Annotated in this window: 52 protein-coding genes (2 of these 52 only partly in view); 20 read left to right on the forward strand and 32 right to left on the reverse strand. The window is 73.9% G+C overall.

Features of this window, described 5'->3' with window-relative positions:
• Positions 1–291, reverse strand: partial view of a S1 family peptidase gene (locus CP977_RS09035; protein ID WP_109185721.1) — the 5' end (the start) only. It extends 495 nt beyond the left edge of the window; only the first 291 of its 786 coding nucleotides appear in the window; it begins with the start codon at positions 289–291; the stop codon falls past the left edge of the window.
• A gap of 163 nt (positions 292–454) precedes the next feature.
• Here CP977_RS09035 and CP977_RS09040 point away from each other — a divergent pair, with 163 nt between their 5' ends.
• Together CP977_RS09040 and CP977_RS09045 are read left to right on the forward strand one after the other, a co-directional pair.
• Complete coding sequence (locus CP977_RS09040; RefSeq protein WP_109185722.1) at positions 455–1,339, forward strand: hypothetical protein; 885 nt, start codon at positions 455–457, stop codon at positions 1,337–1,339.
• Positions 1,340–1,413: 74 nt separating this feature from the next.
• Positions 1,414–2,892, forward strand: a complete 1,479-nt coding sequence (locus tag CP977_RS09045) for an ankyrin repeat domain-containing protein (RefSeq protein ID WP_062756564.1) — start codon at positions 1,414–1,416, stop codon at positions 2,890–2,892.
• A gap of 116 nt (positions 2,893–3,008) precedes the next feature.
• Here the strand turns inward: CP977_RS09045 and CP977_RS09050 are convergent, their stop codons facing one another.
• The 5 genes from CP977_RS09050 to CP977_RS09070 all read right to left on the reverse strand — a co-directional run bounded on the left by CP977_RS09050 (position 3,009) and on the right by CP977_RS09070 (position 12,835).
• Positions 3,009–4,685 (reverse strand): DEAD/DEAH box helicase, encoded by a 1,677-nt coding sequence (locus CP977_RS09050; protein ID WP_062756563.1) that lies wholly within the window; start codon positions 4,683–4,685, stop codon positions 3,009–3,011.
• Positions 4,686–5,082: 397 nt separating this feature from the next.
• Positions 5,083–5,463: a VOC family protein gene (locus CP977_RS33995; RefSeq protein WP_167309041.1), complete on the reverse strand. Its 381-nt coding sequence runs from the start codon at positions 5,461–5,463 to the stop codon at positions 5,083–5,085.
• Positions 5,464–5,650: 187 nt separating this feature from the next.
• Positions 5,651–7,111, reverse strand: a complete 1,461-nt coding sequence (locus CP977_RS09060) for a glutamate synthase subunit beta (protein WP_062756561.1) — start codon at positions 7,109–7,111, stop codon at positions 5,651–5,653.
• Positions 7,104–11,666, reverse strand: coding sequence for a glutamate synthase large subunit (gene gltB, locus CP977_RS09065; protein WP_152369886.1), 4,563 nt, complete (start codon positions 11,664–11,666; stop codon positions 7,104–7,106). Before gltB ends, CP977_RS09060 begins: the two co-directional genes overlap by 8 nt.
• 440 nt (positions 11,667–12,106) lie before the next feature.
• Positions 12,107–12,835 (reverse strand): VIT1/CCC1 transporter family protein, encoded by a 729-nt coding sequence (locus tag CP977_RS09070; protein WP_030205386.1) that lies wholly within the window; start codon positions 12,833–12,835, stop codon positions 12,107–12,109.
• 257 nt (positions 12,836–13,092) lie between these two features.
• Between CP977_RS09070 and CP977_RS09075 the strand changes: the two genes are divergently transcribed.
• From CP977_RS09075 to CP977_RS09105, 7 genes are all read left to right on the forward strand, one after another.
• Positions 13,093–14,088 (forward strand): ADP-ribosylglycohydrolase family protein, encoded by a 996-nt coding sequence (locus CP977_RS09075; protein ID WP_062756559.1) that lies wholly within the window; start codon positions 13,093–13,095, stop codon positions 14,086–14,088.
• Positions 14,089–14,450: 362 nt separating this feature from the next.
• Positions 14,451–15,821: an ADP-ribosylglycohydrolase family protein gene (locus CP977_RS09080; RefSeq protein WP_152369887.1), complete on the forward strand. Its 1,371-nt coding sequence runs from the start codon at positions 14,451–14,453 to the stop codon at positions 15,819–15,821.
• On the forward strand, positions 15,709–16,953 hold the full coding sequence (locus CP977_RS09085) for an ADP-ribosylglycohydrolase family protein (protein ID WP_062756558.1): 1,245 nt from the start codon (positions 15,709–15,711) through the stop codon (positions 16,951–16,953). The genes CP977_RS09080 and CP977_RS09085 overlap by 113 nt, the downstream gene beginning before the upstream one ends.
• Positions 16,950–18,539, forward strand: a complete 1,590-nt coding sequence (locus CP977_RS09090; protein ID WP_152369888.1) for an ADP-ribosylglycohydrolase family protein — start codon at positions 16,950–16,952, stop codon at positions 18,537–18,539. The genes CP977_RS09085 and CP977_RS09090 overlap by 4 nt, the downstream gene beginning before the upstream one ends.
• Complete coding sequence (gene rbsK / locus CP977_RS09095) at positions 18,536–19,456, forward strand: ribokinase (RefSeq protein ID WP_152369889.1); 921 nt, start codon at positions 18,536–18,538, stop codon at positions 19,454–19,456. The genes CP977_RS09090 and rbsK overlap by 4 nt, the downstream gene beginning before the upstream one ends.
• The gene (locus CP977_RS09100) at positions 19,453–20,700 is read left to right on the forward strand and encodes a CaiB/BaiF CoA transferase family protein (RefSeq protein ID WP_152369890.1); all 1,248 of its coding nucleotides are present in this window, start codon (positions 19,453–19,455) and stop codon (positions 20,698–20,700) included. The genes rbsK and CP977_RS09100 overlap by 4 nt, the downstream gene beginning before the upstream one ends.
• Complete coding sequence (locus CP977_RS09105) at positions 20,697–21,584, forward strand: HpcH/HpaI aldolase/citrate lyase family protein (protein WP_152369891.1); 888 nt, start codon at positions 20,697–20,699, stop codon at positions 21,582–21,584. Before CP977_RS09100 ends, CP977_RS09105 begins: the two co-directional genes overlap by 4 nt.
• A gap of 78 nt (positions 21,585–21,662) precedes the next feature.
• On the opposite strand, the gene lgt is transcribed toward CP977_RS09105, so the two are convergent.
• The 11 genes from lgt to hisI form a co-directional block, all read right to left on the reverse strand.
• Positions 21,663–22,634 (reverse strand): prolipoprotein diacylglyceryl transferase, encoded by a 972-nt coding sequence (lgt, locus tag CP977_RS09110; protein WP_152369892.1) that lies wholly within the window; start codon positions 22,632–22,634, stop codon positions 21,663–21,665.
• Positions 22,635–22,733: 99 nt separating this feature from the next.
• On the reverse strand, positions 22,734–23,555 hold the full coding sequence (locus CP977_RS09115; protein ID WP_062756553.1) for a DsbA family protein: 822 nt from the start codon (positions 23,553–23,555) through the stop codon (positions 22,734–22,736).
• Between the two features lie 64 nt (positions 23,556–23,619).
• Entirely contained in the window at positions 23,620–24,450 is an 831-nt protein-coding gene (gene trpA, locus CP977_RS09120) for a tryptophan synthase subunit alpha (protein WP_062756552.1), read from the reverse strand.
• The gene (gene trpB / locus CP977_RS09125; RefSeq protein ID WP_062756551.1) at positions 24,447–25,736 is read right to left on the reverse strand and encodes a tryptophan synthase subunit beta; all 1,290 of its coding nucleotides are present in this window, start codon (positions 25,734–25,736) and stop codon (positions 24,447–24,449) included. The genes trpA and trpB overlap by 4 nt, the downstream gene beginning before the upstream one ends.
• 489 nt (positions 25,737–26,225) lie before the next feature.
• On the reverse strand, positions 26,226–26,441 hold the full coding sequence (gene trpM, locus CP977_RS09130) for a tryptophan biosynthesis modulator TrpM (RefSeq protein WP_062756550.1): 216 nt from the start codon (positions 26,439–26,441) through the stop codon (positions 26,226–26,228).
• Between the two features lie 67 nt (positions 26,442–26,508).
• Positions 26,509–27,318, reverse strand: a complete 810-nt coding sequence (gene trpC / locus CP977_RS09135; protein ID WP_062756549.1) for an indole-3-glycerol phosphate synthase TrpC — start codon at positions 27,316–27,318, stop codon at positions 26,509–26,511.
• A gap of 139 nt (positions 27,319–27,457) precedes the next feature.
• The gene (locus CP977_RS35490) at positions 27,458–27,826 is read right to left on the reverse strand and encodes a DUF2752 domain-containing protein (RefSeq protein ID WP_372460682.1); all 369 of its coding nucleotides are present in this window, start codon (positions 27,824–27,826) and stop codon (positions 27,458–27,460) included.
• Positions 27,827–28,239: 413 nt separating this feature from the next.
• Positions 28,240–28,494: an HGxxPAAW family protein gene (locus CP977_RS09145; RefSeq protein WP_062756547.1), complete on the reverse strand. Its 255-nt coding sequence runs from the start codon at positions 28,492–28,494 to the stop codon at positions 28,240–28,242.
• Between the two features lie 136 nt (positions 28,495–28,630).
• A complete protein-coding gene (locus CP977_RS09150; protein WP_079131244.1) occupies positions 28,631–29,287 on the reverse strand; it encodes a TIGR02234 family membrane protein in 657 nt (218 codons plus the stop codon).
• A 14-nt stretch (positions 29,288–29,301) separates the two neighbouring features.
• Positions 29,302–30,792, reverse strand: coding sequence for an anthranilate synthase component I (locus CP977_RS09155; RefSeq protein ID WP_062756545.1), 1,491 nt, complete (start codon positions 30,790–30,792; stop codon positions 29,302–29,304).
• A gap of 11 nt (positions 30,793–30,803) precedes the next feature.
• Positions 30,804–31,154 (reverse strand): phosphoribosyl-AMP cyclohydrolase, encoded by a 351-nt coding sequence (gene hisI, locus CP977_RS09160; protein ID WP_062756544.1) that lies wholly within the window; start codon positions 31,152–31,154, stop codon positions 30,804–30,806.
• An 84-nt stretch (positions 31,155–31,238) separates the two neighbouring features.
• Here hisI and CP977_RS09165 point away from each other — a divergent pair, with 84 nt between their 5' ends.
• Positions 31,239–31,874 (forward strand): TIGR03085 family metal-binding protein, encoded by a 636-nt coding sequence (locus tag CP977_RS09165; protein ID WP_062756543.1) that lies wholly within the window; start codon positions 31,239–31,241, stop codon positions 31,872–31,874.
• Between the two features lie 48 nt (positions 31,875–31,922).
• Here CP977_RS09165 and CP977_RS09170 read toward each other — a convergent pair whose 3' ends face one another.
• The 10 genes from CP977_RS09170 to hisD all read right to left on the reverse strand — a co-directional run bounded on the left by CP977_RS09170 (position 31,923) and on the right by hisD (position 39,661).
• Entirely contained in the window at positions 31,923–33,185 is a 1,263-nt protein-coding gene (locus CP977_RS09170) for an MFS transporter (RefSeq protein ID WP_152369893.1), read from the reverse strand.
• On the reverse strand, positions 33,182–33,769 hold the full coding sequence (locus tag CP977_RS09175; protein ID WP_152369894.1) for an ArsR/SmtB family transcription factor: 588 nt from the start codon (positions 33,767–33,769) through the stop codon (positions 33,182–33,184). The genes CP977_RS09170 and CP977_RS09175 overlap by 4 nt, the downstream gene beginning before the upstream one ends.
• 118 nt (positions 33,770–33,887) lie before the next feature.
• A complete protein-coding gene (gene hisF / locus CP977_RS09180; RefSeq protein WP_062756540.1) occupies positions 33,888–34,643 on the reverse strand; it encodes an imidazole glycerol phosphate synthase subunit HisF in 756 nt (251 codons plus the stop codon).
• On the reverse strand, positions 34,640–35,068 hold the full coding sequence (locus tag CP977_RS09185) for a RidA family protein (protein ID WP_062756539.1): 429 nt from the start codon (positions 35,066–35,068) through the stop codon (positions 34,640–34,642). The genes hisF and CP977_RS09185 overlap by 4 nt, the downstream gene beginning before the upstream one ends.
• Positions 35,065–35,796 (reverse strand): bifunctional 1-(5-phosphoribosyl)-5-((5-phosphoribosylamino)methylideneamino)imidazole-4-carboxamide isomerase/phosphoribosylanthranilate isomerase PriA, encoded by a 732-nt coding sequence (gene priA, locus CP977_RS09190; protein ID WP_062756538.1) that lies wholly within the window; start codon positions 35,794–35,796, stop codon positions 35,065–35,067. Before priA ends, CP977_RS09185 begins: the two co-directional genes overlap by 4 nt.
• Positions 35,793–36,464 (reverse strand): imidazole glycerol phosphate synthase subunit HisH, encoded by a 672-nt coding sequence (gene hisH / locus CP977_RS09195; protein WP_062756537.1) that lies wholly within the window; start codon positions 36,462–36,464, stop codon positions 35,793–35,795. Before hisH ends, priA begins: the two co-directional genes overlap by 4 nt.
• Positions 36,461–36,625, reverse strand: a complete 165-nt coding sequence (locus tag CP977_RS34000; RefSeq protein ID WP_163013881.1) for a hypothetical protein — start codon at positions 36,623–36,625, stop codon at positions 36,461–36,463. Before CP977_RS34000 ends, hisH begins: the two co-directional genes overlap by 4 nt.
• Before the next feature lie 2 nt (positions 36,626–36,627).
• On the reverse strand, positions 36,628–37,221 hold the full coding sequence (gene hisB / locus CP977_RS09200; RefSeq protein WP_030205445.1) for an imidazoleglycerol-phosphate dehydratase HisB: 594 nt from the start codon (positions 37,219–37,221) through the stop codon (positions 36,628–36,630).
• The gene (locus CP977_RS09205) at positions 37,218–38,324 is read right to left on the reverse strand and encodes a histidinol-phosphate transaminase (RefSeq protein WP_062756536.1); all 1,107 of its coding nucleotides are present in this window, start codon (positions 38,322–38,324) and stop codon (positions 37,218–37,220) included. The genes hisB and CP977_RS09205 overlap by 4 nt, the downstream gene beginning before the upstream one ends.
• Complete coding sequence (hisD, locus tag CP977_RS09210; protein ID WP_152369895.1) at positions 38,321–39,661, reverse strand: histidinol dehydrogenase; 1,341 nt, start codon at positions 39,659–39,661, stop codon at positions 38,321–38,323. The genes CP977_RS09205 and hisD overlap by 4 nt, the downstream gene beginning before the upstream one ends.
• A 194-nt stretch (positions 39,662–39,855) precedes the next feature.
• On the opposite strand from hisD, the gene CP977_RS09215 reads away from it, so the two are divergent.
• The 4 genes from CP977_RS09215 to ybaK all read left to right on the forward strand — a co-directional run bounded on the left by CP977_RS09215 (position 39,856) and on the right by ybaK (position 44,046).
• A complete protein-coding gene (locus CP977_RS09215; protein ID WP_109186100.1) occupies positions 39,856–41,469 on the forward strand; it encodes an oxidoreductase in 1,614 nt (537 codons plus the stop codon).
• Positions 41,470–41,659: 190 nt separating this feature from the next.
• Positions 41,660–42,739, forward strand: coding sequence for a hypothetical protein (locus tag CP977_RS09220; protein ID WP_152369896.1), 1,080 nt, complete (start codon positions 41,660–41,662; stop codon positions 42,737–42,739).
• An 11-nt stretch (positions 42,740–42,750) separates the two neighbouring features.
• Positions 42,751–43,488, forward strand: a complete 738-nt coding sequence (locus CP977_RS09225; protein WP_062756533.1) for an LON peptidase substrate-binding domain-containing protein — start codon at positions 42,751–42,753, stop codon at positions 43,486–43,488.
• 54 nt (positions 43,489–43,542) lie between these two features.
• Positions 43,543–44,046 (forward strand): Cys-tRNA(Pro) deacylase, encoded by a 504-nt coding sequence (ybaK, locus tag CP977_RS09230; protein ID WP_109185740.1) that lies wholly within the window; start codon positions 43,543–43,545, stop codon positions 44,044–44,046.
• 19 nt (positions 44,047–44,065) lie between these two features.
• Here the strand turns inward: ybaK and CP977_RS09235 are convergent, their stop codons facing one another.
• From CP977_RS09235 to CP977_RS09250, 4 genes are all read right to left on the reverse strand, one after another.
• The gene (locus CP977_RS09235) at positions 44,066–44,677 is read right to left on the reverse strand and encodes a DUF2567 domain-containing protein (protein ID WP_152369897.1); all 612 of its coding nucleotides are present in this window, start codon (positions 44,675–44,677) and stop codon (positions 44,066–44,068) included.
• A gap of 34 nt (positions 44,678–44,711) precedes the next feature.
• Positions 44,712–45,539, reverse strand: coding sequence for an ABC transporter permease (locus CP977_RS09240; protein WP_062756530.1), 828 nt, complete (start codon positions 45,537–45,539; stop codon positions 44,712–44,714).
• A 112-nt stretch (positions 45,540–45,651) separates the two neighbouring features.
• Positions 45,652–46,632, reverse strand: a complete 981-nt coding sequence (locus tag CP977_RS09245; protein WP_079131243.1) for an ABC transporter ATP-binding protein — start codon at positions 46,630–46,632, stop codon at positions 45,652–45,654.
• A 20-nt stretch (positions 46,633–46,652) separates the two neighbouring features.
• On the reverse strand, positions 46,653–47,993 hold the full coding sequence (locus tag CP977_RS09250) for an NYN domain-containing protein (protein ID WP_152369898.1): 1,341 nt from the start codon (positions 47,991–47,993) through the stop codon (positions 46,653–46,655).
• A 224-nt stretch (positions 47,994–48,217) separates the two neighbouring features.
• Here CP977_RS09250 and CP977_RS34005 point away from each other — a divergent pair, with 224 nt between their 5' ends.
• Positions 48,218–48,391, forward strand: coding sequence for a hypothetical protein (locus tag CP977_RS34005; protein ID WP_167309042.1), 174 nt, complete (start codon positions 48,218–48,220; stop codon positions 48,389–48,391).
• 72 nt (positions 48,392–48,463) lie between these two features.
• Here the strand turns inward: CP977_RS34005 and dnaE are convergent, their stop codons facing one another.
• Positions 48,464–52,003 (reverse strand): DNA polymerase III subunit alpha, encoded by a 3,540-nt coding sequence (dnaE, locus tag CP977_RS09255; RefSeq protein ID WP_062756527.1) that lies wholly within the window; start codon positions 52,001–52,003, stop codon positions 48,464–48,466.
• 180 nt (positions 52,004–52,183) lie between these two features.
• Between dnaE and CP977_RS09260 the strand changes: the two genes are divergently transcribed.
• From CP977_RS09260 to CP977_RS09280, 5 genes are all read left to right on the forward strand, one after another.
• Positions 52,184–53,542, forward strand: a complete 1,359-nt coding sequence (locus tag CP977_RS09260; protein WP_109185743.1) for a DUF2252 domain-containing protein — start codon at positions 52,184–52,186, stop codon at positions 53,540–53,542.
• 37 nt (positions 53,543–53,579) lie between these two features.
• Positions 53,580–54,266 (forward strand): hypothetical protein, encoded by a 687-nt coding sequence (locus tag CP977_RS09265; RefSeq protein ID WP_062756525.1) that lies wholly within the window; start codon positions 53,580–53,582, stop codon positions 54,264–54,266.
• Positions 54,267–54,325: 59 nt separating this feature from the next.
• A complete protein-coding gene (locus CP977_RS09270; RefSeq protein WP_062756524.1) occupies positions 54,326–55,141 on the forward strand; it encodes a DsbA family protein in 816 nt (271 codons plus the stop codon).
• 204 nt (positions 55,142–55,345) lie between these two features.
• Positions 55,346–57,007 (forward strand): alkaline phosphatase D family protein, encoded by a 1,662-nt coding sequence (locus tag CP977_RS09275; RefSeq protein WP_183953171.1) that lies wholly within the window; start codon positions 55,346–55,348, stop codon positions 57,005–57,007.
• 326 nt (positions 57,008–57,333) lie between these two features.
• Positions 57,334–57,441, forward strand: the beginning of a protein-coding gene (locus CP977_RS09280; protein WP_229991573.1) for a zinc metalloprotease. It continues 906 nt past the right edge of the window; only the first 108 of its 1,014 coding nucleotides appear in the window; the start codon lies at positions 57,334–57,336; its stop codon lies off the right edge, out of view.

The following is a 57,441-nucleotide window of genomic DNA, read 5'->3' on the forward strand; positions in this document are numbered from 1 at the left end:
GCTCTGGAGGTCCACGACTCCGGCGGTGGCGGTGATGCTCGTGTTGTTGCCGGAGCCGTTCACGCAGTGGGCGGCGGTGAGGACGACCTGCGGGCTGATCAGCGAGCCGCCGCAGCCCATGGAGAGCCGGACCATCCAGGGGAACTCGCCCTGGGCGGCGCGGGTGCCGCCGACGACGGGCGCGGGGGCGGCGGAGGCGGTGGTGGTGGGCTGGAGGCTGACGGCCGCGAGGACGACGGCGCCGGCGGCGGCGAGCTTCTGGAGCGCGCGGACCACTCTGTTCTTCTTCACGTATCTGCCTTCTCTCGTGGGGGGTCGACCTCGACGACTTGTGACATGCGCTCGTCAAGGTGTGGTCCGCATTATGAACAGCGCTCAACCGCCGTCACAAGGAAGCCTTTTCGGCCAGATGCGATGTGAGGGACCGTACAGTGAACGGAAGGGGGGATCCGGCATGCCGCACCGTCACGAGGCCGACCGTGTCGTCCACGGCTTTCCGCACCGGGCCGTGGTCGAAGCCTCGCTCACCGCGCTCCACCGCCGCCTCTCCCCCGACGGCGTGCGCGCCTGGCCGACGAGCGTGACCGCCGACGACGTGGCCCTCGGCGACGGCGAGGACCTGCACCTGGGGACCCAGCGGGTGGCCCGCGCCCTCGTCCGGCACCTGCGGCTGCCCGAGGCCCGGATCGTGGTGACCTTCCGGCGGATGGAGCACGCCGGCACCGTCGAACTCGCGCCCGGCCCCGAGTACTTCGTGGAGGTGCACGAGCGCTTCCGGACCCGCCGCAGGGACGTGGGGGCGGTCCTCGCCCACGAGATCACCCACGTGCTGCTGCACCGCCTCGACCTGCGCTTCCCGCGCACCGCCGAGAACGAGATCCTCACCGACGTGGCCGCCGCCTACCTGGGCGCCGGCTGGCTGCTGCTCGACGCGTACCGCGAGGACGGCGTCGAGCACCAGAAGCTCGGCTACCTGACCCCGGAGGAGTTCGGCTACGTCCTCGCCAAGCGGGCCGAGGTCTTCGGCGAGGACCCCTCGCCGTGGTTCACCAGCCAGGTGGCGTACGACGCGTGGGTGCGGGGCCGGGCGGAGGCCGCCCGGGAGCGGACGGCGCCGCCGCTCGCCGGGGCGGGCCGGATCGAGCGCGGCCGGTACGTCTGGGAGCGGCGCCGGGGCCGGGCCGGCGAGGACGCCCCGTACGCCTTCGACGGCGGGGCCCCCGCCACCCGCGTCTCCTTCTCCTGCCCGGTCTGCCGTCAGCGGCTGCGGATCCCGGCCGGGCGGACGCTGCGGGTCCGGTGCGGGACGTGCGGCACGGTCCTGGAGTGCGCGTCCTGAGACCGCGTCCCCGGTCCCGGGCTCCTTCGGGAATCGATTTGCGCCATGTGCCGACGGCGGGTCAGGGTCGGGGCATGAGCACGTTGTTCGACGCGATCCTGCACGGCGACGAGGACGGGGCCGTACGGGCCCTGCGGGAAGGGGCCGACCCCGAGGGGCGGGAGGACGGCGAGACCGCCCTGTACCGGGCGGCCGTCGGCGGCGAGGCCGGAATCGTGCGGGTGCTGCTCGCCGCCGGGGCTGATCCGGGCCGGGGCAGCGGCGAGGAGGACGGCGACCTGCCGCTGTGCGGGGCGGCCTGCGTCGGGCACACCGAGACGGTACGGGCGCTGCTGGCGGCGGGCGCGGCGGCGGACCAGGAGGAGGGGTACGGCTTCACCGCCCTGACCTGGGCCCTGCGGCTCGGGTACGCCGACGTCGCGCGGCTCCTCCTGGAGCACGGCGCCGACCCCGACCGGCGCGGCCCCGACGGGCTCGCCCCGCTCCTCGCCGCCGCCCGGCGCGGCTCCACCGGCTGCGTGCGGGCGCTCCTGGACCACGGGGCGGGCGGCCGGGAGGCCGCGCTGCGGGAGGCGCGGCGGTGGATCGGCGCCGACATCGCGGCCGAGCTGCGGCGCGGGCTCGTCGCCGGGAACGAGGGCGGGCAGACGTACGAGGCGGTGGTCCGCCGGGTCCGGGAGGACGGCGGGATCACGGTCGTCGTGGAGCTGCTGCGGGAGGACGGCGCCCCCGGGCGCGGCAACGACCGGCAGACCGGGCACGCGGCGATCGCCACGCTCCTGGAGGCCTCGCTCGGCGTGCGCACCCCCGTGGAGGAACTGGCGGCGCGGGCGCTGCGCTGCGGCGACCCCGCGCTGGACGACTGGACGACGGCGGTGGCCGAACTGGCGGGCCGGGCCGACGAGGAGACCTTCGTGGCGGCGGCCGGCTGGTGCGCCTACCGCGATCCGCTGCGGCGGGCGCTCGGCGCGCGGGTCCTGGGTGCGCTGCCGGGGTTCGCGCAGAGCGCCGTGCCGGTCCTGCGGCGGCTCGCGGCGGAACCGGCGGGCGCCGCGGGGACCGCGCGGGAGCCGCTCCTGTCGGTGGTGACGGCGCTCGGGGAGTGCGGGGACCCGGCGGCCGTGCCCGAACTGCTCGCGGCCGCCGGGCATCCCGACGCGGTGGTGCGCGGGGCCGTCGCGGGCGCCCTGGCCGGGATCGTCCCGGCCGGGCACGTCGAGGCCCTGGGGGTGCTGCTCGCGCTGAGCCGGGACGGCGACGCCCGGGTGCGGGACTGGGCGACGCTCGCGCTCGCCGAACTGCCCGACGACACCCCGCTCGTACGGGAGGGACTTGCCGAACGGCTCGCCGACCCCGACCCGGAGACGGCGGCGGAGGCGGCGCGCGGGCTCGCGATCCGCCAGGACCCGCGCGCCGTCGACGCCCTCGCCTCGGTCCTCGGGGACGGCGAGGCGGACGGCGCGGCGCGCGAGACGGCGCTCGCCGCCCTCGAACACGTCCGGGACCCCCGGGTCAGGACCCGCCTGGAGTGGACGGCCCCGCGCCGGACCTGAGCACCGCCGGACGCTCAGCAGCCGTAGTCGATCAGGTCGAACGACTAGGGGCGTGCGGTGCCGGACGCGGGCGGCGCCGTGGTCACGACACCGCCCGCGTCCGGATCCGTACGGGATTACGTGTTGTCGGCCGGCCGCTGCCGGGGGGCGCGGGGGCGACCCGTGCCCGCCGTCCGGCGCCCGCCGCGACCGCCCCCGGCGGAGGCGGAAGCGGAGGTCGAGGCGGCGGCGCGACCGGTGCCCGCGCCCCGGCCCGTACCGGCAGCACGGCCGCCGCCCGTACCGGAACCGCGGCCCCCGCCCGTACCCGTACCGGAGGCGGAGCCGCGCGTCGAGCCGGTGGACGCGCCGACGGGGGCGGATCCGGCCGGACGGCGACGGCGGCGACCGCCGCCGTTCCCGGCACCGGCGCCGGACCCGGCCGGCTTGCGGGGCGGGGTGGGCTGCGGGGTCTCGATGACGACCGGGACGCCCGAGGGCTCCCGGGCGCCGGTGAGCTCGGCCAGCTCCTCGTCGCTGGACTTGATCTGCGCCGTGCGGGGGCTGATGCCCGCGTTCGACATCAGGCGGCCCATGTCGCGCTTCTGGTCGGGCAGGACCAGGGTGAAGACGCTGCCGGACTCGCCGGCGCGGGCGGTGCGGCCGCCGCGGTGGAGGTAGTCCTTGTGGTCCATCGGCGGATCGACGTTGACGACCATGTCGAGGTCGTCGACGTGGATGCCGCGGGCCGCCACGTTCGTCGCGACGAGCGTGGTGACCTGCCCGTTCTTGAACTGGTCCAGGGTCCGGTTGCGCTGCGGCTGCGAGCGCCCGCCGTGCAGGCCGGAGGCCCGTACGCCGTTGGCGAGGAGCCGCTTGACCAGGCGGTCCACGGACCGCTTGGTGTCGAGGAAGAGGATCGTGCGCCCGTCGCGGGCCGCGATCCGCAGCGTGACGGCCTTCTTGTCGGTCTCGTCGGCCACGTACAGGACGTGGTGCTCCATGGTGGTGACCGCGCCGGCCGACGGGTCCACGGAGTGCACGACCGGGTCGTCCAGGAACATCTTGACCAGACGGTCGATGTTCCGGTCGAGGGTGGCCGAGAACAGCAGGCGCTGGCCGCCCGGCTCGACCTGCTTCAGGAGCTTGGTGACCTGCGGCAGGAAGCCCATGTCGGCCATCTGGTCGGCCTCGTCCAGGACGGTGACGGCCACCTGGTCGAGCCGGCAGTCGCCGCGGTCGATGAGGTCGGCGAGGCGGCCGGGGGTGGCGATGAGCACCTCGGCGCCGCGCCGCAGCGAGGACGACTGCCGGGTGATCGACATGCCGCCGACGACGGTGGTGATCCGCAGCCGCAGGGCACCGGCGTACGGGGTGAGGGCGTCGGTGACCTGCTGGGCGAGCTCGCGCGTGGGCACCAGGACGAGGGCGAGGGGCGCGGTCGGCTCGGCGCGGCGGCCCGCGGTGCGGGCGAGCAGGGCGAGGCCGAAGGCGAGGGTCTTGCCGGAGCCGGTGCGGCCCCGGCCGAGCACGTCGCGGCCCGCGAGCGAGTTCGGCAGGGTCGCGGCCTGGATCGGGAACGGCTCCGTGACGCCCTGCTCGCCGAGGGTCCGCAGCAGGCCCTCGGGCATGTCGAGGTCGGCGAAGGAGGCCACCGGGGGCAGCGCGGGCGTCACCGACACCGGCGGGGTGAACTCGCTCGGCGGCGGGGGCGCGGCGGGACGGCGGCCGCCGCGGGAGGCCTTCGGCTGGGACGTGGACTTCGCCTGCGCGGTGCGGGGGCCGCGCTTGTGGGGGCGCTCGGAGCGGGTCATTCGTGCCTTTCTGGCCGGTGCGCCGCCGAGCCCTGCTGGCCGGGTGCGCGGCGCAGCGGGGGCCCGCACCTGCGCGATGCGGGCCCCGGCTGCTCTGTCCGGAGCGCGCGGTGCGGGCTCCGGTCTGTCTGCTGCTGCCGGGACACTCCGTGGGGGTCCCGGCCGTCTCCTGCTTCTGCCGCCGGAGGGCGTGTCACGGCCGACGCGTGCTGCGTCCGACCCGTACCACGGCTCCGGTCGTCTCTACCGGAACAATAGTGCGCCCCGGGACCTTCCCGCCCCGCCCGCCCGATGCCCGGACGGATCGGCCCAGCCCAGCCGCTCCCGACGTGGCCCACCTCACAGTTTCGGGGCGCGCCGTCGCCGCGCCGGGCCGTCCGGGCGGGGCGCTCCGGGGTCAGGCGGTGGCCTCGCGCTCCGCCCGGCTGCGCTCGACGCAGAACTCGTTGCCCTCGGGGTCCGCCAGGGTAGCCCAGCCGGTGCCGTCCGGGTTCCGCCGGTCGTCGAGGAGGGTCGCGCCGAGTCCGATCAGCCGCTCGACCTCCTCGTCGCGGGTGCGGTCCTGCGGCTGGAGGTCGAGGTGGACCCGGTTCTTCGCCGCCTTCGGCTCGGGCACCTGGATGAAGAGGAGGGAGGCCCCGGGCGACTCGACGAGCGCCTCCTCGTCCCCCGGCTCGTCTTCGTCGGAGACCTTGGAGCCGAGGACCTGCGCCCAGAAGGAGGCGAGGGAGTAGGCGTCGGCGCAGTCGATGGTGACGTGGCGTACGAGAGAGGTCATGGCGCCATGATCCCCGCCGGGCCGGGCGGGCGGCCACCGGTTTCCGGCCCGGTCCGCTTCCCCGCGCCCCCGCCGCCGAACGCGCCGCGGCGCCCTCCCAGTCGTCCGGTCGGGGACAGGTCGGGAGGGCGCCGCGCTCAGTTCCGTACGTCGTTGTACGGGACGTTCGGGGGGTGATCCGGTCGGGTCAGACCGTCAGGGCACGGTCCGTCGGGCGGATCGGGGCCGGCAGGGAGCTGGCGCCGGTCAGGTGGCGGTCCACGCCGCGGGCGGCGGAGCGGCCCTCGGCGATGGCCCAGACGATGAGCGACTGGCCGCGGCCGGCGTCGCCGGCGACGAAGACGCCGTCGACGTTGGTGGCGAAGTCCGCGTCGCGGGCGATGTTGCCGCGCTCGTCGAGCTCCAGGCCGAACTGGGAGACCAGGCCGTTCTGGACGTCCGTGCCGGTGAAGCCCATGGCGAGGGTGACCAGCTGGGCGGGGATCTTGCGCTCCGTGCCCGGCTTCTGGGTCAGCTTGCCGTCGACGAACTCGACCTCCACGAGGTGGAGGAACTGGACGTTGCCGTCCTCGTCGCCCTCGAAGTGGGTGGTGGAGACGGAGTAGACCCGCTCGCCGCCCTCCTCGTGCGCCGAGGTGACCTTGTACAGCATGGGGAAGGTCGGCCAGGGCTGGCCCGGGTTCCGCTCCTCGCCCGGGCGGGGCATGATCTCCAGCTGCGTGACGGAGGCCGCGCCCTGGCGGTGGGCGGTGCCGACGCAGTCGGCGCCGGTGTCGCCGCCGCCGATGACGACGACGTGCTTGCCCTCGGCGGTGATCGGCGGGGCCACGAAGTCGCCCTCGACCACCTTGTTGGCGAGCGGCAGGTACTCCATCGCCTGGTGGATGCCGTTCAGCTCGCGGCCGGGGACGGGCAGGTCGCGGGCGGTGGTGGCGCCGGCGGCGATGACGACCGCGTCGAACCGCTTGCGCAGGTCGGTGGCGGTGATGTCGCGGCCGACCTCGACGCCGGTGCGGAACTTGGTGCCCTCCGCGCGCATCTGCTCGATGCGGCGGTTGATGTGCCGCTTCTCCATCTTGAACTCGGGGATGCCGTAGCGCAGCAGGCCGCCGATGCGGTCGGCGCGCTCGTACACGACCACGGTGTGGCCGGCCCGGGTGAGCTGCTGGGCGGCGGCGAGGCCGGCCGGGCCGGAGCCGATGACGGCGGCGGTCTTGCCGGAGAGGCGCTCGGGCACCTGCGGCTTGACGTCGCCCCCGTCCCAGGCCTTGTCGATGATGGAGACTTCGACGTTCTTGATGGTGACGGCCGGCTGGTTGATGCCGAGCACGCACGCGGACTCGCAGGGCGCCGGGCAGAGGCGGCCGGTGAACTCCGGGAAGTTGTTGGTGGCGTGCAGGCGCTCCTGCGCCGCCGACCAGTCCTCGCGGTAGGCGTAGTCGTTCCACTCGGGGATCAGGTTCCCGAGGGGGCAGCCGTTGTGGCAGAACGGGATGCCGCAGTCCATGCAGCGGCCGGCCTGCTTGCTGATGATCGGCAGCAGGGAGCCGGGGACGTAGACCTCGTTCCAGTCGCGGACGCGCTCGGCGACGGGACGGGTCTCGGCGACCTCGCGGCCGGTGGTGAGGAAGCCCTTCGGATCAGCCATGGGTCGCCGCCTCCATCATCTTCTCGGTGGTCTCGGCCTCGGAGAGACCGGCGAGCTCAGCGGCGTCCTTGGCGGCGAGCACTGCCTTGTACGTGGTGGGGATGATCTTGCTGAACCGGGCCGCGGCGGCGTCCCAGTCGGCGAGGAGCTTCTCGGCGACGGTGGAGCCGGTCTCCTCGTGGTGGCGGCGCACGACGTCGTGCAGCCACGCGGCGTCGGTGTCCGACAGGGCCTCGATCGCCCCCAGGTTGCCGGAGTTGACGTTGTCCCGGTCGAGGTCGATCACGTAGGCGACGCCGCCCGACATGCCGGCCGCGAAGTTGCGTCCGGTCTCGCCGAGGACGACGGCCGTGCCGCCGGTCATGTACTCGCAGCCGTGGTCGCCCACGCCCTCGGAGACGACGAGGGCGCCGGAGTTGCGGACGCAGAAGCGCTCGCCGGTGCGGCCGCGGAGGAACAGCTCGCCGCCGGTCGCGCCGTACGCGATGGTGTTGCCCGCGATGGTGGAGTACTCGGCCAGGTGGTCGGCGCCCCGGTCGGGGCGGACGATCACGCGGCCGCCGGAGAGGCCCTTGCCGACGTAGTCGTTGGCGTCGCCCTCCAGGCGGAGGGTGACACCGCTCGGCAGGAAGGCCCCGAAGGACTGGCCGGCGGAGCCGGTGAAGGTGATGTCGATCGTGTCGGCCGGGAGGCCGGCGCCGCCGAACTTCTTCGTCACCTGGTGGCCGAGCATGGTGCCGACCGTGCGGTTGATGTTGCGGATCGCGACCTGGGCGCGGACCGGCTGGGCCTCCTCGGCGGAGGGGGCGTTCAGGGCCTCGGCGGCCAGCTCGATCAGCTGGTTGTCGAGGGCCTTCTCCAGGCCGTGGTCCTGCTCGACCAGGGCGTGGCGGACCGCGCCCTCCGGGAGGTCCGGCACGTGGAAGAGGGGCTCCAGGTCGAGGCCCTGGGCCTTCCAGTGGGTGACGGCGCGGCTGGTGTCGAGCAGCTCGGCGTGGCCGACGGCCTCTTCGAGGGTGCGGAAGCCCAGCTCGGCGAGGAGCTCGCGGACCTCCTCGGCGATGAACTCGAAGAAGTTGACGACGTACTCGGCCTTGCCGGAGAAGCGGTCGCGCAGGACCGGGTTCTGGGTGGCGATGCCGACCGGGCAGGTGTCGAGGTGGCAGACGCGCATCATGACGCAGCCGGAGACGACGAGCGGCGCGGTGGCGAAGCCGAACTCCTCGGCGCCGAGCAGCGCGGCGATGACGACGTCGCGGCCGGTCTTGAGCTGGCCGTCGGTCTGGACGACGATCCGGTCGCGCAGGCCGTTGAGCAGCAGGGTCTGCTGGGTCTCGGCGAGGCCGAGCTCCCAGGGGCCGCCCGCGTGCTTGAGGGAGGTCAGCGGGCTGGCGCCCGTGCCGCCGTCGTGGCCGGAGATGAGGACGACGTCCGCGTGGGCCTTGGAGACGCCCGCGGCGACCGTGCCGACGCCGACCTCGGAGACCAGCTTCACGTGGATGCGGGCGACCGGGTTGGCGTTCTTGAGGTCGTGGATCAGCTGCGCCAGGTCCTCGATGGAGTAGATGTCGTGGTGCGGCGGCGGGGAGATCAGGCCCACGCCGGGCGTCGAGTGACGCGTCTTGGCGACCCACGGGTAGACCTTGTGGCCGGGCAGCTGGCCGCCCTCGCCGGGCTTGGCGCCCTGGGCCATCTTGATCTGGATGTCGTCGGCGTTGACCAGGTACTCGCTGGTGACGCCGAAGCGGCCGGAGGCGACCTGCTTGATGGAGGAGCGGCGCGCCGGGTCGTACAGGCGCTCCGGGTCCTCGCCGCCCTCGCCGGTGTTGGACTTGCCACCGAGCTGGTTCATGGCGATGGCCAGGGTCTCGTGCGCCTCCTTGGAGATGGAGCCGTACGACATGGCACCGGTGGAGAAGCGCTTGACGATCTCGGAGGCGGGCTCGACCTCGTCGAGGGAGATCGGGGTGCGGCCCTCGGTGGCGAAGCCGAAGAGGCCGCGGAGGGTCATCAGCCGCTCGGACTGCTCGTTCACCCGGTCGGTGTACTTCTTGAAGATGTCGTACCGCTTGTTGCGCGTGGCGTGCTGGAGGCGGAAGACGGTCTCCGGGTCGAACAGGTGCGGCTCGCCCTCGCGGCGCCACTGGTACTCGCCGCCGATCTCCAGGGCGCGGTGCGCCGAGGGGACGCCGGAGGCGGGGTACGCCTTGGCGTGGCGGGCGGCGACCTCCTGGGCGACGACGTCGAGGCCGGCGCCGCCGATCTTGGTGGCGGTGCCGTTGAAGTACGTGGCGACGAACTCGTCGTCGAGGCCGACGGCCTCGAAGACCTGGGCGCCGCGGTAGGAGGCGACGGTGGAGATGCCCATCTTGGACATGACCTTGAGGACGCCCTTGCCGAGGGCGTGGATCAGGTTCCGGATGGCCTGCTCGGGCTCCAGGCCCTCGATGAAGGTGCCGGCGCGGACCAGGTCCTCGACGGACTCCATGGCGAGGTACGGGTTGACGGCGGCGGCGCCGTAGCCGATGAGCAGGGCGACGTGGTGGACCTCGCGGACGTCGCCGGCCTCGATGAGCAGGCCCACCTTGGTCCGCTGCTTGGTGCGGATGAGGTGGTGGTGGACGGCCGCGGTGAGCAGCAGCGAGGGGATCGGGGCGTGCTCGGCGTCGGAGTGCCGGTCGGAGAGCACGATGAGGCGGGCGCCGCCCTCGATGGCGGTGTCGGCCTCGGCGCAGATCTCCTCGATGCGGGCGGCGAGGGCGTCGCCGCCGCCGGAGACCCGGTAGAGGCCGGAGAGGGTCGCGGCCTTCATGCCGGGCATGTCGCCGTCGGCGTTGATGTGGACGAGCTTGGCCAGCTCGTCGTTGTCGATCACCGGGAAGGGCAGGGTGACGCTGCGACACGACACGGCGGTCGGTTCGAGCAGGTTGCCCTGGGGGCCGAGGGAGGAGCGCAGCGAGGTGACGAGCTCCTCGCGGATGGCGTCCAGCGGCGGGTTGGTGACCTGCGCGAAGAGCTGGGTGAAGTAGTCGAAGAGCAGGCGCGGGCGGGCGGACAGGGCCGCGATCGGGGAGTCCGTGCCCATGGAGCCGAGGGGCTCGCCGCCGGTGCGGGCCATCGGGGCGAGGATGACGCGCAGCTCTTCCTCGGTGTAGCCGAAGGTCTGCTGGCGGCGGGTGACCGAGGCGTGGGTGTGGACGACGTGCTCGCGCTCGGGGAGGTCGGAGAGCTCGATCTCGCCGGTCTCCAGCCACTCCGCGTAGGGGTGCTCGGCGGCGAGGGCGGCCTTGATCTCGTCGTCCTCGACGATGCGGTGCTCGGCGGTGTCGACGAGGAACATCCTGCCGGGCTGGAGGCGTCCCTTGCGGACGACCTTGGCGGGGTCGATGTCGAGGACGCCGACCTCGGAGGAGAGGACGACGAGGCCGTCGTCGGTGACCCAGTAGCGGCCGGGGCGCAGACCGTTGCGGTCGAGGACCGCGCCGACCTGGACGCCGTCGGTGAAGGTGACGCAGGCCGGGCCGTCCCAGGGCTCCATCATCGTGGAGTGGTACTGGTAGAAGGCGCGGCGGGCCGGGTCCATGCTCTCGTGGTTCTCCCACGCCTCCGGGACCATCATGAGGACCGCGTGGGGCAGGGAGCGGCCGCCGAGGTGGAGCAGCTCCAGGACCTCGTCGAAGGAGGCCGAGTCGGAGGCGTCCGGGGTGCAGATCGGGAAGATCCGGTCCAGGGAGCCGTCACCGAAGGTGTCGGAGGCGAGCTGGGCCTCGCGGGCCGTCATCCAGTTCCGGTTGCCCTTGACGGTGTTGATCTCACCGTTGTGGGCGACGAAGCGGTACGGGTGGGCCAGCGGCCAGCTCGGGAAGGTGTTGGTGGAGAACCGGGAGTGGACCAGGGCCACGGCGGTGGCGCAGCGGCGGTCCGACAGGTCCGGGAAGAAGGGCTCCAGCTGGCCGGTGGTCAGCATGCCCTTGTAGACGAGGGTGCGGGCGGAGAGCGACGGGAAGTAGGTCGCGGCCTCGCGCTCGGCGCGCTTGCGCAGGACGAAGGCCTTGCGGTCGAGCGCGATGCCGGTGTTCTGTCCGTCGGCGACGAAGAGCTGGCGGAAGACCGGCATGGTGGACCGGGCGGAGGCGCCGAGCAGCTCGGGGGCGACGGGGACCTCGCGCCAGCCGAGGACGTTCAGGCCCTCCTCGGCGGCGATGCCCTCGATCTTCGCGACGGTGGCGTCGATGCCGTCCTCGGGGAGGAAGGCGATGCCGACGGCGTACGCGCCGGCCTCGGGGAGCTCGAATCCGGCGACCTCGCGGAGGAAGGCGTCCGGGACCTGGAGCAGGATGCCCGCGCCGTCACCGGAGTCGGCCTCGGCGCCGGTGGCGCCGCGGTGCTCGAGATTGCGCAGTACGGTCAGCGCCTGCTCCACCAGCGCGTGGCTGGCTACACCGGTGAGGGTGGCCACGAACCCGACACCGCAGGCGTCGTGTTCGTTACGGGGGTCGTACATCCCCTGCGGAGCGGGGCGACCGTCCATGGGCGACCAGGCGTCGGAACGCATCGGCTCTCCCGTCGTCGTCGTGGCATATGCAGATGCCGAGGGACGACGTTGGCCCTCCGCGAAATTTCGTGCAGGTTACATGATGGCGGGCTTCTCGCGAAGCGGATAGCGCGTTCCAACATGCGGACACCGCCGACACGCAGCGGTGGTACTGGTTCACCTGTGGGGTGCGGCGACAGGCACTGTCCCGCGGGGACGGATCGAGGGGATCCGCACGATCTCCGGATCTCCGGCGAGCCGTCGCTGAGTGGGCTTCGTTGCCCACTGGCGCTCATGCCTCTTTCCCGTTGGTCACGGGTTCGAAACCGCCGGGTAACCGGCTAGGTATGTGGCGCTCCGCATAGTGTCTCATCGAGGCGGCGGATCGGGCCAGGGAGATACGTCACAGGCGATGTGCGGCTTGTGTCCGGAAAAGAGGGGGCGCCCCGGGGCCCCGGAGGCTACAGGGCGGCACCGAAGAGCATGCCGAGTCCGTACGTGACGGCCGCGGCGGCGCCACCGAGGGCGAGCTGGCGCAGGCCGCTGAAGAGCCAGCCGCGCGCGGTCACCCGGGCCACCAGGGCGCCGCAGGCGAAGAGCCCGAGGAGGGCGAGCAGCACGGCCGGCCAGAGGGCGGTCGCCCCGAGCAGGTACGGCAGGACGGGCAGCAGCGCGCCGAGCGCGAACGAGCCGAACGACGAGACGGCGGCGACCGCGGGCGACGGCAGGTCGTCGGGGTCGATGCCCAGCTCCTCGCGGGCGTGGATCTCCAGGGCCTGCTCGGGGTCCTTCGACAGCTGCATCGCGACCTCGCGGGCGAGCGCGGGCTCGACGCCCCGGGAGACGTAGAGCGCGGCGAGCTCCTCCATCTCGTCGACGGGGTGCTTGCGCAACTGGCTCCGTTCGACGTCCAGTTCGGCCTGGACGAGTTCGCGCTGCGAGGCCACGGAGGTGTACTCGCCGGCGGCCATGGAGAAGGCGCCGGCGGCGAGGCCCGCGAGGCCGGTGACGGCGACGGTGCCGGAGGAGACCGCGCCGCCGGCGACGCCGGTCATCAGGGCGAGGTTGGAGACGAGTCCGTCCATCGCGCCGAAGACCGCCGGACGGAGCCAACCGCCGTTCACGTCGCGGTGCGTGTGGTTGTCGCGGTGGGCCTCGTGCAGTGGCGCCTGGGCCTCGATGACGGACATGGTGCTCCCCTCTTTCGGGGCGGACCGGAACGGGCCCGCCTCCCCCTCGACTACCCTCGAAAATACGCTCGATGTAAGGGGCTCGCCAGCAAGGCAGGCCGTACTTACTGAGGCTCGCCTCACCGGCGGACCGGTTCCTGGCGGGGTGTCAGGCGGGTGACAGAGACGTTTCTTCGGCGAGTTCGCGGGCGGTGGTGGCACAGATCCAGGCGACGGGGCGCCGACCGTGCGCCTCCCCGAGGAAGGAGCCGCCGCACATGGTCACCACCACGGCATGCGACACGCGGGAACGGGCGAGGGGGGCGCTCCTCGGCCTCGCCGTCGGCGACGCGCTCGGCGCGCCCGCCGAGAACATGCGGCCCTCCGAGATCCGCCGCCGCTGGGGCCGGATCGAGGGCTTCGTGACGGAGAGCCCGGCGGGCACGGACGACACCGAGTACGCCGTCTTCTCGGGGCTGCTGCTCGCCCGGCACGGCTCGGCCCTCACCGTCCGCCACGTCGAGCGGGCCTGGCACCGCTGGATCGCCGACCTGGACGAGGGGCCCTTCCGGGGCGCGGGCTTCTCGGAGCGGGGCACCCTGGAGAACCTGCGGCGGGGGCTCGCGGCCCCCATCTCCGCGCAGCACCGGCACGCCTGGAGCGACGGCCTCGCGATGCGGGCGGCGCCGTTCGGGGTGTTCGCCGCCGGACGCCCGGCGGAGGCGGCCCGGCTCGTCGCGATCGACGGCAGCGTCAGCCACGAGGGCGAGGGCATCTACGGCGGCCAGGCGGTCGCGGCGGGGGTCGCGGCGGCGATGGCGGGAGCGAGCGTGACGTCGGTGATCGCGGCGGCGCTCTCCGTCGTCCCGATGGACTCGTGGACGGCCCGCTCGCTGCGCCGCGCGGTCGTGGCGGCCCAGCGGGTCCACCCGGACCCGCTCGTCCGTGAGCGCCGGGTCCGCTCGGCGGTCGTCATCGGCGGCTACCCGTGGACGGACCTGGCGCCGGAGGCGGTGGGCCTGGCGTTCGGCGCCTTCGCGGCGGCGCGGGGGGACTTCCGTACGGCCGTCCTGACCGCCGTCAACATGGGCCGCGACGCCGACACCACGGCGGCGGTCGCGGGCGCCCTGGCGGGCGCGGTGTCGGGCGTCCGGGCGGTCCCGGCGGAGTGGGCCACGGCCATCGCCCCGGTCACCGGCAGCTGCCTGCCCTCCATGCGCGGCTACCACGTCCTGGACGTCGCGGACCTGCTGACCCCGGAGGAGGCGGCGTGACCCCGGACACGACGAGCCCGCCGCCTCGGCCGGGAACGGGATCCACCGGGTCCGTCCCGGGTACGGGTACGTCTGCGACTGCGGGGCCGGGGACGCCTGCGGCCACGGGGACGGGGGTGCTTTCGGGCACCGGTACGGCCACGGGGGCGGCCCCGTTCACACCGACACTCGCCACGGGCACCGCGTCGGGGGCGGGCATCGCAGGCGCGCCTACGGGCAGCACCGCACAGGGGACGGGCATCGCCACCACCCCTACGGGCAGCACCGCACAGGGCACGGACACCACCGCCGCCACCCCTGTGGGCAGTCGTCCCGCTGGGCGTGGGGGTCCCCCCTCCGGGGGAGGGTGGGCACAGGCCCCGGTGCCGGGCACCGACCTGCTGGACGCGATCCACGAGGACCCGGCGGCACCCCCGGTACGGCACCCGCACGACCGGGCCTCGACGCCGACCGCCCAGGTCACGACGCCGACCGCCCAGGTCACCGCCCAGGTCACCGCAAGCCGCGACGCGATCGAAGGCCTCCTCCTCGGGATCGCCGCGGGCGACGCCGCCGGGTGGCCCGCCGCGCGGCACCGGGCCGCGCGGATGCCCGAGTGGACCCGCCGCCTCACCCGGGAGCTCGACACCTTCGCGGAGCAGAACGCGACGACCACCCTCCCCGTCCCCATCGCCCTCAACCAGCCCCCGGAACCGCTCCGGCTCGGCCCCTCCGACGACGCCGAGTGGGCGGTCTTCACCGCCGAGGCGATCCTCGCCTCCACCTCCCCCGCCCTCGCCGGGCTCCCCCCGGAGCGCCGGCTCCGCGCCGCCGTGGACCTCGCCTGGAACGTCCTCGCCGGGCAGGTCGCGGCCGCCGCGGACCGCGCCCCCGAGGTCGAGTCCGCCGTCCTGCCCCTCCGCGCCCGGATCTCCGTCCGCGCCGGCCTCGGCAACCTCGCCACCGGTCTGCGCCCGCCCGCGACCGGGCACGACAACCCGCACTACTTCGACGACGCCGCCTGCGTACGGGCCGCCGTCCTGGCCCTCGTCCACCCGGGCGACCCGCGCGCCGCCGCCGAACTCGCGGAGTTCGACGCCCGGTACACCCAGGACGGCGACGGCGTCCACGGCGCCCGCGCCACGGCGGCGGCGGTCGCCGCGGCCCTCGGCGGGGCGAGCGCCGAGGAGGCCGTCGGGGCGGCGCTCGCCGAACTCCCGCCCGCCACCGAGATCGGCCGCAACGCCCGGCACGCCGTGGAGCTCGCCCGGACCGCCGAATCGGCCTTCGCCCTGGTCCCGCTCCTGGAGCACCGGATCGTGGACCACGTCTACAGCTACGGCGTCGCCGCCGCCGAGACCGTCCCCGTCGCCCTGGCCCTCGCCCTGGCCGCCCGGGGCGGGATGACGGCCGCGGTACCGGCCGCCGCCTGCCTCTCCCGGGTCGCGGACTCGGCCCCGGCGCTCGCGGGCGCGCTCACCGGGGCGCTCGGCGGCGGCCGTTCGGTCCCGGCGAGCTGGCGCGAGGCCTGCCGGACCCTCGCGGGCTGCGCGCTGCCCCGGCTCGCGGGGACCGACCTGGTGGAACTCGCCGGGCTGCTCGGAGCCACGGAACCGGCCACCCCCGGTGGACAATTCCGACATGGAACCCACACTGGACGCGCCCAACCCGGCTGTACGCACACCGAGCACACCGAGCACGCCGAGCACACCCAGCACACCGACCGCACCGGGGGGCGTTCCCACCCTGGATGACCGGATCACCGGGAGCCTCCTCGGGGCCGCCGTCGGCGACGCGCTCGGCGGCCCCGTCGAGGGCTACACCCCCGAGCAGATCCTGGAGCGCCACGGCGGCCGCGTCACCGGGATCGTCGGCCCCTGGAACGGCGACGCCTGGCGCACCGCCCGCCCCATCGCCCCGTACCACAAGGGCGACGGGCACGTCACCGACGACACCTTGATGACCCACACCCTGATCCGGGTGTACGAGAAGGTCCGCGGCCACCTCGACGCGTACGCGGTCGCGGACCACCTCGTCCCCGAGCTCATGAACTCCCCCGTCTGGATCCCGGAGCTGGAGGCCGAGGCTCTGCCGCTCCAGCGGATCTTCCTCGCCGAGAAGTGGATCGTGACCCGGCTCCACTACGGGCACGTGGACCCGCGCGAGGCCGGCAGCGGCAACATCGTCAACTGCGGCGCCGCGATGTACATGGCGCCGGTCGGGCTCGTCAACGCCGCCGACCCGCGGGCCGCCTACGCCGAGGCCCTCGATCTGGCGGGCGCGCACCAGTCCTCGTACGGCCGGGAGGCGGCGGGCGTGTTCGCGGCGGCGGTGGCGGCGGCCTGCGTGCCGGGCGCGACACCGGCCTCGGTCGTGGACGCGGCCCTGTCCCTGGCGAAGGACGGCACGGAGGCGGCGATCGAGGCGGTGGCCGAAGCGGCCGTCGGCCACACGGACTTCGAGACCGCCCTCGTCCCCCTGCGCAGGGCGGTCGCCCCCTTCGACACGGTCGGTCCGGACTACCGCGCGCCGTCCCTCGGCGCCCGGCGGCCCTCCCGGCTCCACTCGATCGAGGAGCTGCCGATCGCCCTGGGGATGCTGCTCGTCGGCGGGGGCGACTTCCGGCGCACGGTCCTGGGCGCGGTCAACTACGGCCGGGACTGCGACTCGATCGCCACGATGGCGGGTGCGATCGTGGGCGCGCTGCACGGCGAGGCGGCCGTGCCCGCCGAGTGGGCGAAGCGGGTGGCGGAGGCCAGCCGCCTCGACCTGCACGCCCCGGCGCGGGCCCTGGCCGGGGTCGCCCGCGAGGTCTTCGCGCGGGACGCGGAGGCGCGCCGGGCCCACGAGTCGGCGTTCGCGGCGCTGACGAGCGCGGACCGGTGAACCTCCGTGTGACCTGGGTGCAGCCGGAGGACCTGGTGGGCCACGAGCTGCGGCAGGCGGCGGAGGACGGGCGCGACGCCCGCGGCCCGGCGGCCCGCTGGGCGGCGGCGGGCGGCCCGCCCGCCCCGGCCACGGCCGGCGCCTCCCCCGTCCCCCGCCCGGACCTCCGCCTCCTGGCGGAAGAACTCCTGGACACCCTGGCCGCCCTCCCGAGCCCCCTCGCGAAACACGAACCGACCGCCCTCCCGGACATCCTGGCCCTGACCGCCGTCCCCACGGGGCCTCCTCACGGCGAAGCCGGAACCGAGGACGACGGGCGGCCCCGGGTCCCACAGCCGGGCCCCCCGCACGGAGACCACGCGGCCCCGACCCCGGACCCGCACCCGCACCCGCACCCGCTGCCGGACGCCTCCCCGCGCCCGCGCGAAGCGCCGGGCACGGCCCCCGGGCACAGCAGGTCCCCCGGGTCCGGAGACGCCCCCGCCGCACCGGGCACGAGGAACACGGGGAGCCAGCCGACGCACGACCCCGCCCTCCTCCCCCGTCTGCACGCCGCCTGGCTCGGGCGGGCCGTCGGGTGTCTGCTCGGCAAGCCCGTCGAGAAGCTCCCCCTCCCCGCGATCCGCGCCCTCGCCCGCGCCGCCGGCAACTGGCCCCTCACCACCTGGTTCACCGCCCGGGGCGTGCCTCCCGAACTGCTCGCCGCGCACCCCTGGAACCGGCGCTCCGCCGCCACCTCCCTCGCCGAGAACATCGACGGCATGCCCGAGGACGACGACCTCAACTACCCCCTCCTGAACCTCCTCCTGCTCCAGCGGTACGGCCGCGGCTTCACCACCTCCGACGTCGCCCGCCTCTGGCTCGACGAGCTCCCCGCCGGCCGCACCTTCACGGCCGAGCGCGTCGCCTACCGCAACCTCCTCGACGGGGTCGAGCCCCCGCTGACCGCCGTCCGCCGCAACCCCTTCCGCGAGTGGATCGGCGCCCAGATCCGGGCCGACGTGCACGGCTGGACCCACCCGGGCGACCCGGTCGCCGCCGCCGCGCAGGCGCACCGGGACGCGGTGCTCACCCACACCGGCAACGGCGTGTACGGCGCCATGTTCGTCGCCGCCACCGTCGCCACGGCCGCGTCCGGCACCGCCGACGTGCACCGGGCGCTCGCCGCCGGGCTCGCCGTGGTCCCGCCGCGCTCGCGCCTCGCCGGGGCCGTCCGCCTCGGCGTCGAAACGGCCCGCGCCCACCGGGGCTTCGACGCCGTCGTGGACCGGCTGCACGCCGAACTCGGCGGGTACCACTGGGTGCATGCCGTCCCCAACGCCGCCCTGCTCGCCGCCGCCCTCACCCACGCCGACGGCGACTTCTCCCGCTCCGTCTGCGCGGCGGTCTCGGGCGGCTGGGACACCGACTCCAACGGCGCCACCGCCGGTTCGGTCGCCGGACTGCTCGCCGGACACCCCGACCGGCTGCCCGAGCGCTGGACCTCCCCCCTCAAGAACCGCCTCGCGACCTCGGTCCCGTCCTTCGACGGGATCGGTTTCGACACCCTGGCCGAACTGACACACCTGGAGGCAGTACGCCCATGACCAGCATCGTCGTGCTCGGCAGCACGAACATGGACCTCGTCGCCTACGTGCCCAGGGCCCCGGCCCTCGGCGAGACCGTCACCGGCCGCTCCTTCCGTACGATCCCCGGCGGCAAGGGCGCCAACCAGGCCGTCGCCGCCGCCCGCGCCGGCGCCGAGGTCGCCATGATCGGCGCGATCGGCACGGACGGCTTCGGGGCGCAGCTCCGGGCCACCCTGGAGCACTGCGCGGTGGACACCGACCTGCTGCGCACCGTCGAGGGCCCCTCGGGCACCGCCCACATCGTCGTGGACGACGAGGGCGGCAACGCGATCGTCGTCGTCCCCGGCGCCAACGGCACCGTCACCTCCCTCACCCACGGCGACGAGGCCCTCATCGGCACCGCCGACACCCTGCTCCTCCAGCTCGAACTCCCCCTCCCCGTCGTCGTCGAGGGCGCCGCCACCGCCCGCCGCCTCGGCGTCCGCACCGTCCTCACCCCCTCCCCCGCCCAGCCGCTCCCTCCCGAACTCCTGGCCGCCACGGACCTGTTGGTGCCGAACGAGCACGAGGCCGCCGCGCTCACCGGCCTCGCGGACCCGCGCGCCGCCGCCGAGGCCCTGCTGCGGGACGTCCCCGAGGTGGTGATCACCCTGGGCGCGGCCGGCAGCCTGTACGCGGCGCGCGGCGCCGAACCGGTCGCCGTCCCCGCCCCCCGGGTCAGGGCCGTGGACACCACCGGCGCCGGCGACACCTTCGTCGGCGCCCTCGCGGTCGCCCTCGGCGAGGGCCGCCCGGCCCCGGAGGCGCTCGCCTGGGCGCAGACCGCCGCCGCGCTCTCCGTCCGGCGCGAGGGCGCGTCGACCTCGATGCCGTACCGCGTCGACATCGAAGCGGCCTTCCGCTCCCCCGACTCCATGGAGGCCGATCCCGTATGACGACCCCCCCCACGCCGAAGGCCGCGCCGGAGAACGCGCCGGACACCGACGGCTCCGCCCTCCCTCCCCTCCACGGACTGTGCGTCCTGGACCTCGCGACCCTCTTCGCCGGACCGATCGCCGCCATGATGCTGGGCGACTTCGGCGCCGACGTCGTCAAGGTCGAGCACCCCCGCAGGCCCGACCCGTCCCGCGGCCACGGCCCCGCCAAGGACGGCGTCGGCCTGTGGTGGAAGGTCCTGGGCCGCAACAAGCGGACGATCACCCTCGACCTGTCCACGCCGGGCGGCCGGGACACCCTCCTCGCGCTCGCCGCCGACGCCGACGTGATCGTGGAGAACTTCCGCCCCGGCACCCTGGAGCGCTGGGGCCTGGGCTGGGAGGAGCTCTCCGCCGCCAACCCGCGTCTGGTCCTGGCCCGCGTCACCGGCTTCGGCCAGTTCGGCCCGTACTCCCACCGCCCCGGCTTCGGGACCCTCGCCGAGGCGATGAGCGGCTTCGCCGCCCTCACCGGCGAGCCCGACGGCCCGCCGACCCTGCCCCCCTTCGGCCTGGCCGACTCGATCGCCGCCCTGGCCACCGCGTACGCCGTGATGACCGCGCTCACCGCCAGGACGACGACCGGCCGCGGCCAGGTCGTCGACATGGCGATCATCGAACCGATGCTCTCCGTCATCGGACCCCACCCCCTCTGGTACGACCAGCTCGGATACGTCCAGCCCCGCACCGGCAACCGCTCCCGCAACAACGCCCCGCGCAACACCTACCGGACCGCCGACGGCTCCTGGGTCGCCGTCTCCACCTCCGCGCAGTCGATCGCGGAGCGGGTCCTGAACCTCGTCGGCCGCCCGGAGCTGATCGCCGAGCCGTGGTTCGCCGACGGCGCGGGCCGGGCCGCGCACGCGGACGTCCTGGACGAGGCGGTCGGCTCCTGGATCGCCCGCCACACCCGCGACGAGGCCATGGCGGCCTTCGAGAAGGCGGAGGCGGCCATCGCCCCCGTCTACGACGTCCGGGACGTCCTCGAAGACCCGCAGTACCAGGCGCTCGGCACCGTCACCGAGGTGGCGGACCCCGAGCTGGGGCCGATCAGGATGCAGAACGTCCTCTTCCGCCTCTCCGAGACCCCCGGCGCCATCCGCTGGGCCGGCCGCCCCCACGGCGCCGACACCGCCGCCGTCCTCTCCGAGCTGGGCCTCAGCCCCGCCGAGATCGGCGCCCTGCGCGAGCAGGGGGCGGTATGAGCGGCACCCACGCCCACGGCGTCCGGAACCTGGGCAGGGTCAGCGGCCCCCGCGAGCGGACCGGCGCGCCCGTCGCGAGCGGCACCGCCGGACCGCACACCCCGCTCACCTGGCTGTACGCGCCCGGCGACCGGCCCGAGGTGGTTCGCAAGGCCCTGGTCTCCGGCGCCGACGTCGTGATCGTCGATCTGGAGGACGCGGTCGCCCCCGACCGCAAGGCGTACGCCCTGGAGGCCACGGCCGATCTTCTCTCGGACGTCCACCCCGTCCCGGTGCACGTCCGCGTCCACACCCCGCTCGACATCCCCGTCCTGACCCCCCTCCCCGGCCTCTGCGGTCTCCGTGTACCCAAGGTGACACACGCCACTGACATCCACCGGATCGCCGGCCTCGCCCCGGGCCTCCCGCTCTATCCGCTCCTGGAGAGCGCCCTCGCCGTGGAGAACGCGTACGCCGTCGCCTCCGCCCACCCCGCCGTGCGCGGCATCGCGCTCGGCGAGGCCGACCTCCGCTCCGACCTGGGGGTACGGGAGGACTCGGGGCTCGACTGGTCGCGCGGCCGGCTGGTGGTCGCGGCCCGCGCGGCCGCCCTGCCGCCCCCGGCGCAGTCGGTCCACCCGCACGTCCGCGACCTGGAGGGGCTGGCCGTCGACTGCGCCCGGGGCCGGGCGATGGGCTTCCTCGGCCGGGCCGCCATCCACCCGCGCCAGCTCCCGGTCATCGAGCGCGCCTACCTGCCCACCCCGGAGGAGGTCGAGGAGGCCCGGGAGATCGTGGCGGCGACCGGGCAGGGCGCGCTGGCCCTCCCGGACGGGCGGTTCGTGGACGCGGCGGTGGTGGAGGGCGCCCACCGGGTCCTCGCCCTGGCCTCGCGGGCCGGGTGACCCGTACGCCCGTACGCGGAAGGGCCGCCGGAACCTTTCGGCTCCGGCGGCCCTTCCGATCGCTGCGGGCGGGGGCGGTCAGCTCTTTCCGGCGCCGTGCTCCACGTCCTTGCCGTCCTTGCCGAGATCGACGGCGTCGTCGGAGGAGGCGTCCGCCTTCACGTCGGCGTCCTCACCGGACTCGTCGGGCTCCCCGGCCTTCTCCGAGCCCTCCGCCTTCTCTTCCGCCTTCTTCTCGGCCTTCGGCTCCACGATCTCCTCGCGTCCCGGCCGGAGCCGCGACGAGACGACGATGTAGGTCACCGCGAGCAGGAAGACGACGATCGCCGTCCACACGTTCAGGCGCAGGCCGAGCACGTGGTGGGCCTCGTCGACGCGCATGTACTCGATCCAGCCGCGGCCCGCGCAGTACGCGGCGACGTAGAGCGCGAAGGCGCGCCCGTGGCCGAGCTTGAAGCGGCGGTCGGCCCAGACGACCAGGAGGGCGACGCCGATGCACCAGAGCGACTCGTACAGGAAGGTCGGGTGGTAGGTCCCGGCCTCGCGGTTCGCGCCCTCGGTGATCTTCAGGGCCCAGGGCAGGTCGGTCGGCCGGCCGTACAGCTCCTGGTTGAACCAGTTGCCCCAGCGGCCGATGGCCTGGGCGAGGGCGATGCCGGGCGCGATGGCGTCGGCGTACGCGGGGAGCGGGATGCCCCGGCGGCGGCAGCCGATCCAGGCGCCCACCGCGCCGAGCGCGATGGCGCCCCAGATGCCGAGGCCGCCCTCCCAGATCTTGAAGGCGTCGACCCAGTTCTCACCCTCGCTGAAGTACAGCTGGTAGTCGGTGATCACGTGGTAGAGACGTCCGCCGACGAGGCCGAAGGGCACCGCCCAGACGGCGATGTCGGCCACGGTGCCGGCGGTGCCGCCCCGGGCGATCCAGCGCCTGTTGCCGTACCAGACGGCGACGAAGACACCGATGATGATGCAGAAGGCATAGCCGCGCAGCGGGATCGGTCCGAGGTGGATCACGCCGGTCGACGGGCTGGGAATGTAGGCAAGGTCCATGGCAGGTCCGACGCTACCCTGCCGGCCGGGCGGGACGGCAGCCCGCCCGGCAACGTCTGGGTAACTAACCCCCCGGCGGAGGGGCCCGCCGGGGGCGGTTCAGCCAGCCGACGGGGAGGCCGTGCCGGGCTTCTTGCCCTTGTTGGCCTCGGCGACCCACTTCTTCAGGTTCTCCGGGGAGAGCTGTTCGTTCCCCTTGGTCGGGAAGATCGATTCTCCGTTGAGGAGGACGGTCGGGGTGCCGCGGAAGCCGCCCTTCTGGAAGGCCTCGTTGGACTTCACGACCCAGCTGTCGTGCGTGCCGTCCTCCACGCAGCTCCGGAACGCCGGCGTGTCGAGGCCGGGGACCTTCGCCGCCAGCTCGATCAGCTTCTTGTTGTCGCCGAAGGAGTCGTCCGTCTCCTGCGGCTGGTTGATGTAGAGCGCGTCGTGGTACGGGGTGAACTTCCCCGCGTCCTGGGCGCACGCGGCGGCGTTCGCGGCGCGCAGCGAGCCGCTGCCGCCCATGTTGCCGTCGATGAGGGTGGCGAGGTGGTACTCGGTCCTGAGCTGGCCGGAGGCCTCCAGCTCGTGGATGGAGTCCCGCATGACGTTCTCGAACTGGGCGCACGCCGGGCAGCGGAAGTCCTCCCAGATCTGGAGGGTGGCGGGGGCGTCCGGCCGGCCGGTGGGGATGGCGGGCGTGTCGCCCTCGACGGAGCCCGTCGGCGCGACCACCGGTCCCGCCTTGTCGGACCCGCCGCCCTTGTCGGCGTTCGCGGCGATCACGCCGACGACCGCGGCCAGGGCGAGGACGCCGACCACCGCCGACGACACGATCAGGACGCGTCGCTGCCTGTCGCGGGCCTTGTCGCGCTCGCGCTGCTGCTGAAGGCGCTCGCGCGCGCTCCGGTTTCCGTCACCACGGTTGTTCTGGCTCACGCCCTGCGCAACGAACCGGGGAGGCGCGTGCGCGCCTCCCCGGCCCCAGATCCACCCGGACGGGTTACGAATCCCGGCGGACGCCCTCGGCGAGTTCGGCCGCCAGTTCCCTTACGGCGGCGAGTCCGGCGGCCTCGTCGCCGTCGGCGTCGAGGATCCGCTTCACGAAGGCGGAGCCGACGATGACGCCGTCGGCGAAGGCGGCGACCTCCTTGGCCTGGGCGGCGTCGGAGACGCCGAGGCCGACGCAGACCGGGAGGGTGCGGCCGGGTTCGACGGCGGCGCGGGTGCGGCGGACCAGGTCGGCCGCCTGCTCGCCGACCGACTCGCGGGTGCCGGTGACGCCCATGAGGGAGGCGGCGTAGACGAAGCCGGAGCCGGCGGCCGTGATGGTGGCCAGGCGCTCGTCCCGGCTGCTGGGCGCGACGACGAAGACGGTCGCGAGACCGTGCTTGTCGGCGTGCTCGCGCCAGAGCGCGGACTCCTGGACCGGCAGGTCGGGCAGGATGCAGCCCGCGCCGCCGGCCGCGGCCAGCTCCTCGGTGAAGCGCTCGACGCCGTACCGGTCGATCGGGTTCCAGTACGTCATGACGAGGACCGGCTTTCCGGTGGCCTCGTGGGCCTCGCGGACCGTGCGCATGACGTCGGCGATCCGGACGCCGCCCCGCAGGGCGATGTCGTCGGCGGTCTGGATGACCGGGCCGTCGAGGACGGGGTCGCTGTGCGGGAGGCCGACCTCGACGACGTCGGCGCCGCCCTCGAAGACGGCCTTGATCGCCGCGATGCCGCCGTCGACGGTGGGGAAGCCGGCCGGCAGGTAGGCGACGAGCGCGGCCCGGTTCTCCGCCTTCGCGGCGGCGAGGGCGTCGCTCAGCAGGTCGATGTTGCCGCTCACTTGGCGTCCCCCTCGATCTCGGCGGTGTCGTCGGCGCCGGCGTCCGCGGCGACCTCGGCGTCGGTGTCGTACAGCCCGAAGTAGCGGGCGGCGGTGTCCATGTCCTTGTCGCCGCGCCCGGAGAGGTTGACCACGATCAGGCCGTCGGGGCCCAGCTCCCTGCCGACCTCGATCGCCCCGGCGAGGGCGTGCGCCGACTCGATGGCCGGGATGACGCCCTCGGTGCGGGAGAGCAGGCGCAGGGCCTGCATGGCGGCGTCGTCGGTGACGGCCCGGTACTCGCCGCGGCCGCTGTCCTTGAGGTGGGCGTGCTCGGGGCCGATCCCGGGGTAGTCCAGGCCGGCCGAGATCGAGTACGGCTCGGTGATCTGGCCCTCGTCGTCCTGGAGGACGTACGACCGCGAGCCGTGCAGGATGCCGGGCTCGCCGGCGGTGAGGGTGGCCGCGTGCTCGCCGGTCTCGACGCCGTGGCCGGCCGGCTCGCAGCCGATCAGGCGCACGCCGGTGTCCGGGAGGAAGGCGTGGAAGAGGCCGATGGCGTTGGAGCCGCCGCCGACGCAGGCGATCGCCGCGTCGGGGAGGCGTCCGGCGCGCTCCAGGATCTGGCGGCGGGCCTCGACGCCGATGACGCGGTGGAAGTCGCGGACCATGGCGGGGAAGGGGTGCGGGCCGGCGACGGTGCCGAAGAGGTAGTGCGTGCGGTCGACGTTGGCGACCCAGTCGCGGAAGGCCTCGTTGATGGCGTCCTTGAGGGTGCGGCTGCCGGACTTCACAGCGACGACCTCGGCGCCGAGCATGCGCATCCGGGCGACGTTCAGCGCCTGGCGCCGGGTGTCGATCTCGCCCATGTAGATGGTGCAGTCGAGGCCGAAGAGGGCGCAGGCGGTGGCGGTGGCGACGCCGTGCTGCCCTGCGCCGGTCTCCGCGATGACCCGGGTCTTGCCCATGCGCTTGGTCAGGAGGGCCTGGCCGAGCACGTTGTTGATCTTGTGCGAGCCGGTGTGGTTGAGGTCCTCGCGCTTGAGGAAGATCCGGGCGCCGCCGGCGTGCCCGGCGAACCGGGGCACCTCCGTGAGGGCGCTCGGGCGGCCCGTGTAGTTCACCATCAGGTCGTTGAGCTCGCGGGCGAACTCGGGATCGCCCTTCGCCTTGTCGTACTCGACGGCGACCTCGTCCACGGCGGCGACGAGGGCCTCCGGGATGAACTTGCCGCCGTAGGCGCCGAAGTAGCCCTCGGCGGTGGGGACCTGACCGTCCGGGTCGGGAATGAAGAACTCGCTGGACATGCGGTTGCTCCTCGCGGGGCGGGTGCCCCGGGATACGGGTGGGTGATGGTCACGGTATGCGCGCGGACCGTCTGTGTACGCCAACGCGGTCGCCGGTGCGGGGTGCCGCCGGCCGGGACGGTGCCCGGGCGTGCGCCCTGGCGGTGCCCGCCACTCCGCTGCGGGCCTTCCGTCCGGGAACGGCGCCGGGGCGTGCGCTCCGGCGATGCCGGCAGCCTGGCCGCAGGCCCCGCCCCGCCCGTTGTGGGCAGTCGTTCCGCTGGGGCGTGGGGGTCCCCCCTCTGGGGGAGGGTGGGCACAGCGGGACGGCGCCCCTTGCCGGGCCTAGGCTTCCGCGCCTTGGCCCGCACCCCGTCTGCGCCGCGCCGGTGGTGCGGGTGGGTACAGGTGCGGAGGCGCCCATCCGAGCGGGGCAAGGGCCCACGCAGGTGGGGTCGCACGGCGCGGAGGCGCCCCGCACGGGCGAGGTGCTGGAAGGGTCCGGAACGGCTAGGCGTTGACGTCGCGCGCGGGGCGCGGGCGCCATCGCATGCCGTTGACCTGGCCGGGCTCGTCGCCGATCACGTACCGCACCCGGCGGCCGAGGACCCGCCGGGCGGGCGCGCGGCAGCCGCGCGGGCGGCAGCCCCGGGCCAGGGGGGCGTGCGCGGGGACGGGGGCCGCGGCGGTACGGAGCCGGCCGCGGCGCCCGGGTGCCGACGGCACGGCGACGCTTCCCCGGGCGGCGGGGCCCGGAGGGGTCGGCGTGTCGCGGCGGGGGGTCACGGTCCGGTCAGCCCCGCCCGTGGCGGAGGGCCGGGTGGGCGCCGGCGGCGACCAGGTCGGCGACGGCGGCCTTCGGGTCGCGGCCGGTCACCAGGGACTCGCCCACGAGGACCGCGTCGGCGCCCGCGTTGGCGTACGCGATGAGGTCGTGCGGGCCGCGGACGCCGGACTCGGCGACCTTCACGATGTGGGCCGGGATCTCGGGGGCGACGCGCTCGAAGGTGGAGCGGTCGACCTTGAGGGTCTTGAGGTTGCGGGCGTTGACGCCGATGATCCGGGCGCCCGCGTCGACGGCGCGCTCGACCTCCTCCTCGTCGTGCACCTCGACCAGCGGGGTGAGCCCGATGGACTCGGCCCGCTCGATGAGGGAGACGAGGGCCTCCTGCTCCAGGGCGGCGACGATGAGGAGCGCGAGGTCCGCGCCGTACGCCCGCGCTTCCCAGAGCTGGTACGCGGTGACGATGAAGTCCTTGCGCAGGACGGGGATGTCGACCTTGGCGCGGACGGCCTCCAGGTCCGCGAGGGAGCCGCCGAAGCGGCGCTCCTCGGTGAGGACGGAGATGACGGCGGCGCCGCCCGCCTCGTAGTCGGCGGCGAGTCCGGCCGGGTCGGCGATCGCGGCGAGCGCGCCCTTGGACGGGCTGGAGCGCTTGACCTCGCAGATCACCTTGACGCCGTCGCCGCGCAGTGCGGCGACGCCGTCCTTGGCCTGCGGGGCCTTGGCGGCACGCTCCTTGAGCTCGTCGAGGGTGACCCGCGCCTGCCGCTCTGCGAGGTCGGCGCGTACGCCTTCGATGATCTCGTCGAGCACACTCACGCGAGGGGCCCCCTTCCGGGACGGTGATGATGAACCAGGTTCAGCCACATCGATCCTATCCGCAGGACGGCCCCGGTCTCGCATCGGCCGGAGCGGCGTCCCATCTGCTGGGACGTCCCGGCGGGGTTCCGGCGGGTGCTCACGGGGCCAGCGCGGAGCCGAAGGGAAGGTTCCTGACCAGGGTGAAGAGGGCGAGGACGGCCCCGATCCCCCACCACCAGTTCGGCGGGACCGCGAGGCGCATCGGTACGCCCCGGTAGGCGCGAACCAGCCACAGGACGGCGACGACGGCGAACACGCCGTAGCCGACGACGGCGAGGGCGTTGGCGCCGAGGGCGGCCGGGAGGTCGCCGTGGGCGAAGGCGTGGGCGCTGCGGAGGCCGCCGCAGCCGGGGCAGTACACGCCAGTGAAGCGGAGCAGCGGGCAGACGGGGTAGTGCCCGGGTTCGTTGGGGTCGACGGCCCCGACGTACGCGAACGCCCCGACGACCCCGGCGAGCGTCGCCACGGGCGCGAGCAGGCGCCGGGCGCGCGACCGGGGCGGGGCGGGGGGTACGGGGGGTACGGACCAGGGGGTGCCAGGCGGGGGCGGGGGTACGACCGCCGCCTCTGGTCCTACGGCCGCCTCCGGGCGTACAGCCGCCCCCCGGTGGGGAGCCTCAGCCCCCGGGAGCGGGGTCGGGGCGGGCGGGACATTCGTGTCCGCCGGTTCCGCCGACCGGGTGCTGTGGGCGGTGTCGGTCGCGGGTTCGGGCGTCGGGTGCGGGTCCACGCCGTGATTCTCGCCCCTCGGGCGCGGGGGCGCAGCCCGGCCCCCTCGCGCCCGAGCCCTTTCCACGCGTCAGCCCGGCACGGGCCCCTCCACGCGCGAGGGCGCGGTCCGGCGGTGCCGGGCCGCGCCCTCGGGTGCGTGGGGTCGCGTCAGGAGCGGGCCCGCGCGGTGGTGGTCGCGGCCTCGCGGGCGGCGACGACGTCGGCCGACTGCTTCGGCATGCCGAGGCCCGCCACCTTCATCGCCCCGCCGACGACACCGCCGAGGACGACGACGGCCATGCCCGCCCAGAAACCGGGCACGTTGGCGGCCACCATGAAGACCCCGGCGATGCAGAAGCCGATGAAGGAGATGATGACACCGGTCCAGGCGGCCGGGGTGTGTCCGTGGGCGCTGCCCGCCATGAGTTGCTCCTCGTTGCTGTTGCTCGATGGTGAGGTCACGCGTGCGCGGACGCTCGGCGCTCATTGTCCCGCACGCGGGCGCGCGAGGATGAATCGGGGGTGCCGGGACGATCACGCGTCGCGGTCGGCCCCCGGCTCACGCGCCCCGGGTGGGGTCCTCGCCGCGGTCCAGGGCCTTCCACAGGTCCTCGGGCCGGTCCGGGTCGGTGGTGGGGGCCTTGCGTCCGGCCCGCGGGGCGCCGGCGCGCTCGTAGCGGCCGCCCATGGCCGGCCAGTTCTTGCCGAAGCGGAGCGCGAAGAGGCCGGCGAGCAGGATGAGGACGGCGCCGGCGGCGGTCACGTACGGCCAGGCGGTGTGGGTCAGGCCGGCGACGGCGGCGGCCGTGTCGCCGCTGATCCGGGCGGCCTCGGCGTCCAGGGCGGCCCGGTCGGAGGCGCCGAGGACGGCGGCGAGCGCGGCGCCCGCGCCACTGAGCGCGAGGACCGCGGCGACCAGGGCGCGGCCGGTGCGACGGACGGCGAAGACGGCGAAGAGCGCGGCGAGGCCGACGATCGCGAGGGCGGTCGGCACGCCGGTGACGGTGCCGCCGTCGGCCTCGACGGGGACGCTGCCGCCGCCGACGGCCGCGGTGCCCTCCGCCCAGATCTGACCGGCGGAGAGCAGGACGACGGTGGCGCCGAGGGCGCCGAGGAGGAGGGCCGCGGCCAGGCTGCGACGGCCACCGGTGGGGGCGGCCGCGCGGGCGGCCCGGGGCTGGGGTACGGGTACGGGTACGGCACTCACGTGTCCCACTATCCCCTACCGGCTCAGACGGCGTTCATCCGGTTGGCGGTGTGGACGGCCCGGAGGACGGCCGCGGCCTTGTTGCGGCACTCGTCGTCCTCGGCGACCGGGTCGGAGTCGGCGACGACACCCGCTCCGGCCTGCACGTACGCGGTGCCGTCGCGGAGCAGGGCCGTACGGATGGCGATGGCGGTGTCCGCGTCGCCGGCGAAATCGAGATAACCGACACATCCGCCGTACAGGCCGCGCCGGGAGGGTTCGAGCTCCTCGATGATCTGCATGGCGCGGGGCTTGGGGGCGCCGGAGAGGGTGCCGGCGGGGAAGCAGGCGGTGAGGACGTCGAAGGCGGTGCGGCCCTCGGCGACCCGGCCGGTGACGGTGGAGACGATGTGCATGACGTGGGAGTACCGCTCGATCGACATGAAGTCGACGACCTCCACGGAGCCGGGCGCGCAGACCCGGCCGAGGTCGTTGCGGCCGAGGTCGACGAGCATGAGGTGCTCGGCGCGCTCCTTGGGGTCGGCGAGCAGCTCCTCGGCGAGGTCGTGATCCTCCTGCGGGGTGGCGCCGCGGTGCCGGGTGCCGGCGATGGGGTGCAGGAGCGCCCGCCCGTCCTCGACCTTGACGAGGGCCTCGGGGCTGGATCCGACGACGTCGAAGCCGTTCTCGAAGCGGAAGAGGTACATGTACGGGGACGGGTTGGTGGCCCGCAGGACCCGGTAGACGTCGAGCGCGGAGGCGGTGCAGGGGGTCTCGAACCGCTGCGAGGGCACGACCTGGAAGGCCTCGCCGGCCCTGATGCGTTCCTTCACGTCCTCGACGGCCGCCTGGTAGGCGGGGCCGCCCCAGAGGGCCGAGTAGGCGGGCAGCTCGGAGGCGGGCAGGGCGGTGGGGGCGGTGGCGACCGGGCGGGCCAGGTCGGCCTCCATGGCGTCGAGGCGGGCGACGGCGTGCGCGTACGCCTCGTCGACGCCGGTCTCCAGGTCGTTGTGGTTGATCGCGTTGGCGATCAGGAGGACCGAGCCGTCCCAGTGGTCGAGGACCGCGAGGTCGCTGGTGAGGAGCATGGTCAGCTCGGGGAGCTCCAGGTCGTCCCGGCCGTGCTCGCCGATCCTCTCCAGGCGGCGGACGATGTCGTAGCCGAGGTAGCCGACCATGCCGCCGGTGAACGGGGGCATGCCGGACGCCAGGTCGCGGGGGGTGTGGAGGGTCTCGACGGTGGCGCGCAGGGCCTGGAGGGGGTCGCCGCCGGCGGGGACGCCGACGGGCGGGGTGCCGAGCCAGTGGGCCTCGCCGTCCTTCACCGTCAGCGTGGCGTCGCTGCGGACCCCGATGAAGGAGTAGCGGGACCAGGAGCGCCCGTTCTCCGCGGATTCGAGGAGGAAGGTGCCGGGGCGTTCGGCGGCGAGCTTGCGGTAGAGCCCGACCGGGGTGTCGCCGTCCGCGAGCAGCCTGCGGCTGACGGGGATGACGCGGCGGTCGGCCGCCAGCTTGCGGAAGGTGTCGAGATCCATGGCACCGGACCTTACTGGGATACGGGGAGCACGTCGGCGTCGAAGCAGGTGCGGGCGCCGGTGTGGCAGGCGGCCCCGACCTGGTCGACCTTGACGAGGACGGTGTCGGCGTCGCAGTCGAGGGCGACGGACTTGACGTGCTGGACGTGGCCTGAGGTGTCGCCCTTGACCCAGTACTCGTTGCGGCTGCGGGACCAGTAGGTGCAGCGGCCGGTGGTGAGGGTGCGGTGCAGGGCCTCGTCGTCCATCCAGCCGAGCATCAGCACCTCGCCGGTGTCGTACTGCTGGGCGATGGCGGGGACGAGTCCGTCCGGGCTGCGCTTGAGGCGGGCGGCGATCGCCGGGTCGAGATTGCTGCTCATGGCGCCATTGTGCCGCGCCCGGGGGCGGTGTCCGGCGGGGCGTCCACTGGGCGGACCGTCGGCGTCCGCCGTACGCTGGCGGACATGTCGACCCATGCCAAACGTGAACGGCTTCTGCTGGCGGACCTGTTGGAAGCGGCCGGTCCGGACGCGCCGACACTCTGCGAGGGCTGGCGGACGCGGGACCTCGCGGCCCATGTGGTGGTGCGGGAGCGGCGCCCGGACGCGGCGGCCGGTTCGCTCGTACCGGCGCTCAAGGACCGGCAGGACCGGGTGCAGGCGGAGTTCGCCGACAAGCCGTACGACGAGCTGATCCGGCTGATCCGCACGGGTCCGCCGAAGTTCTCGCCGTTCGCGATCAAGCAGGTGGACGAGGGGGCGAACGTCGTCGAGTTCTACGTGCACGCGGAGGACGTGCGGCGGGCCCAGCCCCACTGGTCGGCCCGCGAGCTGGACCCGGTCTTCTCGGACGCCCTCTGGTCCCGTCTGGAGCGCACGGCCCGGCTGCTCGGCCGCAAGGCCCCGGTGGGCCTGGTGCTGCGCCGCCCGGACGGGCAGACGGTGGTCGCCCACAAGGGCGCCCCGGTGGTGACGGCCTCCGGGGAGCCGGGCGAGCTGACGATGTACCTGTACGGGCGGCAGGACTCGGCGAAGGTGGCGCTCGACGGGGAGCCGCAGGCGATCGAGCGACTGCGGGAGACGAAGCAGCTGGGGATCTGACCCCGAGCCGCTTGGGGAGCCCGGCGCCGTATCGAAGCGCGCCCGGCGCTACCTCGGCAGTTCGGCGCGGCGCAGGGACGGGACCGTGAGGGCGAAGGCTCCGGAGAGGGCGCAGACGGCGGCTCCGGCGACGAAGACCGGGCCGGTGCCCCACAGGCCGGCCGCCGCGCCGGTGAGCGGCATGCCGAGCGGGGCGAGGCCGAGGCTGCCCAGGCTGGAGACGGCGCTCACCCGGCCGAGGCAGGCGGGGTCGCACTCGGTCTGGACGAGGGCGTGGCACAGCGCCCCGGAGACTCCGGCGAGCAGTCCGACGGCGACGGCCACGGCCACGGCGACGGGCAGCCGGGGCGCGAAGGCCAGGGCGGCGACGGCCACGGCTCCGAGGACCATGGTCCAGCCGAGGGTGGTGCCCGCCCGGGGCAGCCGGCCGCGGACGGCGAGGAGCAGGGAGGCCGCCCCGGCGCCGGCGCCGAAGCCCGCGAGGAGCCAGCCGATGCCGGGGGCGCCCCAGCCTCGCTGTTCCGCGAGGAGGGCGAGGCCGACGTTGAGGGGGCCGACGAAGCCGAGGTCGGCGAGGAGGATGGTGATCATCAGCGGGCCGAGGACCCGGTGCCCGCGCAGGTGGCGCAGGCCGTCGGCGAGGTCGCGCAGGACGGGGCCGTCGGCCTTCTCCCCCTTCTCCCCGGTGGGCGGCTTCTCCCCGGTGGGCAGCGGGCGGAGCCGGAGGGCGCAGAGCAGGGGCAGCGAGAGGGCGAAGAGCGCTCCGGCGGCGCCGAAGGCGCTCGCGGGGCCGCCGGTGGCGACGGCGAGGCCGCCGAGCGGGGCGCCGAGGACGGAGCCCATGCGGTAGGCCAGGCCGCGCAGGCCCTGGACGCGGGCGAGCTGGTCGCGGGCCGCGATCCGGGGCGGGAGGGCGCCGACGGCCGGCAGGAAGACGGCGTCGACGGCGCCGAAGACCAGCGCGGCGGCGGCGAGCAGCCAGAGGCCGGGCGAGGTGGCGAGGAGGACGGCGGCGAGGCCGAGGGTCATCAGGCAGCGGGCGGTGTCGGAGGCGAGGACGACCCGGCGCGGGCCGAGCCGGTCCGCGATCACCCCGCCGAAGAGCAGGAGCAGGGCGCGGGGCACGGCGGAGACGGCCATGACGAGACCGGCCTGGGCGGGGCTGCCGCTGCTGACGGCGGCCCAGGAGAGGGCGAGGTAGTAGACGCTGTCGCCGACGGTGGAGGCGGTGTAGGCGCCGAGCCAGCGCAGGACCTGGGGGTCGCGGTGGGCGGGCCGCGGCGGGGCGGCGGTGAGGACGGCGGCGCTCATGCGCGGTAGGGGAAGCCGTTGATGTGGACGGCGACGTTCTCGCGGCCCTCGGTGTCGCCGGCCTCCTCGGCGGCGCGGGCCCGCTGGTCGTACTTCTTGACGACGGCGTCCAGTTCGGCGGCGAGTGCGGCGAGTTCGGGGGCGGTGAGGCGGGGCAGCCACTCGGAACTGGTGGAGGCGGTGCGCCACTCGGCGGACCAGGTGTGCCGCTCGTCGAGGAAGCGGGCCTGCATCTCGCCGCGCTGCGCCTCGACCGTACGGCTGAAGGCGGTGTTGGCGGCGACGAGCTCGGGGGCGTCGCGCATGTCCTCGTCGTGGATGCTGAAGCCGTACGAGCTGGGCCGCCACCAGCGCTCGCGGCCGTCCGAGGACCGGTTCTCGGCCTCCTCGATGAGGCCGTGGTCGGCGAGCTTGCGCAGGTGGTAGCTGACGAGGGAGACGGCCTCGTCGACCTGGTCGGCGAGCTGGGAGGCCGTGGCGGTGCGGGCCGTGAAGAGGGCGCGGTAGAGGCGCATCCGCAGCGGGTGCGAAATGGCCTTGAGGGTGCCGAGGTCGGTGATCCGGCGGTGCTCCGGTGGGTTCATGTCCACGACCCTAGATACGAAAGAAAAGTTGCACAACTAAAATTGCGAAAGAAATCCTGCATACTTGGCCGTGAAGAAGGGCCCCCGAGGGGGCCCTTCCGGAAAGCGGAACCAGGTGTCAGCGGACCTCGTGGCCCGCCTCCCGCAGCGCTCCCTTGACCTGCGAGATCCGCAGGTCGCCGAAGTGGAAGACGGAGGCCGCGAGCACCGCGTCCGCGCCCGCCGCGACGGCCGGCGGGAAGTCGGAGAGCTTCCCCGCGCCGCCGGAGGCGATCACCGGCACGGTCACGTGCTTGCGCACGGCCGCGATCATCTCGGTGTCGTAGCCGTCCTTCGTGCCGTCCGCGTCCATCGAGTTGAGCAGGATCTCGCCCGCGCCGAGCTCGGCGGCGCGGTGCGCCCACTCGACGGCGTCGATGCCGGTGCCCTTGCGGCCGCCGTGCGTGGTGACCTCGAAGGAGCCGGTCTCCGTGCGGCGCGCGTCCACGGACAGGACCAGCACCTGGCGGCCGAAGCGCTCCGCGATCTCCTGGATCAGCTCGGGACGCGCGATGGCCGCGGTGTTCACGCCGACCTTGTCGGCGCCGGCCCGCAGCAGCTTGTCGACGTCCTCGGCCGACCGCACGCCGCCGCCGACCGTGAGCGGGATGAAGACCTGCTCGGCGGTGCGGCGCACCACGTCGTAGGTGGTCTCCCGGTTGCCGGAGGAGGCGGTGATGTCGAGGAAGGTCAGCTCGTCGGCGCCCTCGGCGTCGTACAGCTTCGCCATCTCGACGGGATCGCCCGCGTCCCGCAGGTTCTGGAAGTTGACGCCCTTGACGACCCGGCCGTTGTCCACGTCCAGGCAGGGGATCACGCGTACGGCGAGGCTCATGCGCCCTCCCCCCGGTCGGTCCCGGCCCGGTGGGCCTCCGGCCGGTAGGCCTCGACCTCGACCTCGACGACCAGGCTCGGATCGACGAAGCCGGAGACGATGATCATCGAGGCGGCCGGGCGGATGGCGTCGAACAGCTCCTTGTGGGCGCGGCCGACCTCCTCCACGTCCCGGGCGTGGGTGATGTACATCCGGGTGCGGACGACGTGCTCCGGGCCCAGGCCCAGCTGCTTCAGCGCGCCGAAGGCGACGTTGAAGGAGTTGACCGTCTGCTCGTGGGGGCCGCCGCCGGCGATCTGGCCGCCGACCACCGACGTGCAGCCGGAGACCAGGACCGTGCCGTTCGGCAGCTCGACCGCGCGGGAGTAGCCGAACTGGTCCTCCCAGGGGGCGCCGGTGACGACCTTGCGGAGTTCGCCCGTCATGCCTGGGCCACCGCTTCGAGGGCCTCTTCGAGCGTGAAGGCCTTGGCGTACAGCGCCTTGCCGACGATCGCGCCCTCGACGCCCAGCGGGACCAGGCCGGACAGGGCCCGCAGGTCGTCCAGGGAGGAGACGCCGCCGGAGGCGACGACGGGCTTGTCGGTGGCCGCGCAGACGTTCTTCAGGAGTTCCAGGTTGGGGCCCTGGAGGGTGCCGTCCTTGGCGATGTCGGTGACGACGTAGCGGGCGCAGCCCTCGGAGTCGAGGCGGGCCAGCGTCTCGTACAGGTCGCCGCCGTCGCGGGTCCAGCCCCGGCCGCGCAGGGTCGTGCCGCGCACGTCGAGGCCGACGGCGATCTTGTCGCCGTACTCGGCGATGACCTTGGCGACCCACTCGGGGGTCTCCAGGGCGGCGGTGCCGAGGTTGACGCGGGTGCAGCCGGTGGCGAGGGCGGCGGCGAGCGAGGCGTCGTCGCGGATGCCGCCGGAGAGTTCCACCTTGATGTCCATGGCCTTCGCGACCTCGGCGATCAGCTCGCGGTTGTCGCCGGTGCCGAAGGCCGCGTCGAGGTCGACCAGGTGCAGCCACTCGGCGCCGGAGTTCTGCCAGGCGAGGGCCGCTTCGAGCGGGGAGCCGTAGGAGGTCTCGGTGCCGGACTCGCCGTGCACGAGGCGGACGGCCTGCCCGTCGCGGACGTCGACGGCGGGGAGGAGTTCAAGCGTGCTGCTCACAGGGTTCCGATCCAGTTGGTGAGGAGCTGGGCTCCGGCGTCGCCGGACTTCTCGGGGTGGAACTGGGTGGCCCACAGGGCGCCGTTCTCGACGGCCGCGACGAAGGGCTCGCCGTGGGTGGCCCAGCTGACCTTGGGGGCGCGGATGTTGGGGTTGCCGACCTCCAGCGTCCACTCGCGCACGCCGTAGGAGTGCACGAAGTAGTAGCGGGCGTCGGCGTCGAGCCCGGCGAACAGCTCGCTGTCGGCGGGGGCGTCGACGGTGTTCCAGCCCATGTGGGGGACGACGGGGGCGTTCAGCGGTTCGACCGTGCCGGGCCACTCGTCGAGGCCCTCGGTCTCCACGCCGTGCTCGATGCCCTGGGCGAAGAGGATCTGCATGCCGACGCAGATGCCCATGACGGGCCGGCCGCCGGCCAGGCGGCGGCCGACGATCCAGTCGCCGCGGGCCTCCTTGAGCCCCCGCATGCAGGCGGAGAAGGCGCCGACGCCGGGGACGAGGAGACCGTCGGCGTTCATGGCGCGCTCGTAGTCGCGGGTGATCTCGACGTCGGCGCCGACCCGGGCGAGGGCGCGCTCGGCGGAGCGCACGTTGCCGAAGCCGTAGTCGAAGACGACGACCTTCTTGGAGTTTCCCGCTGCCTTCTTGGGGTTTTCCGATGCACTCATGACCACACGTCCAGACGGAGCACGCCGGCCGCGAGGCACATCGCGGCGCCGAGGGAGAGCAGCACGATGACGCCCTTGGGCATCTGCTGCTTGGCGAAGGAGTAGATGCCGCCGAGCAGGAACAGCCCGACGACGATCAGGATGGTGGAGAGGCCGTTCACGACTAGAGCGCGCCCTTCGTGGAGGGAAGGATGCCGGCGGCGCGCGGGTCGCGCTCGGAGGCGTAGCGCAGGGCGCGGGCGAGGGCCTTGAACTGGCACTCCACGATGTGGTGGGCGTTGCGCCCGTACGGGACGTGGATGTGCAGCGCGATCTGGGCCTGGGCGACGAAGGACTCGAAGATGTGCCGGGTCATCGTCGTGTCGTACGAGCCGATCATCGGCGCCATGTTCTCGGGCTCGGTGTGCACGAGGTACGGGCGGCCGGAGAGGTCCACGGTGACCTGGGCGAGCGACTCGTCCAGCGGGACGGTGCAGTTGCCGAAGCGGTAGATGCCGACCTTGTCGCCGAGGGCCTGCTTGAAGGCGGCGCCGAGGGCGAGGGCGGTGTCCTCGATGGTGTGGTGCGAGTCGATGTGCAGGTCGCCGTCGGTCTTGACGGTCAGGTCGAAGAGGCCGTGGCGGCCGAGCTGGTCGAGCATGTGGTCGTAGAAGCCGACCCCGGTCGACACGTCGACCTTTCCGGTGCCGTCGAGGTCGATCTCGACGACGACGGAGGTCTCCTTGGTGGTGCGCTCAACGCGGCCTACGCGGCTCATCGTTCCTGCTCCTTCATCAATTCACGGACCGCGTCGAGGAACGCGTCGTTCTCTTCGGGGGTGCCGGCGGTGACGCGCAGCCATCCCGGTACGCCGTTGTCCCGGACCAGGACGCCCCGGTCGAGGATCGCCCGCCAGGCGGCGTGGGTGTCGGGGAACTTCCCGAACTGCACGAAGTTGGCGTCGGACTCGGTGACCTCGTAGCCGATCGCCCGCAGTTCGGCGACGAGCCGGTCGCGCTCGGCCTTGAGCTGCTCGACGTACCCGAGGAGGGTGTCGGTGTGCTCCAGGGCGGCGAGCGCGGTGGCCTGGGTGACGGCGGAGAGGTGGTACGGCAGCCGGACGAGCTGCACGGCGTCGACCACGGCGGGGTGGGCGGCGAGGTAGCCGAGGCGGAGTCCGGCGGCGCCGAAGGCCTTGGACATGGTCCGCGAGACCACCAGGTTCGGGCGGCCCTCGATGAGGGGCAGCAGCGAGTCGCGGTGGCTGAACTCGACGTACGCCTCGTCCACGACGACCATCGACGGCCTGGCCGCCTGGGCCGCCTCGTACAGGGCGAGGACGGTGTCGGCGTCGACGGCGGTGCCGGTGGGGTTGTTGGGCGAGGTGATGAAGACGACGTCCGGGCGGTGCTCGGCGATCGCCTTCCGGGCGGCCTCCACATCGATGGTGAAGTCCTCGTTCCGGGGGCCGGAGATCCAGCCGGTGCCGGTGCCGCGGGCGATCAGGGCGTGCATCGAGTACGAGGGCTCGAAGCCGATCGCGGTGCGGCCGGGGCCGCCGAAGGTCTGGAGGAGCTGCTGGAGGACCTCGTTGGAGCCGTTGGCCGCCCAGACGTTCTCGGCGGCGACCGGGTGCCCGCCGGTGCGGGTGAGGTAGCGGGCGAGCTCGGTGCGCAGCTCGACCGCGTCCCGGTCGGGGTAGCGGTTGAGGCCGCGGGCGGCCTCGGCGACCCGCTCCGCGATCCGGGCCACCAGCGGCTCGGGCAGCGGGTAGGGGTTCTCGTTGGTGTTGAGCTGGACGGGGACGTCGAGCTGGGGCGCGCCGTAGGGGGACTTGCCGCGCAGCTCGTCGCGGACGGGGAGGTCGTCGATTCCGGTCACCGCTGCGGCACCTTCCACTCGAAGCGGGCCTTGATCGCGGCGCCGTGGGCCGGCAGGTCCTCGGCCTCCGCGAGGGTCACCACGTGGTGGGCGACGTCCGCGAGGGCGTCGCGGGTGTAGTCCACGATGTGCACCCCGCGCAGGAAGGACTGCACGGAGAGGCCCGAGGAGTGGCAGGCGCAGCCGCCGGTGGGCAGGACGTGGTTGGAGCCGGCGCAGTAGTCGCCGAGCGAGACGGGGGCCCAGGGGCCGACGAAGATCGCGCCGGCGTTGCGGACGCGGTCCGCGACGGCGGCGGCGTCGGCGGTCTGGACCTCCAGGTGCTCGGCGCCGTACGCGTCGACGACCTTGAGGCCGTCGGCGAGGTCGCGGACGAGGACGACCGCGGACTGGCGGCCGGCCAGGGCCGGGACGATCCGGTCGTCCACGTGCTTGGAGGCGGCGACCTGGGTCTTCAGCTCGGCCTCGGTGGCCTCGGCCAGCTCCTCGGAGTCGGTGACGAGGACGGAGGCGGCCATCGGGTCGTGCTCGGCCTGGCTGATGAGGTCGGCGGCGACGTGCACGGGGTCGGCGGTGGAGTCCGCGAGGATCGCGATCTCGGTGGGGCCGGCCTCGGCGTCGATGCCGATGCGGCCCTTGAGGAGGCGCTTGGCGGCGGCCACGTAGATGTTGCCGGGCCCTGTGACCAGGTTGACGGGGGCGCAGCCGGGCTCGTCCCCGCGCGCTTCGGTGCCGTACGCGAACATGGCGATGGCCTGGGCGCCGCCGGCCGCGTAGACCTCGTCCACGCCGAGCAGGGCGCAGGCGGCCAGGATCGTCGGGTGCGGCAGGCCGCCGAACTCGCGCTGCGGGGGCGAGGCGACGGCCACGCCCTCGACGCCGGCCTCCTGGGCCGGGACGACGTTCATCACGACGGAGGACGGGTAGACGGAGCGGCCGCCCGGCACGTACAGGCCGACGCGCTCGACGGGGATCCACTTCTCGGTGACGGTGCCGCCGGGCACGACCTGGGTGGTGTGGGTGGTGCGGCGCTGCTCGCGGTGGACGAGCCGGGCGCGCCGGACGGACTCCTCCAGGGCGGCGCGGACGGCAGGGTCGAGCTCGTCGAGGGCGCGGGTCAGCTCCTCGGCGGGGACGCGCAGGCTCGGGACGCGGACGCCGTCGAATTTCTCCCCGTAGTCGATCACCGCGGCCGCGCCATGATGCCGTACGTCCTCGCAGATCGGCCGCACCTTCTCCAGGGCGGCTTCCACGTCGAACTCGGCACGGGGCAGCAGGTCACGCAGGGCGGAACCCTCGGGGAGGGCCTCGCCGCGCAGATCGATTCGAGAGATCACGGGTCAATTCTCTCAGACGCCCCACGGCGCCGGACGCCCGTATCACTGGCTGATACACACCACACTGGCGTCTTGTCGCCACTCCTGACCGTTAGCGTTCAGCCCGTCACACAGCGGGAAGAACGGCTGTACGAATCCACGGGGTCCGGGAAGCGGAATCGTGGATGCGGATCGTGGAAAGCGAGGGGGCGGCAGTGACCGAGCCGCACGAGGACGGGATGCCGGACGGCCTCACGGCTCCGGAGCGGGCGCTGTGGCGGGCGTTCCGGGTGGGCAGGACGTGCGATCTGACGGAGGGGGTCGCGGAGCGGGACGACCCGTTCGGGGCGCATGAGTGGGGGGAGGAGCGGAGCGTCCGCGCCGAGGTGGTGGCGCTGCTGCTGCTCTCCGGGCCGGAGGCCCGGTCCGGGCGGGTGGCCGCGCTGAAGCTGCGCGGGGCCAGGATCACCGGCGTCCTGGACCTGGCGGGCGGGACGATAGGGCCGTACGTGGAGCTGCAGGGGTGCCGGTTCGACGGCGAGGTGGCGGTGCCCGAGGCCCGGTTCGGCACCCTGCGGATGGTGGAGTGCGCGCTGCCGCGCCTGGAGGCGGCCCGGCTGCACACGGAGGGGGACCTGCACCTGCCGCGCTGCCGGGTGCGGTGGGGCATCCGGCTGACGGACGCCCAGATCGGCACGGACCTGCTGATCAACCAGATCCAGGTGTGGCCGGACCGGCGGGGGCGGGCGATCGCGGCGGACGGGATGGTGGTGGCGCAGGACCTCCAGGCCGAGCTGATCGAGACGTACGGCGAGCTGAGCCTGCGCGGGGCCCAGGTCGGGGTCTCGCTCAGCCTGCGGGGCAGCGTGCTGCGCGGCGCCCAGGGCCGCCGCGCGCTCAACGCTCCGCAGCTGACCGTGGAGCGCTCCCTCTATCTGAACGCGGCCTGGGTGTACGAGGGGACGGGGACCGCCGGGGCCGCGGGCGGCTCGACGGCCACCCCGCCGTACGGGCTGACGCCCGCCCGGGGCACGCGGCGCAAGCCGGTCGAGTTCCACGGCGGGGTGCGCCTGGACGACGGGCGGTTCGGGGACGCGGTGGACCTCAAGCACGCCCGGTTCCTGCTCGACGGGGCGCGCCGGGAGGAGGTGTCGCTGCGCCGGATCGTCACCCCGGAGCTGCGGTTCAACGGCGAGCGCCCGGAGGAGGGGCGGGTGGTGCTCAACGGCGCCAAGATCGTCACGCTCATCGACCTGTGGAGCAGCTGGCCGGGGCCCGGCGGCCTGGCGATGGGCGGCTTCGTCTACGAGAACCTCGTGCCGTACGAGCGGTTCCCGCTGTCCCTGCGCCTGGAGTGGGTGGCGGCGGCGACCCCTGAGTACGCCCCCGAGCCGTACGAGCGGCTCGCGACGGTGCTGCGCAACAGCGGGGAGGACGCGGACGCCCGCGAGGTGCTGCTCGCCAAGCAGCGGCGCCGGCGGGAGACGCTGCCGCTGGCCGGGAAGCTCTGGGGCTACCTCCAGGACTGGACGGTGGCGTACGGCTACCGGCCGGGCCGGGCGGCGCTCTGGATGGCGGTGCTGTGGGCGGCGGGCACGGTGGCCTTCTCCCACTACCGGCCGGTGCCGCTGAAGAAGGACGAGGCTCCCGAGTGGAACGGCACGCTGTACGCGCTGGACCTGCTGCTGCCGGTGATCAACCTCGGTCAGGACGGCTACTGGCGCCTCGAAGGCGTGTGGCAGTGGGTGGCGGCGGTGCTGATCCTGCTGGGCTGGATCCTCGCGACGACGGTGGCGGCGGGCGCGACCCGCCTGCTGAGCAGGGGGTGAGGAGGAGGCGGGAGGTTCGGGCGGAGAAAGCGGGGAGGTGTGCGCGGAGGAAGCGGGGAGGTTCGGGCGGAGGAACCGGGGGGCGGGTGCGGCAGGCGTGTGGAAGCTGTCAGGGCGCGGTGAGGGAGCTGTCACGACCGGCCGGGACGGCTGCGGCGGCGAGGGGGGCCGGGGGACAATACGTCACGCCATGTCCATGTTCCGCGCCCTTGTCGGCGCCGCCCGCTCGGCCCGGCACGCCCCCCGGCTCGCCGCCGGGCTCGTGCCGGACGACGACGTGCTGCTCGACGCCCCGGACGAGCGGCTCGCCCCCGCCCTGGTGGCCGCCGCCCTCGCCGACCCGGAGCCCGCGGCGAAGCTGCTCGCGACCGCCCGGGACGCGGCCGAGTGGGAGGACCGCGACCGGTACGTCACCCGGCTCGCCGTCTTCGCGCACCGCAGGGAGGACTGGCTGCTCCGGTGGCTCTCCGCCGCGCCCCGCGACCCGGACGCCCTGCTCGTCACGGCGCAGCTCGCCGTCCGCCGGGCGTGGGAGTCCCCGGCGCGGGCCGAGCGGCTGCGCGAGCTCGACCCGCTGGTCCGGAGGATCGCCGAGGAGGCGCCGCGCGACCCGGTGCCGTGGCGGCTCGCCCTGGACCACGCGCGCGGGGCGCAGGCCGGGCCCGACGTCTTCGAGACGCTGTGGGCGGAGGCCGTGCGCCGCTCCCCGCGCCACTACGGCTGTCACGTCGCGGCCCTGAAGTACCTGTCCGCCCAGGGGCACGGCTCGCGGCGCGCCGCCTTCGACTTCGCGGAACGGGCGGCCGACGACGCCGCCCCGGACTCGCTCGTGCGGGCGCTGCCGGTCCGCGCCGCCCACGAGGCGCTGCGGGTGGCGCCGGGGTGGGACGGGTCCGAGCCGGCGGCCGTCCTCGACCGGGCGGCGGACCGGGCGCTGGCCCTGTCGGCGGTCTTCCCCGCGGGCGACCCGTGGCCGGCCGGGGTCCGCAACGTACTCGCGCACCTGCTGATGGAGCGGGGGCGGTGGGTGGAGGCCCTCGAGGAGTTCGGCCGGATCGGCCCCCACGCGACCTCGTTCCCCTGGGGGCCGGCGCGGGACGCCGTACCGGAGTCCCCTCCCCCGGGCTCCCGGCTCCGCCCGGGCAGCGGGGATCCCCTCGTCCGTTTCCTGGCCGCGCGGGACCGGACGCGGCTCGAAGTGGCCCGCCGGACGCCCCTGTGGACGCCCGGTCGCGGACGGGCCGGACGGGGCGGGCCCGGCGGCCATTAGGCTTGGCGGCTGTGACCACCGCCCGTCTGCCCCTCTTCCCCCTCAACACGGTGCTGTTCCCGGGCCTCGTGCTGCCGCTGAACGTCTTCGAGGAGCGTTATCGCGCCATGATGCGCGAGCTGCTCACGATCGACGAGTCGCGGCCGCGCCGCTTCGCCGTCGTCGCGATCCGCGACGGCCGCGAGGTCGCGCCGACCGCGCCCGGCCTGCCGGACCCGACGGCGCTGCCGGAGAAGGGTCCGGCGGCGGGGTTCGGCCCCGACCCGATCCAGTCCTTCCACCGGGTGGGCTGCGTCGCCGACGCGGCGAGCATCCGGGAGCGCGCCGACGGCAGCTTCGAGGTGATGACCACCGGCACGACCCGGGTGAAGCTGCTCTCGGTCGACGCGGGCGGCCCGTTCCTGACGGCCGAGGTCGAGGAGATCCCGGAGGAGCCGGGCGAGGACGCGGGCACGCTCGCCGAGGGGGTGCTGCGGGCCTTCCGGAACTACCAGAAGCGGCTGGCGGGGGCCAAGGAGCGCTCGCTGACCACGAGCGAGCTGCCGGACGACCCGTCGGTGGTGTCGTACCTGGTCGCGGCGGCGGCGGTGCTCGACACGCCGTCGAAGCAGCGGCTGCTCCAGGCCCCGGACACGGCGACGCGGCTGCGCGAGGAGCTGGCCCTGCTGCGTACGGAGACGGCGGTCCTGCGGCACCTGCCGTCGCTGCCGGCGGTGGACCTGACGCAGGGCCCGACGTACCCGAACTGAGCCGGCCCGGCCCCGGCCGGCTTCCGGGTCGGGGAGAGAAACGAGGAGGAGCGCGTGGCGAAGAAGCAGAAGAAGAACGGCGGGAGCGGGGGCACTCCGGCGACGGTGGCCCTGGCGGCGGCCGGCACCCCGTTCACCGTGCACGCGTACGAGCACGACCCGGCCTCCGCCTCGTACGGCGAGGAGGCGGCGGAGGCCCTGGGCGTCTCCCCCGGCCGGGTGTTCAAGACGCTGGTGGCGGACGTCGACGGCGAGCTGACGGTCGCGGTGGTCCCGGTGGCCGGCCAGCTGGATCTGAAGGCGCTGGCCTCGGCGGTCGGCGGCAAGCGCGCGGTGATGGCCGACCCGGCGGCGGCGGAGCGCACCACGGGCTACGTGCGGGGCGGCATCTCCCCGCTGGGGCAGCGCAAGCGGCTCCGTACGGTCCTCGACGCCTCGGCCTCGGAGCACGCGACGATCTGCGTGTCGGCGGGGCGGCGCGGCCTGGAGGTGGAGCTCTCCCCCGGTGACCTCGCCGCCCTCACCTCGGCGGTGGTGGCCCCGATCGGCCGCGGCTGACCGGGCCGGGCCGGGCGCGTCAGAGCGCCTTCGGCTGCTCCCAGGGGTCGGGGTCGCGCGGTCCGAAGGCGGCCGTCAGGGCCAGGTGCACGATCATCGCCGCGAGCGGCCAGGCGAGGAGCGCGGCGGCCCCCAGGTGCAGTTCCAGCGGGGCCTCGAAGGGCACGTCGGGCCCCACCTGCTTGGCGTGGGCGACCACGTCCGAGGTCGGGCCGAAGTGCGTGCCGAGGCCCCAGGCGAGCAGGGAGCCCAGGACGCCGCCGGCGGCCAGGCCGAGCACCAGCGGGACCCCGCCCCGGCGGCGCAGCAGGAAGACGGCGAGTCCGGCGACCGCGCCGAAGGCCAGGGCGAGCAGGACGAACGTGCCGTCCGAGCCGATCGCGGTCTCCGCCTCGGAGTTCCGCAGGTAGACCCCCTTGCCGTCCGAGACGAGCAGGACGCGGGGGGCGAGGTTCAGCCACAGGACTCCGAGCAGCGCTCCCGCGACCGCCGAGACGACGGTCACCAGGACGCCCTGGATGACCTCGGCCGCCGTGATCGGGTCCCCTTCCGGGCCGGACGGCGGGGGCGGCGGGGGCCAGGCGGGGTCGTGCGGCTGCGGCTGGTGAGGCGGAGTCAGAGGTGCGGTCACCCCGCCATCGTGCCAGGTGTGCCGGTGGCCCGCCTCAGCGGACGGCGGCCCTGCGGTACGCCCAGGTGGCGACCGCGAGCGAGACCGCGCCGACCGCGCCGCAGACGGCGAGGTCGAGGGCGACGGCCGCCCAGTCGGGGTGCGGGTCGAAGGTGTGGGCCAGTGCCTCCACGCCGTACGTGGACGGCAGCAGGTCCCGCGCCCAGCCGATGGGCGCGGGCAGCCGCTCCGCCGGGAGCACGCCGAGGAGCAGCGCCGCCGACATGCCGAGCTGGCCCAGGAGGGTGGCCAGTTCCTGGCGGGGCGCGAGGAGGCCGAGGGCCGCGCCGAGGCCGGCGAGGGCGGCGCCGGAGAGCGGGACGACGGCGACCAGGATCCACAGGTGGGTCAGCGGGAGGCCGAAGAGCACGGAGCCCGCGACGGCGGTGAAGGCGGTCCCGGGGACGGTGAAGGAGGCGTACGCCCCGGCCGCGCCGAGCACGACGGCGGCGGGCGGCACCGGCAGGGTGGCGTAGTGGTCGAGGCCGCCGGTGGCCCGCAGCTGCCCGAAGTACTGGGCGAGCAGGTTGAGCGCGACGAAGGCGACGACGAGGACGGTGGAGCCGGCCACGACGGCGCGCGCCTCGGAGCCGCCGTCGACGACCCCGCGCATCAGGACCATGATCCCGATGGACTGGAAGGTGGCGACGAAGAGCAGCGGGATGCGGGCGACGCGGGCCCGGGAGAGCTGGGCGCGGTAGACGGCGGCCAGGGACGGCAGCAGCCGGGCGCTCGGGGCGAGGGGCGCGGCGGCGGCCTCGTCGTCGCGCGGCCGGACGCCCGGCGCACTGGTCGGCAGGGCCTCGGCGGGCACGGTGCTCACTGCGGACAGCTCCTGACGGTCACGTGCGGGTACGGAACGCGGGGCCCTCCGGGGGTGGGGAGGGGCGCGTACGGGAGGCGGGGGGCGCGGCTGCCGCCACGGGCGCGGCGGGTCATCCCTTCACCAGCCCCTCCGCGCCCTCCGTCGCACCGCCGAGGGCGAGGTAGACGTCCTCCAGGCTGGGGGTGGCCAGGGTGAAGTCGTCGAGGGCGGCGAAGGCGGCGCCGCCGGTGACGGTGGCGACGGCCGCGCGGGCCGCGTCGGGGGCGAGCCGCAGGATCCAGCGCCGGCCGGTCTCCTGGGCGAGGCCGCGCAGGGCGGCGACCTCGGGCAGGTGGAGGGGGGCGGTCTCGCGCCACACCAGCTCGACGCGGACCTCGCCCGCGACGCGCTCCTTGAGTCCGGCCGGGGTGTCGCAGGCGATGACCCGGCCGTGTTCGAGGACGGCGACCCGGTCGAGGACGGTCTCGGCCTCGATGACGTTGTGGGTGACGAGGAGGACGGTGGTGCCGTGTTCGGCGCGGCGCCGGTCGACGGCGGACCAGACGGCGCGGCGGGCGACCGGGTCCATGCCGGTGGTGGGCTCGTCGAGGACGAGGACGGGCCGCCGGCCGACGAGGGCGGCGGCGACGCAGGCGAGGCGGCGCTGTCCGCCGGAGAGCTTCTTGAGGGGCCGGGAGGCGAGCGCGGTGAGGCCCAGCTCCTCCAGGACGGCGCCGCTCTCGGCGCGCGCGTCGCGGGCGGTGAGGCCGCGCAGCCGGCCGGTGGTCTCGGCGGCGAGGGCGACGGTCAGCTCGTCGAGGGCGGTGGACTCCTGGCCGAGGTGGGCGAGGAGCCGGGAGGCCCGCTCGGGGTGGCGCACCAGGTCGTGGCCGAGGAGTTCGACGGAGCCGGAGTCGGGCCGCATGAGCCCGGTGACCTGGCGGACGAGGGTGGACTTGCCCGCCCCGTTGGGGCCGAGCAGCCCGAAGATCTCCCCGCCGCGCACGTCGAGGCTGATCCCGTCGGTGGCCCGCACCTCGGGGGTCCCCGGCGCACCGCGCCTGCCGCGCGTGGCGGGGTACGTCTTGACCAGATCCCGCACCGCGCACACCGTACTCACGGAGGGAGAGCCTACGGGGTCGCCGGGCCGGCTCCGGGCGCGGGGGCGTGTTCGGCGGCGGCGCGGACGTCGATCTCGCGCCAGAAACCGGCCCGGATCGCGTACCGGTCGTGCTCGTCGATCTGGTCGTCCTTGTGGGCGAGGAGTCCGAAGCGGGCGGCGTAGCGGAGGAGTTCGCCGTCGATGCGGTGCGGGATGCGGGGGTAGAGGGCGGAGAGCCTCTGGACGTGGCTCTGCTCCGGGAGGCGTTCCATCCAGCGGCGGGCGAACACCTGCCCGACCTCGAAGGGGTCGCCGCCGACGGTGGTGATGTCCTCCTCGCGGTCGGCCCAGCGCTGCTCGGCGCTGGTGAGGGTGGCGAGGGTGGGCAGGGAGGCGGTCTCGGCCGGTTCGCCGAGGGGGGCGGGGCGCTCGACCCAGCCCCGGTCGGAGGACCAGCGCAGCGCGCTCGCGCTCTGTACGGCGGAGGGGCCGTGGGTGCCGTTGGCGGCGGGGGCGCGCAGTCCCGCGAGGTCCTTGGGGGTGGGGACGCCCCTGCCCGGGGCCGGGGCGCGTCCGTTCTCTCCGGCCCGGTCGTGGCCGTGATCGTGATCGTGGCCGTCGGGGGCGCCGGAGGAGGCCGGGGAGCCGTTCACCTCGGCCGGGGCCGTGCTCCCGTTCCGTACGGTCGCCCGCGCGGCGGCCTCCGCCGCCCGTTCGGCGGAGGCGGCGAGGGCGGCCTCGGGCAGCGGCGCGGAGAGGATGGCGGCGATCTCGGGGCGCGGGGCGGGCGGGGGCGCGCAGAGTCCGGTGAGGTCCTTGGCGCGGACGGCGCGGGTGATCCAGGCCCGGTCGAGGACCCGGCGCTCGTCGGCCTCGGCGACGAGGTCCTCGGACTGGTTGTAGTCGCCGTCGGCGGCCTGGACGGCCCAGAGGTGGACGGCGACGCCGTGCTCCTTGGCGGACATGAGGCCGGGCAGCAGGTCGCCGTCGCCGGTGACGAGCACGATGTCGGAGCAGGCCCTGTTCCGGGCGAGCTCGGTCAGCTCGGTGTGCATGGCCGCGTCGACGCCCTTCTGCGCCCAGCGTCCGTCGCTCCTGGTCAGGGCGCCGAGCCGGACGGTGACCCGGGGCATCACGCGCAGTCTGCGGTGCTCGGGCTGGGGCACCCGGTCGGGCGCGCCGTCGAACCAGTAGATGCGCAGGAGGGGCAGCGCGGTCTCGGCCTCGGCCCGCTGGCGGAGCTGCTGGATCAGCGCGGCGTGGTCGACCGTGATCCGGGAACGGGCCGGTTCCCCGGCGAGGAGGCTGGCAGCGGCGCCCAGCAGGTAGCCGGCGTCCACCAGGACGACGCAGCGGTCCACGTGTTCCACCCTCTTTCGGCCCTGGGGTCGGACTCGGGATCGGAAGTTCTCCGGGTTCCCTTCGAGTCTGCCCGACCGCCGGTGGCTTGACGGTGGGAACTGGATCATCGGCGTGGCGGATGTCCTGCTCGGAGGGGTACTGACCCTCCGTAATGATCCAAAATGCGGCGTTTCACACCGTATGTGAGTCTGACAGCGGCCCTGGCCCCTAATTCCCTTGAGGAGGCATCACCATGGCCAAGAACCGGAACCAGAACCGTGCTCAGAAGCAGCAGTCCCCGGCCGAGCGCGGCGCCCAGCAGGCGCAGCAGTCGGCGATGGAGTCCGAGGCCGCGCAGCGCGCGTCCCAGGTCCTCCCGAGCGACGTCGCCCGCAAGGGCCGCCAGAAGCGCTTCGGCCACAACTGACGGCTTTCGCGTACGGCAAAGGGGCGCGCCCGTGACGACGGGCGCGCCCCTTGCGCGTGTACGGGGGTGGGGTCAGCCGGCCAGGCAGGACGGGCCGAGCAGCACCTTCAGGTCGCCGAAGAGCGCCGGGTCGGCCGTCACCCGGTGCCGGTCGAGCCGCAGCACGGTGGTCTTGCGCGGGCCCTGGAGCCTGATCCGCACCTCGGTGTTGCCCTTGTGGTGCTTGAGGATCTCGCCGAGCCTGCTGACCATCGGCGGGGTGACCTTGACCGTGGGGATGGTGAGGATCACCGGCGCGTTGGTCCCGGCGTTGGACAGGTCGGGGACCTGGAGCTCCATGGCGACGAGGCGGGGCACGTCCTCCCGCTTGTCGAGCCGGCCCTTGACGAAGACGACCGTGTCCTCGACGAGCTGGGTGGAGACCAGCTGGTAGGTGGCCGGGAAGAACATGCACTCGATGGAGCCGGCGAGGTCCTCGACGGTGGCGATGGCCCAGGCGTTGCCCTGCTTGGTCATCTTGCGCTGGAGGCCGGAGATGATGCCGCCGATGGTGACGACCGCGCCGTCGCTGTGCTCGCCGCCGGTGAGCTGGGAGATCGCCGCGTCCGTCTTGTCGGAGAGGACGTGCTCGATGCCGAAGAGCGGGTGGTCGGAGACGTAGAGGCCGAGCATCTCGCGCTCCTGGGCGAGCAGGTAGGACTTCTCCCACTCGACGTCGGAGAACTCGACGTCCAGGCCGAAGCCGGGCTCGTCGCTGGTCTCCTCGCCCATGCCGCCGAAGAGGTCGAACTGCCCCTCGGCCTCCTTGCGCTTGACCGCCACCACGTTGTCGATCATGGGCTCGTGGTGGGCGACCAGGCCCTTGCGGGTGTGGCCCATCTCGTCGAAGGCGCCGGCCTTGATCAGCGACTCGACGGTCCGCTTGTTGCAGACGACGGCCTCGACCTTGTCGAGGAAGTCGGGGAAGGAGGAGTACTTCCCCTTGGACTTGCGGGTCTTGATGATCGACTCGACGACGTTGGTGCCGACGTTCCGGACGGCGGTGAGGCCGAAGAGGATCACGTCGTCGCCCTGGGCGGCGAAGTTCGACTGGGACTCGTTGACGTTGGGCGGCAGGACCTTGATGCCCATGCGCCGGCACTCGTTCAGATAGACGGCGGACTTGTCCTTGTCGTCCTTGACCGAGGTGAGGAGTCCCGCCATGTACTCGGCCGGGTGGTTGGCCTTGAGGTAGGCGGTCCAGTAGGAGACCAGGCCGTACGCGGCGGAGTGCGCCTTGTTGAAGGCGTAGCCGGCGAAGGGGACCAGGACGTCCCAGAGGGCCTGGATGGCCTCGTCGCTGTAGCCGTTCTTCCGGGCGCCGGCCTGGAAGATGGTGAAGTTCTTGGCCAGCTCCTCGGGCTTCTTCTTGCCCATCACGCGGCGGAGGATGTCGGCCTCGCCGAGCGAGTACCCGGCGATGATCTGGGCGGCCTTCTGGACCTGCTCCTGGTACACGATGAGGCCGTAGGTGACCGCGAGCACCTCTTCGAGCGGCTTCTCCAGCTCGGGGTGGATCGGGGTGATCTCCTGCTGCTTGTTCTTGCGCAGGGCGTAGTTCGTGTGCGAGTTCATGCCCATCGGGCCCGGCCGGTACAGGGCGGACACGGCGGAGATGTCTTCGAAGTTGTCGGGCTTCATCAGCCGGAGCAGCGAGCGCATGGGGCCGCCGTCGAACTGGAAGACGCCGAGGGTGTCGCCGCGCTGGAGCAGTTCGAAGGTCTTCGGGTCGTCGAGCGGCAGGGCGAGCAGGTCGAGGTCGATGCCCTTGTTCGCCTTCACCATCTTGACGGCGTCATCCATGATGGTGAGGTTGCGCAGGCCCAGGAAGTCCATCTTCAGGAGGCCGAGCGACTCGCACTGCGGGTAGTCCCACTGCGTGATGGTGACGCCGTCGGTGTGCCGCACCCAGATCGGGGCGTGGTCGACGATCGGCTCGCTGGACATGATCACGCCGGCGGCGTGCACGCCCATCTGCCGGACCAGGCCCTCGACGCCCTTGGCGGTGTCGATGACCTTCTTCACGTCGGGCTCGTTCTCGTACATCGCCCGGATCTCGCCCGCCTCGCTGTAGCGCGGGTGGGAGGGGTTGGTGATGCCGTCGAGGTCGATGCCCTTGCCGAGGACGTCGGCGGGCATGGCCTTGGTGAGCCGGTCGCCCATGGCGTACGGGTAGCCGAGGACGCGCGCGGAGTCCTTGATGGCGTTCTTGGCCTTGATCTTGCCGTAGGTGCCGATCATGGCGACCTTGTCGGAGCCGTACTTCTCCGTGACGTACCGGATGACCTCGACGCGCCGGCGCTCGTCGAAGTCGATGTCGACGTCGGGCATGGAGATGCGCTCGGGGTTGAGGAAGCGCTCGAAGATCAGTCCGTGCGGGATGGGGTCGAGGTCGGTGATGCCCATGGCGTACGCGACGATCGAGCCGGCCGCGGAGCCCCGGCCGGGGCCCACGGCGATGCCCTGCTTCTTCGCCCACATGATGAAGTCGGCGACGACGAGGAAGTAGCCGGGGAAGCCCATCGAGATGATCGTGTCCATCTCGTACTCGACCTGCTTCATGCGGTCCTCGGGGATGCCCCCGGGGAAGCGGCGGTGCATGCCGCGCATGGTCTCCTCGCGGAACCAGGTGACCTCGGTGTAGCCCTCGGGGATGTCGAACTTCGGCATGAGGTTCTTGGCCTCGAACATGCCGGTGGTGTCGACCTGCTCGGCGACCAGGAGGGTGTTGCGGCAGCCCTCCTGCCAGGCGTCCGAGGAGTCGACGGCGTACATCTCGTCCGTGGACTTCAGGTAGTAGCCGGTGCCGTCGAACTTGAAGCGGTCCGGGTCGGAGAGGTTCTTGCCGGTCTGGATGCAGAGCAGGGCGTCGTGGGCGGTCGCCTCGTGCGCGTAGGTGTAGTGGGAGTCGTTGGTGACGAGCGGCGGGATGCCGAGCTTCTTGCCGATCTCCAGGAGCCCGTCGCGGACCCGGTGCTCGATCTCGATGCCGTGGTCCATCAGCTCCAGGAAGTACCGGTCCTTGCCGAAGATGTCCTGGTACTCGGAGGCGGACTTCAGGGCCTCGTCGAACTGGCCGAGGCGCAGCCGGGTCTGGAGCTCGCCGGAGGGGCATCCGGTGGAGGCGATCAGGCCCTCGGACCACTGGGAGATGGTCTCCTTGTCCATCCGGGGCCACTTCTGGAGCCAGCCCTCGGCGTAGGCGTCGGAGGAGAGCCGGAAGAGGTTGTGGAGTCCGGTGGCGTTCGCCGCCCAGATCGTCTTGTGGGTGTAGCCGCCGGAGCCGGAGACGTCGTCCCGCTTCTGGTGCGGCTGGCCCCACTGGATCTTCCGCTTGTTCCGCCGGGACTCGGGGGCGACGTACGCCTCGATGCCGATGATCGGCGTGACCCCGGCCTTCTTGGCCGTGTGGAAGAAGTCGTACGCCCCGTGCAGGTTGCCGTGGTCGGACATGGCGATGTGCGTCATGCCCATCTCGTTGCACGCGTCGAACATGTCCTTCAGCCGCGCGGCACCGTCCAGCAGCGAGTACTGGGTGTGGACGTGGAGGTGCGTGAAGGGCGGCTTGGTCACGGCGGAAGGCCTCCGGGAACGACGACGGGCAGGCTGCGGGCAGTCTGAGGGGGACGGTGTCGGAGTCTAGTCGGGCGGGAGGGTCCGGCGGGGCACTCGGGGGCTAGGGTCGCGCGTTGTGAGGCGGGGAACACCTGTCCCATTTGTCGTGAACATTCTTCCCTTGCCAGGAGGCGCCCGATGCCGGTCCCCCAGCCCGCCGCCGCCGAGCGCGGCGAGCACATCCTCGCCGTCTTCGACACCGCCTTCGGCGAGCTGCTCGCCGCCGACCCGGCGGCCTTCCGCGTCAAGTTCCGGAAGATGGCCGGCTCCGCCTTCGCCTTCTACCGGGGCACCGCGTGCCTGTTCTACGCCGACCTGGAGGGGGAGGCGCGGGGCGGACCGTACCTGGACGGGCGCACCGGCCGGGTCTGGATCCACGGCGACCTGCACGCCGAGAACTTCGGCACGTACATGGACGCCAACGGGCGCCTGATCTTCAACGTCAACGACTTCGACGAGGCGTACGTGGGCCCCTTCACCTGGGACCTGAAGCGGCTCGCGGCCTCGCTCGCCCTGATCGGGTACGCCAAGGCGCTCAGCGACGGGCAGATCACCGAGCTGGTGCGGATCTGCGCCGCCGCCTACCGGGAGCGGATCGGCGTCCTGGCGGCCGGCGCCGAGGCGGACGAGGTGCCCGGCTTCACCCTGGAGACCGCCGACGGGCCGCTGCTCGACGCCCTGCGCACGGCCCGGTCTCTGACCCGCTTCGGGCTGCTCGACTCGATGACCGAGATCCGGGACTTCGAGCGCCGCTTCTCGGCGGGCGGCGGCGCGATCGCGCTGGACGCGGCCACCCGCCGCGAGGTCCTCACGGCCTTCGACGCCTATCTGGGGACCCTGCCGGAGTCCAGCCTGGCCCGCCCCGACTCGTACCGGGTGAAGGACGTGGTCGGGCGGCGCGGGATCGGCATCGGCTCGGCCGGCCTCCCCTCGTACAACATCCTCCTGGAGGGGAACAGCGACGCCCTGGAGAACGACGTCGTGATCTACCTCAAGCAGGCGCAGACCCCGGCGGTCTCCCGGCACGTGACGGACGCGGCGGTACGGGACTACTTCCGGCACGAGGGGCACCGGACCGTGATCTCGCAGCGGGCGCTCCAGGCGCACGCGGACCCCTGGCTGGGGTGGACGGAGCTGGGCGGCGCGGGGCAGCTGGTGGCGGAGGTCTCGCCGTACGCGGTGGACCTGGACTGGTCGGACATCGACGACCCGGCCGAGATCGCGGCGACCGTGGCGGACCTGGGGCGGGCGACGGCGACCATGCACGCGGCGGCGGACGACTCCAGCGGGCACTCGCTCGTGCCGTTCTCGACGGAGCGGGCCATCGACGCGGCGATCGGCGCCGACGGGGAGGGCTTCGCGGAGCTGCTCGTGGACTTCGCGCACGCCTACGGGGCCCGCGCCCGGGCGGACCACCAGATCTTCGTGGACCTCTTCCGCAACGGCCGGATCCCGGGGCTCCGGGGCCCCGGGGAGACGTCCACAGCTTCCCTTTAGGGACCCCTTACGCGCCCGCGTGGGACACTCCTGGGCGATGGACACGGCAGGGACGCAGCTGAGGGCGCTGCGGGCGGCGTTCTTCACGGCACTGGTCGTGACGCTGTCCGTGGCGTCCCACGTGCTGCTCTCGGGCGTGCCGCTGCCGGTGGGGACGGTCGTCCCGGTCGCCGCCGGCGTCTTCGCCGTGGCGTACGCGCTGGCCGGCCGCGAGCGCGGCCTCGGTCCGATCGCCGGGCTCCTCGTCCCGCTGGAGCTGGCGGCCGACACCCTCTTCACCAGCGGTCAGGCGGTCTGTTACGGCCCCGCCGGCGGGCCGGTCTCCGGGTCGCTGCGCGCGGTGGGCGTGGAGGTCTTCTGCGGCGGCGCCGTGGGGGTCCCGCTGCCCGGCGTCGCGGCCCCGGAGAGCGGGCACGCGGCCGCGCTCCTCTCCTCCCCCGATCCGGCGCTGCCGTGGCTGCTGCTCCTGGCCCACGTGGGCGTCGGGTTCTCGGCGGCGTGCTGGCTGCGCGGCGGGGAGCGGGCGCTCGCCCGGCTGGTCGGCGCGGTGGAGGCCTTCGCGTTCCGGCCGCTGCTGCTCGTGGCGGCCTTCTTCCGTACGGGTGGTCCGGCGCCCCGGCGCACCGGGCGCCCCGGGGGCCGGCCCCGGTCCTCGCGCACCCGGCTCCTCGTGCACTCCGTGGGGCGGCGGGGGCCGCCGCGTCCGGGTCTCGCTCTCGTCTGAGCGAGCCCCGCGGCATCCCCTTTCCCCCTTTTTCACGGTTCCCCACGGAGAAGACGATCATGAGTGCACGCAACAGCAAGGCCAACAAGGCGGCGGCCCGCGAGCGGCTGCGCGAGGAGCGCGAGCGGCAGGCGAAGAAGGACCGGGCGCGCCGGCAGCTCGTCGTGGCCGGCTCGGCGGTGGCCGTCCTGGCCGTCGCCGGCGGCATCGGCTACGCGGTGGTGCAGGCCAACAAGCCCTCCCAGTGGGAGACGGCGGCCGAGGCGACGACCGTCACGGCCCCGAAGAACACCTCGGGCGCGAACGGCACGACGGTCGTCGTCGGCGAGGCGTCGGCGAAGAAGACCCTGGAGCTGTACGAGGACTCGCGCTGTCCGGTCTGCGCGACCTTCGAGCAGTCCGTGGGCTCCACGATCGAGAAGGACGTCGAGGCCGGCAAGTACAAGATCCGGTACGTCGGCGCCACCTTCATCGACGACGCCGTCCCTGGCGAGGGCTCGAAGAACGCCCTGTCGGCGCTCGGCGCGGCCCTGGACGTGAGCCCGGAGGCCTTCCTGAAGTACAAGGCCGCGCTCTACTCCACGGAGTTCCACCCGGAGGAGAACGACGACAAGTTCGGCGAGGACTCCTACCTCCTGGAGGTCGCGGAGTCGGTCCCGGCGCTCAAGGGCAACGCCGCGTTCAAGAAGAACGTCGAGGAGGGCACCTTCGACGCCTGGGCGATGAAGATGTCCAAGGCCTTCGACGACAGCGGGGTGAAGGGCACGCCGACGCTGAAGATGGACGGCAAGCCGGTGACGGTCGAGGGCACCGACAATCCGCCGATGACCCCGGAGCAGTTCACGACGGCGATCACGGCGGCCCTCAAGGGCTGACGCCCGCCGCCCGCTCCACCGGCTCCTTCCCGGCCCCGGACCCACCGGTCCGGGGCCGAGGCGCGTCCGGGGCGGCGGGGCTCCGGGGACGGCGGAAGGATCCGGGCGTCCGGGGCGGCGTCCGGGTCACCGGGCGGCGTCCAGCCGGCGAACTTCCGGATTTCGCCTCCCTCCCGGCCATACCCGTCAGTAATCTGACTGCCCGTGACCAGTCGTTTCATATCCTCGTCTTCGCCTTCCGCCCCCACCCGCCGCACGGTCGTGAAGGCCGCCGCCACCGCCGCCGTCGCCGTGCCCGCGCTCCTGGGCGCCGCCTCCCCGGCCCTCGCGGAGGCCACGGCCCCCGCCTTCCTCCACGGCGTCGCCTCCGGCGACCCGCTGCCCGACGGCGTCCTGCTCTGGACGCGCGTCACCCCCGTCCCCGAGGCCGTGCCCGGCTCCGGCCTCGGCCCGGACGTCCGGGTCGGCTGGGAGGTCGCGGAGGACCGCGCCTTCGCCCGGGTCGTCGCCTCCGGCGCGACCACGGCGGGCGCCGCCACCGACCACACCGTGAAGGCGGACGTCCGGGGCCTGCGCCCGGCCACCGCCTACTGGTTCCGCTTCACCGTGGACGGTGTCGTCTCGCCGGCCGCCCGGACCCGTACCGCTCCGGCCGCCGACGAGGCCGCGCCCGGCGTCCGCTTCGGCGTGGTCTCCTGCGCGAACTGGGAGGCGGGGCACTTCTCCGCGTACCGCCACCTCGCCGCCCGCGCCGACCTGGACGCGGTGCTCCACCTCGGCGACTACCTCTACGAGTACGCCAGCGGGGTCTACCCCGACGCGAAGTACACCGTCCGGGCCCACGAGCCGCGCCACGAGACCGTCTCGCTCGCCGACTACCGCGCCCGGCACGGGACGTACAAGACGGACCCCGACCTGCGGGCGCTGCACGCGGCGCACCCGGTGATCGCCATCTGGGACGACCACGAGTTCGCCAACGACGCCTGGACGGGCGGGGCCGAGAACCACACGCCCGGCGCCGAGGGCGCGTGGGCGGCCCGGGTCGCGGCCGCCAAGCAGGCGTACTTCGAGTGGATGCCGGTCCGGGCCTCCACGGAGGGCACGGTCTTCCGGCGCCTGCGCTTCGGCAGGCTGGCCGATCTGCACCTGCTCGACCTGCGGTCGTTCCGCTCGGCGCAGGCGAGGACGGGCAGCGGCGCGGTGGACGACCCGGAGCGGAGCATCACCGGCCGCGCCCAGCTGGACTGGCTCAAGGCGGGCCTGGCCGGTTCGGACGCGACCTGGCAGCTGGTCGGGACCTCGGTGATGATCTCGCCGGTCGCCTTCGGCGCCCTGCCCGCCCACCTCCTGGCGCCGCTCGCGGAGCTGATGGGCCTGCCGAAGGAGGGCCTCGCGGTCAACGCGGACCAGTGGGACGGGTACACGGACGACCGGAAGGAGCTGCTCGCGCACCTGACGGCGCGGGGTGTCCGGAACACGGTCTTCCTGACCGGCGACATCCACATGGCCTGGGCCAACGACGTGCCGGTGAAGGCCGCGACGTATCCGCTCTCGGCCTCGGCGGCGACCGAGTTCGTGGTCACCTCGGTGACCTCGGACAACCTGGACGACCTGCTGCACGTGGCGCCGGGGACGCTCTCGGCGGTGGCGGCGACCGCCGTGAAGGCGGCCAACCGGCATGTGAAGTGGGTGGACATGGACCACCACGGCTACGGCGTGCTCGACGTGACCGCCGCCCGCTCGCAGATGGACTACTACACGGTCTCCGACAAGGCGGACCCGGACGCGACGACGGCCTGGGCGCGCTCGTACCGGACGGCGAGCGGAACGCAGCGTGTCGAGCGGGTGTACCAGCCGGTCCTCTGACCCCTCCGAGAGGGACTGTTTTCAGCCAAGATCCCTTCTGTTAACGGGAGATCACACGACTACGGCGGGTGGCGAGTTTCGGCGATCGAATCCGGACACACCACCCGCCTCCGTCCTCCGATCCATTACGTCGGCGTCTCAAACTCCGGAAGGCGCAGAAGATTTTCTTCCCGTTGCGCCGAATTGCCCCACGGATGATTGGGCCTGATCACTCCTCAACGACCCCTGACATGGACGCGTAATCTCCCCGGCGTGGCGGAGGAAGTTCCTCCGCACACCCCCCACGAGGAGTCACCGTGCGTGCTCTTGCCCGTATATCCCCGCGTATGTCACGTCGTGTCATCGGTACCGCCGTCATGGCCGGAACGCTGGCCCTGGCGCCGCTCTCCGCCCCCGTCGCCACCGGCGCCTCCACCGCCGACCGCGGCTCCGCG

Origin of the sequence: Streptomyces cinereoruber, assembly GCF_009299385.1 — a bacterium.
GTDB classification, from domain to species: domain Bacteria; phylum Actinomycetota; class Actinomycetes; order Streptomycetales; family Streptomycetaceae; genus Streptomyces; species Streptomyces bikiniensis.

Bases quoted from the DNA above. Each gene is read 5' to 3' on its own strand.
- CP977_RS09040 (WP_109185722.1), top strand. From the start codon at position 455: ATGCCGCACCGTCACGAGGCCGACCGTGTCGTCCACGGCTTTCCGCAC.
- CP977_RS09045 (WP_062756564.1), top strand. From the start codon at position 1,414: ATGAGCACGTTGTTCGACGCGATCCTGCACGGCGACGAGGACGGGGCC.
- CP977_RS09050 (WP_062756563.1), bottom strand. From the start codon at position 4,685: ATGACCCGCTCCGAGCGCCCCCACAAGCGCGGCCCCCGCACCGCGCAG.
- CP977_RS33995 (WP_167309041.1), bottom strand. From the start codon at position 5,463: ATGACCTCTCTCGTACGCCACGTCACCATCGACTGCGCCGACGCCTAC.
- CP977_RS09060 (WP_062756561.1), bottom strand. From the start codon at position 7,111: ATGGCTGATCCGAAGGGCTTCCTCACCACCGGCCGCGAGGTCGCCGAG.
- gltB (WP_152369886.1), bottom strand. From the start codon at position 11,666: ATGCGTTCCGACGCCTGGTCGCCCATGGACGGTCGCCCCGCTCCGCAG.
- CP977_RS09070 (WP_030205386.1), bottom strand. From the start codon at position 12,835: ATGTCCGTCATCGAGGCCCAGGCGCCACTGCACGAGGCCCACCGCGAC.
- CP977_RS09075 (WP_062756559.1), top strand. From the start codon at position 13,093: ATGGTCACCACCACGGCATGCGACACGCGGGAACGGGCGAGGGGGGCG.
- CP977_RS09085 (WP_062756558.1), top strand. From the start codon at position 15,709: ATGGAACCCACACTGGACGCGCCCAACCCGGCTGTACGCACACCGAGC.
- rbsK (WP_152369889.1), top strand. From the start codon at position 18,536: ATGACCAGCATCGTCGTGCTCGGCAGCACGAACATGGACCTCGTCGCC.
- CP977_RS09100 (WP_152369890.1), top strand. From the start codon at position 19,453: ATGACGACCCCCCCCACGCCGAAGGCCGCGCCGGAGAACGCGCCGGAC.
- CP977_RS09105 (WP_152369891.1), top strand. From the start codon at position 20,697: ATGAGCGGCACCCACGCCCACGGCGTCCGGAACCTGGGCAGGGTCAGC.
- lgt (WP_152369892.1), bottom strand. From the start codon at position 22,634: ATGGACCTTGCCTACATTCCCAGCCCGTCGACCGGCGTGATCCACCTC.
- trpB (WP_062756551.1), bottom strand. From the start codon at position 25,736: ATGTCCAGCGAGTTCTTCATTCCCGACCCGGACGGTCAGGTCCCCACC.
- CP977_RS09145 (WP_062756547.1), bottom strand. From the start codon at position 28,494: ATGGCGGGCAGCGCCCACGGACACACCCCGGCCGCCTGGACCGGTGTC.
- CP977_RS09155 (WP_062756545.1), bottom strand. From the start codon at position 30,792: ATGGATCTCGACACCTTCCGCAAGCTGGCGGCCGACCGCCGCGTCATC.
- hisI (WP_062756544.1), bottom strand. From the start codon at position 31,154: ATGAGCAGCAATCTCGACCCGGCGATCGCCGCCCGCCTCAAGCGCAGC.
- CP977_RS09165 (WP_062756543.1), top strand. From the start codon at position 31,239: ATGTCGACCCATGCCAAACGTGAACGGCTTCTGCTGGCGGACCTGTTG.
- CP977_RS09170 (WP_152369893.1), bottom strand. From the start codon at position 33,185: ATGAGCGCCGCCGTCCTCACCGCCGCCCCGCCGCGGCCCGCCCACCGC.
- CP977_RS09175 (WP_152369894.1), bottom strand. From the start codon at position 33,769: ATGAACCCACCGGAGCACCGCCGGATCACCGACCTCGGCACCCTCAAG.
- hisF (WP_062756540.1), bottom strand. From the start codon at position 34,643: ATGAGCCTCGCCGTACGCGTGATCCCCTGCCTGGACGTGGACAACGGC.
- CP977_RS09185 (WP_062756539.1), bottom strand. From the start codon at position 35,068: ATGACGGGCGAACTCCGCAAGGTCGTCACCGGCGCCCCCTGGGAGGAC.
- hisH (WP_062756537.1), bottom strand. From the start codon at position 36,464: ATGAGTGCATCGGAAAACCCCAAGAAGGCAGCGGGAAACTCCAAGAAG.
- hisB (WP_030205445.1), bottom strand. From the start codon at position 37,221: ATGAGCCGCGTAGGCCGCGTTGAGCGCACCACCAAGGAGACCTCCGTC.
- CP977_RS09220 (WP_152369896.1), top strand. From the start codon at position 41,660: ATGTCCATGTTCCGCGCCCTTGTCGGCGCCGCCCGCTCGGCCCGGCAC.
- CP977_RS34005 (WP_167309042.1), top strand. From the start codon at position 48,218: ATGGCCAAGAACCGGAACCAGAACCGTGCTCAGAAGCAGCAGTCCCCG.
- CP977_RS09260 (WP_109185743.1), top strand. From the start codon at position 52,184: ATGCCGGTCCCCCAGCCCGCCGCCGCCGAGCGCGGCGAGCACATCCTC.
- CP977_RS09265 (WP_062756525.1), top strand. From the start codon at position 53,580: ATGGACACGGCAGGGACGCAGCTGAGGGCGCTGCGGGCGGCGTTCTTC.
- CP977_RS09270 (WP_062756524.1), top strand. From the start codon at position 54,326: ATGAGTGCACGCAACAGCAAGGCCAACAAGGCGGCGGCCCGCGAGCGG.